The 55,719-nt window shown below is 68.8% G+C and carries 52 protein-coding genes and 2 pseudogenes (1 of these 54 only partly in view); 19 read left to right on the plus strand and 35 right to left on the minus strand.

Features of this window, described 5'->3' with window-relative positions:
• On the minus strand, nucleotides 1-347 hold a 347-nt coding region (locus ACIBCK_RS34495), incomplete at its 3' end, for an ATP-binding cassette domain-containing protein (protein ID WP_399396703.1).
• A gap of 399 nt (nucleotides 348-746) precedes the next feature.
• On the opposite strand from ACIBCK_RS34495, the gene ACIBCK_RS34500 reads away from it, so the two are divergent.
• The gene (locus ACIBCK_RS34500; RefSeq protein ID WP_399396705.1) at nucleotides 747-1,682 is read left to right on the plus strand and encodes a LysR family transcriptional regulator; all 936 of its coding nucleotides are present in this window, start codon (nucleotides 747-749) and stop codon (nucleotides 1,680-1,682) included.
• Nucleotides 1,683-1,706: 24 nt separating this feature from the next.
• On the opposite strand, the gene ACIBCK_RS34505 is transcribed toward ACIBCK_RS34500, so the two are convergent.
• The 3 genes from ACIBCK_RS34505 to ACIBCK_RS34515 all read right to left on the minus strand — a co-directional run bounded on the left by ACIBCK_RS34505 (nucleotide 1,707) and on the right by ACIBCK_RS34515 (nucleotide 4,314).
• Nucleotides 1,707-2,444 carry a D-Ala-D-Ala carboxypeptidase family metallohydrolase gene (locus tag ACIBCK_RS34505; RefSeq protein ID WP_399396706.1) on the minus strand — a complete coding sequence of 246 codons (738 nt, stop codon included), beginning with the start codon at nucleotides 2,442-2,444 and terminating at the stop codon, nucleotides 1,707-1,709.
• A gap of 202 nt (nucleotides 2,445-2,646) precedes the next feature.
• Nucleotides 2,647-3,510, minus strand: a complete 864-nt coding sequence (locus ACIBCK_RS34510) for a DUF72 domain-containing protein (RefSeq protein WP_399396708.1) — start codon at nucleotides 3,508-3,510, stop codon at nucleotides 2,647-2,649.
• Nucleotides 3,511-3,564: 54 nt separating this feature from the next.
• Complete coding sequence (locus ACIBCK_RS34515) at nucleotides 3,565-4,314, minus strand: ANTAR domain-containing protein (protein WP_399396709.1); 750 nt, start codon at nucleotides 4,312-4,314, stop codon at nucleotides 3,565-3,567.
• Nucleotides 4,315-4,640: 326 nt separating this feature from the next.
• On the opposite strand from ACIBCK_RS34515, the gene ACIBCK_RS34520 reads away from it, so the two are divergent.
• The gene (locus tag ACIBCK_RS34520) at nucleotides 4,641-5,129 is read left to right on the plus strand and encodes an SDR family NAD(P)-dependent oxidoreductase (RefSeq protein WP_399396989.1); all 489 of its coding nucleotides are present in this window, start codon (nucleotides 4,641-4,643) and stop codon (nucleotides 5,127-5,129) included.
• Nucleotides 5,130-5,273: 144 nt separating this feature from the next.
• On the opposite strand, the gene ACIBCK_RS34525 is transcribed toward ACIBCK_RS34520, so the two are convergent.
• Entirely contained in the window at nucleotides 5,274-5,942 is a 669-nt protein-coding gene (locus ACIBCK_RS34525; protein WP_399396711.1) for a methyltransferase domain-containing protein, read from the minus strand.
• Nucleotides 5,943-6,191: 249 nt separating this feature from the next.
• On the opposite strand from ACIBCK_RS34525, the gene ACIBCK_RS34530 reads away from it, so the two are divergent.
• Both ACIBCK_RS34530 and ACIBCK_RS34535 read left to right on the plus strand, forming a co-directional pair.
• Entirely contained in the window at nucleotides 6,192-7,628 is a 1,437-nt protein-coding gene (locus ACIBCK_RS34530; protein WP_399396712.1) for an FG-GAP repeat protein, read from the plus strand.
• A gap of 223 nt (nucleotides 7,629-7,851) precedes the next feature.
• Nucleotides 7,852-8,820: an NAD(P)-dependent alcohol dehydrogenase gene (locus tag ACIBCK_RS34535; RefSeq protein ID WP_399396713.1), complete on the plus strand. Its 969-nt coding sequence runs from the start codon at nucleotides 7,852-7,854 to the stop codon at nucleotides 8,818-8,820.
• Between the two features lie 97 nt (nucleotides 8,821-8,917).
• On the opposite strand, the gene ACIBCK_RS34540 is transcribed toward ACIBCK_RS34535, so the two are convergent.
• Nucleotides 8,918-10,483: an alkaline phosphatase D family protein gene (locus ACIBCK_RS34540; protein ID WP_399396714.1), complete on the minus strand. Its 1,566-nt coding sequence runs from the start codon at nucleotides 10,481-10,483 to the stop codon at nucleotides 8,918-8,920.
• A complete protein-coding gene (locus ACIBCK_RS34545; RefSeq protein WP_399396716.1) occupies nucleotides 10,480-11,058 on the minus strand; it encodes a phosphoesterase in 579 nt (192 codons plus the stop codon). The genes ACIBCK_RS34540 and ACIBCK_RS34545 overlap by 4 nt, the downstream gene beginning before the upstream one ends.
• Before the next feature lie 334 nt (nucleotides 11,059-11,392).
• On the opposite strand from ACIBCK_RS34545, the gene ACIBCK_RS34550 reads away from it, so the two are divergent.
• The gene (locus ACIBCK_RS34550; RefSeq protein WP_399396718.1) at nucleotides 11,393-11,989 is read left to right on the plus strand and encodes a GNAT family N-acetyltransferase; all 597 of its coding nucleotides are present in this window, start codon (nucleotides 11,393-11,395) and stop codon (nucleotides 11,987-11,989) included.
• Between the two features lie 475 nt (nucleotides 11,990-12,464).
• On the opposite strand, the gene ACIBCK_RS34555 is transcribed toward ACIBCK_RS34550, so the two are convergent.
• Nucleotides 12,465-13,115, minus strand: a complete 651-nt coding sequence (locus ACIBCK_RS34555) for a TetR/AcrR family transcriptional regulator (RefSeq protein ID WP_399396720.1) — start codon at nucleotides 13,113-13,115, stop codon at nucleotides 12,465-12,467.
• A 117-nt stretch (nucleotides 13,116-13,232) separates the two neighbouring features.
• Between ACIBCK_RS34555 and ACIBCK_RS34560 the strand changes: the two genes are divergently transcribed.
• On the plus strand, nucleotides 13,233-13,931 hold the full coding sequence (locus tag ACIBCK_RS34560) for a hypothetical protein (RefSeq protein ID WP_399396722.1): 699 nt from the start codon (nucleotides 13,233-13,235) through the stop codon (nucleotides 13,929-13,931).
• A gap of 160 nt (nucleotides 13,932-14,091) precedes the next feature.
• On the plus strand, nucleotides 14,092-14,400 hold the full coding sequence (locus ACIBCK_RS34565; RefSeq protein WP_399396724.1) for an NUDIX domain-containing protein: 309 nt from the start codon (nucleotides 14,092-14,094) through the stop codon (nucleotides 14,398-14,400).
• Nucleotides 14,401-14,689: 289 nt separating this feature from the next.
• Here the strand turns inward: ACIBCK_RS34565 and ACIBCK_RS34570 are convergent, their stop codons facing one another.
• Nucleotides 14,690-16,159 (minus strand): MFS transporter, encoded by a 1,470-nt coding sequence (locus ACIBCK_RS34570; RefSeq protein ID WP_399396725.1) that lies wholly within the window; start codon nucleotides 16,157-16,159, stop codon nucleotides 14,690-14,692.
• A gap of 212 nt (nucleotides 16,160-16,371) precedes the next feature.
• Here ACIBCK_RS34570 and ACIBCK_RS34575 point away from each other — a divergent pair, with 212 nt between their 5' ends.
• Nucleotides 16,372-16,707 carry an ArsR/SmtB family transcription factor gene (locus ACIBCK_RS34575; protein ID WP_399396726.1) on the plus strand — a complete coding sequence of 112 codons (336 nt, stop codon included), beginning with the start codon at nucleotides 16,372-16,374 and terminating at the stop codon, nucleotides 16,705-16,707.
• Nucleotides 16,708-17,480: 773 nt separating this feature from the next.
• Here ACIBCK_RS34575 and ACIBCK_RS34580 read toward each other — a convergent pair.
• Entirely contained in the window at nucleotides 17,481-18,053 is a 573-nt protein-coding gene (locus ACIBCK_RS34580) for a hypothetical protein (RefSeq protein WP_399396728.1), read from the minus strand.
• A 354-nt stretch (nucleotides 18,054-18,407) separates the two neighbouring features.
• Complete coding sequence (locus tag ACIBCK_RS34585) at nucleotides 18,408-18,683, minus strand: hypothetical protein (RefSeq protein WP_399396729.1); 276 nt, start codon at nucleotides 18,681-18,683, stop codon at nucleotides 18,408-18,410.
• A 328-nt stretch (nucleotides 18,684-19,011) separates the two neighbouring features.
• Here ACIBCK_RS34585 and ACIBCK_RS34590 point away from each other — a divergent pair, with 328 nt between their 5' ends.
• Nucleotides 19,012-19,692, plus strand: a complete 681-nt coding sequence (locus ACIBCK_RS34590; protein WP_399396730.1) for a hypothetical protein — start codon at nucleotides 19,012-19,014, stop codon at nucleotides 19,690-19,692.
• 317 nt (nucleotides 19,693-20,009) lie between these two features.
• Here the strand turns inward: ACIBCK_RS34590 and ACIBCK_RS34595 are convergent.
• Nucleotides 20,010-20,249, minus strand: a pseudogene (locus ACIBCK_RS34595) (LysR family transcriptional regulator); the annotation flags it as partial.
• Nucleotides 20,250-20,697: 448 nt separating this feature from the next.
• Between ACIBCK_RS34595 and ACIBCK_RS34600 the strand changes: the two are divergent.
• Complete coding sequence (locus ACIBCK_RS34600) at nucleotides 20,698-21,396, plus strand: Clp protease N-terminal domain-containing protein (protein ID WP_399396731.1); 699 nt, start codon at nucleotides 20,698-20,700, stop codon at nucleotides 21,394-21,396.
• 179 nt (nucleotides 21,397-21,575) lie between these two features.
• Here the strand turns inward: ACIBCK_RS34600 and ACIBCK_RS34605 are convergent.
• The 3 genes and pseudogenes from ACIBCK_RS34605 to ACIBCK_RS34615 all read right to left on the minus strand — a co-directional run.
• Nucleotides 21,576-22,169, minus strand: a pseudogene (locus ACIBCK_RS34605) (transcriptional regulator); the annotation flags it as partial.
• 113 nt (nucleotides 22,170-22,282) lie between these two features.
• On the minus strand, nucleotides 22,283-23,323 hold the full coding sequence (locus ACIBCK_RS34610) for an NAD(P)/FAD-dependent oxidoreductase (RefSeq protein ID WP_399396732.1): 1,041 nt from the start codon (nucleotides 23,321-23,323) through the stop codon (nucleotides 22,283-22,285).
• Between the two features lie 400 nt (nucleotides 23,324-23,723).
• Nucleotides 23,724-24,173 (minus strand): SgcJ/EcaC family oxidoreductase, encoded by a 450-nt coding sequence (locus tag ACIBCK_RS34615; RefSeq protein ID WP_399396733.1) that lies wholly within the window; start codon nucleotides 24,171-24,173, stop codon nucleotides 23,724-23,726.
• Between the two features lie 91 nt (nucleotides 24,174-24,264).
• On the opposite strand from ACIBCK_RS34615, the gene ACIBCK_RS34620 reads away from it, so the two are divergent.
• Entirely contained in the window at nucleotides 24,265-24,765 is a 501-nt protein-coding gene (locus ACIBCK_RS34620; protein WP_399396735.1) for a MarR family winged helix-turn-helix transcriptional regulator, read from the plus strand.
• 49 nt (nucleotides 24,766-24,814) lie between these two features.
• Here ACIBCK_RS34620 and ACIBCK_RS34625 read toward each other — a convergent pair whose 3' ends face one another.
• The 4 genes from ACIBCK_RS34625 to ACIBCK_RS34640 form a co-directional block, all read right to left on the minus strand.
• Entirely contained in the window at nucleotides 24,815-26,332 is a 1,518-nt protein-coding gene (locus ACIBCK_RS34625) for a hypothetical protein (RefSeq protein WP_399396736.1), read from the minus strand.
• Between the two features lie 211 nt (nucleotides 26,333-26,543).
• Nucleotides 26,544-27,071, minus strand: coding sequence for a VOC family protein (locus ACIBCK_RS34630; RefSeq protein WP_399396737.1), 528 nt, complete (start codon nucleotides 27,069-27,071; stop codon nucleotides 26,544-26,546).
• A gap of 463 nt (nucleotides 27,072-27,534) precedes the next feature.
• Nucleotides 27,535-27,840 (minus strand): putative quinol monooxygenase, encoded by a 306-nt coding sequence (locus tag ACIBCK_RS34635; RefSeq protein WP_399396738.1) that lies wholly within the window; start codon nucleotides 27,838-27,840, stop codon nucleotides 27,535-27,537.
• 93 nt (nucleotides 27,841-27,933) lie between these two features.
• Entirely contained in the window at nucleotides 27,934-28,329 is a 396-nt protein-coding gene (locus tag ACIBCK_RS34640) for a VOC family protein (protein ID WP_399396739.1), read from the minus strand.
• Between the two features lie 302 nt (nucleotides 28,330-28,631).
• Between ACIBCK_RS34640 and ACIBCK_RS34645 the strand changes: the two genes are divergently transcribed.
• The 3 genes from ACIBCK_RS34645 (at nucleotide 28,632) to ACIBCK_RS34655 (ending at nucleotide 31,061) form a co-directional block, all read left to right on the plus strand.
• Nucleotides 28,632-29,177 carry a hypothetical protein gene (locus ACIBCK_RS34645; protein ID WP_399396741.1) on the plus strand — a complete coding sequence of 182 codons (546 nt, stop codon included), beginning with the start codon at nucleotides 28,632-28,634 and terminating at the stop codon, nucleotides 29,175-29,177.
• Between the two features lie 197 nt (nucleotides 29,178-29,374).
• On the plus strand, nucleotides 29,375-30,358 hold the full coding sequence (locus ACIBCK_RS34650) for a threonine/serine dehydratase (protein WP_399396742.1): 984 nt from the start codon (nucleotides 29,375-29,377) through the stop codon (nucleotides 30,356-30,358).
• Between the two features lie 322 nt (nucleotides 30,359-30,680).
• Nucleotides 30,681-31,061 carry an FKBP-type peptidyl-prolyl cis-trans isomerase gene (locus ACIBCK_RS34655; RefSeq protein WP_399396743.1) on the plus strand — a complete coding sequence of 127 codons (381 nt, stop codon included), beginning with the start codon at nucleotides 30,681-30,683 and terminating at the stop codon, nucleotides 31,059-31,061.
• A gap of 72 nt (nucleotides 31,062-31,133) precedes the next feature.
• On the opposite strand, the gene ACIBCK_RS34660 is transcribed toward ACIBCK_RS34655, so the two are convergent.
• The 10 genes from ACIBCK_RS34660 to ACIBCK_RS34705 form a co-directional block, all read right to left on the minus strand.
• The gene (locus tag ACIBCK_RS34660; protein ID WP_399396744.1) at nucleotides 31,134-31,790 is read right to left on the minus strand and encodes a DUF1707 domain-containing protein; all 657 of its coding nucleotides are present in this window, start codon (nucleotides 31,788-31,790) and stop codon (nucleotides 31,134-31,136) included.
• 117 nt (nucleotides 31,791-31,907) lie between these two features.
• Complete coding sequence (locus tag ACIBCK_RS34665; RefSeq protein ID WP_399396745.1) at nucleotides 31,908-32,375, minus strand: hypothetical protein; 468 nt, start codon at nucleotides 32,373-32,375, stop codon at nucleotides 31,908-31,910.
• 155 nt (nucleotides 32,376-32,530) lie between these two features.
• Complete coding sequence (locus ACIBCK_RS34670) at nucleotides 32,531-33,805, minus strand: cytochrome P450 (protein WP_399396746.1); 1,275 nt, start codon at nucleotides 33,803-33,805, stop codon at nucleotides 32,531-32,533.
• A 75-nt stretch (nucleotides 33,806-33,880) separates the two neighbouring features.
• Entirely contained in the window at nucleotides 33,881-36,430 is a 2,550-nt protein-coding gene (locus tag ACIBCK_RS34675) for a lantibiotic dehydratase C-terminal domain-containing protein (RefSeq protein WP_399396748.1), read from the minus strand.
• Nucleotides 36,427-37,323 (minus strand): lantibiotic dehydratase C-terminal domain-containing protein, encoded by an 897-nt coding sequence (locus ACIBCK_RS34680; protein ID WP_399396749.1) that lies wholly within the window; start codon nucleotides 37,321-37,323, stop codon nucleotides 36,427-36,429. The genes ACIBCK_RS34675 and ACIBCK_RS34680 overlap by 4 nt, the downstream gene beginning before the upstream one ends.
• Entirely contained in the window at nucleotides 37,307-39,826 is a 2,520-nt protein-coding gene (locus tag ACIBCK_RS34685) for a lantibiotic dehydratase (protein WP_399396750.1), read from the minus strand. Before ACIBCK_RS34685 ends, ACIBCK_RS34680 begins: the two co-directional genes overlap by 17 nt.
• Before the next feature lie 62 nt (nucleotides 39,827-39,888).
• The gene (locus ACIBCK_RS34690) at nucleotides 39,889-41,373 is read right to left on the minus strand and encodes a nitroreductase family protein (RefSeq protein ID WP_399396751.1); all 1,485 of its coding nucleotides are present in this window, start codon (nucleotides 41,371-41,373) and stop codon (nucleotides 39,889-39,891) included.
• On the minus strand, nucleotides 41,370-43,226 hold the full coding sequence (locus ACIBCK_RS34695; protein WP_399396752.1) for a TOMM precursor leader peptide-binding protein: 1,857 nt from the start codon (nucleotides 43,224-43,226) through the stop codon (nucleotides 41,370-41,372). Before ACIBCK_RS34695 ends, ACIBCK_RS34690 begins: the two co-directional genes overlap by 4 nt.
• The gene (locus ACIBCK_RS34700) at nucleotides 43,223-45,295 is read right to left on the minus strand and encodes a hypothetical protein (RefSeq protein WP_399396754.1); all 2,073 of its coding nucleotides are present in this window, start codon (nucleotides 45,293-45,295) and stop codon (nucleotides 43,223-43,225) included. Before ACIBCK_RS34700 ends, ACIBCK_RS34695 begins: the two co-directional genes overlap by 4 nt.
• Nucleotides 45,296-45,386: 91 nt before the next feature.
• On the minus strand, nucleotides 45,387-45,572 hold the full coding sequence (locus tag ACIBCK_RS34705; protein WP_399396755.1) for a thiomuracin/GE37468 family thiazolyl RiPP peptide: 186 nt from the start codon (nucleotides 45,570-45,572) through the stop codon (nucleotides 45,387-45,389).
• 525 nt (nucleotides 45,573-46,097) lie between these two features.
• On the opposite strand from ACIBCK_RS34705, the gene ACIBCK_RS34710 reads away from it, so the two are divergent.
• On the plus strand, nucleotides 46,098-46,733 hold the full coding sequence (locus ACIBCK_RS34710; protein WP_399396757.1) for a LuxR C-terminal-related transcriptional regulator: 636 nt from the start codon (nucleotides 46,098-46,100) through the stop codon (nucleotides 46,731-46,733).
• Nucleotides 46,720-48,081: an iron-containing alcohol dehydrogenase gene (locus ACIBCK_RS34715; protein ID WP_399396758.1), complete on the plus strand. Its 1,362-nt coding sequence runs from the start codon at nucleotides 46,720-46,722 to the stop codon at nucleotides 48,079-48,081. The genes ACIBCK_RS34710 and ACIBCK_RS34715 overlap by 14 nt, the downstream gene beginning before the upstream one ends.
• 37 nt (nucleotides 48,082-48,118) lie before the next feature.
• Here the strand turns inward: ACIBCK_RS34715 and ACIBCK_RS34720 are convergent, their stop codons facing one another.
• From ACIBCK_RS34720 to ACIBCK_RS34730, 3 genes are all read right to left on the minus strand, one after another.
• Complete coding sequence (locus ACIBCK_RS34720) at nucleotides 48,119-48,877, minus strand: ABC transporter permease (protein WP_399396759.1); 759 nt, start codon at nucleotides 48,875-48,877, stop codon at nucleotides 48,119-48,121.
• Nucleotides 48,878-48,890: 13 nt separating this feature from the next.
• Nucleotides 48,891-49,862 (minus strand): ATP-binding cassette domain-containing protein, encoded by a 972-nt coding sequence (locus ACIBCK_RS34725; RefSeq protein ID WP_399396760.1) that lies wholly within the window; start codon nucleotides 49,860-49,862, stop codon nucleotides 48,891-48,893.
• Between the two features lie 64 nt (nucleotides 49,863-49,926).
• Nucleotides 49,927-50,487: an EXLDI protein gene (locus ACIBCK_RS34730; RefSeq protein WP_399396761.1), complete on the minus strand. Its 561-nt coding sequence runs from the start codon at nucleotides 50,485-50,487 to the stop codon at nucleotides 49,927-49,929.
• Nucleotides 50,488-50,674: 187 nt separating this feature from the next.
• On the opposite strand from ACIBCK_RS34730, the gene ACIBCK_RS34735 reads away from it, so the two are divergent.
• Both ACIBCK_RS34735 and ACIBCK_RS34740 read left to right on the plus strand, forming a co-directional pair.
• The gene (locus ACIBCK_RS34735; protein WP_399396762.1) at nucleotides 50,675-51,739 is read left to right on the plus strand and encodes a methyltransferase; all 1,065 of its coding nucleotides are present in this window, start codon (nucleotides 50,675-50,677) and stop codon (nucleotides 51,737-51,739) included.
• Between the two features lie 663 nt (nucleotides 51,740-52,402).
• A complete protein-coding gene (locus tag ACIBCK_RS34740; protein WP_399396763.1) occupies nucleotides 52,403-53,083 on the plus strand; it encodes a hypothetical protein in 681 nt (226 codons plus the stop codon).
• A gap of 208 nt (nucleotides 53,084-53,291) precedes the next feature.
• On the opposite strand, the gene ACIBCK_RS34745 is transcribed toward ACIBCK_RS34740, so the two are convergent.
• Nucleotides 53,292-53,741 (minus strand): SRPBCC family protein, encoded by a 450-nt coding sequence (locus ACIBCK_RS34745; protein ID WP_399396764.1) that lies wholly within the window; start codon nucleotides 53,739-53,741, stop codon nucleotides 53,292-53,294.
• A 147-nt stretch (nucleotides 53,742-53,888) separates the two neighbouring features.
• Here ACIBCK_RS34745 and ACIBCK_RS34750 point away from each other — a divergent pair, with 147 nt between their 5' ends.
• Complete coding sequence (locus tag ACIBCK_RS34750; protein WP_399396765.1) at nucleotides 53,889-54,791, plus strand: aminoglycoside phosphotransferase family protein; 903 nt, start codon at nucleotides 53,889-53,891, stop codon at nucleotides 54,789-54,791.
• A gap of 97 nt (nucleotides 54,792-54,888) precedes the next feature.
• Here ACIBCK_RS34750 and ACIBCK_RS34755 read toward each other — a convergent pair whose 3' ends face one another.
• Together ACIBCK_RS34755 and ACIBCK_RS34760 are read right to left on the minus strand one after the other, a co-directional pair.
• The gene (locus tag ACIBCK_RS34755; RefSeq protein ID WP_399396766.1) at nucleotides 54,889-55,509 is read right to left on the minus strand and encodes a dihydrofolate reductase family protein; all 621 of its coding nucleotides are present in this window, start codon (nucleotides 55,507-55,509) and stop codon (nucleotides 54,889-54,891) included.
• Nucleotides 55,509-55,719: the final stretch of an SRPBCC family protein gene (locus tag ACIBCK_RS34760; RefSeq protein WP_399396768.1), read on the minus strand. Its footprint extends 296 nt past the window's final position; only the last 211 of its 507 coding nucleotides appear in the window; the start codon falls outside the window, past its right edge; the stop codon is at nucleotides 55,509-55,511. The genes ACIBCK_RS34755 and ACIBCK_RS34760 overlap by 1 nt, the downstream gene beginning before the upstream one ends.

Raw genomic sequence — 55,719 nt, forward strand, 5'->3', positions numbered from 1 at the left:
TTGGGCAGGTGGTGCAGATCGGCCATGAGGAGCATGTTCTCCTCGCCGGTGATCAGGCCGTCCACGGCGGAGAACTGGCCGGTGACACCGATCGCCGCACGCACGGCCTGGGGGTCGGCTGCCAGGTCGTGGCCGCCGACGTGCAGGTCCCCGCCGTCGGCCGTGATGAGGGTGGAGAGGATCTTCACGGCGGTGGTCTTGCCCGCGCCGTTCGGCCCGAGCAGCGCGAAGACGGAACCTGCCGGGACGGTGAGATCGATGCCGTCGAGCACGGTCTTGTCGCCGTAGGACTTGTGCAGACCGGTGGCGGAGATGGCAGTCAGGTGCCCACCTCCCTGTCGGGACACGAAGGTTTGCGTGGAAATGACATACGACATGAGGCCCTCCCGTTTTGAAGGCTGTAGGTACGAAAAAGGTTCGAGTACGTCGTGGCTGAGGTGAGCCAGGAAGGTGCTCGCAGGTGCAGCTGCTGAGCACGTGCTCGCCGCACCGGCAGCGGGTGCTACGCGCGCGGAAGTTGAGGGGCGGTCAGACGCCGACCGGTGACACCCACCACTGCACGAAGTGGTTCACCACGGCGTCGCGGCTGGTGAGTCGCACGACCGACGCAACGATGTTCATGCGCTGAGCTCCTTCTTCGCCGCCGTCTGTCGTCACGGACAAGCATCGACAACGCGGGAAGGCGGATCAACGTCGTATCCTGCAACGTCACTTAACACAGCGGTTCATGATGCGGGGGCGGGAGCGTGGAGCTGCGGGAGATAGAGATCTTCCTGGCCCTGGCGGAGGAACTGCATTTCGGCCGCACGGCTGACCGACTGCATGTCACTCCGGCCCGCGTCAGCCAGGCAATCAAGAAGCAGGAACGCGTCATCGGCGCCGAACTGTTCAAACGCACCAGTCGCAATGTCCAACTGACACCCATCGGCGCGCAGCTCAGGGACGGTCTCGCCGTCGGCTATCAGCACATCCAGGAGGCGCTGGCCGCCGCGAGCGCTGCCGGACGGGGGATCAACGGGGAGCTCCACATCGGCTATGCGACCGCATGGTGCGGCAATCTCATCGTGGCGGCCGCGGACACCTTCCGCGCCCGCCACCCCGACTGCCGGATTCACATCTACGAGTCCCCCCTGCTCGAACCGCTCGGCCCGATGCGCGACGGCAGCCGCGATCTTCAGCTCATCGAGCTGCCGATCGACGAGCCCGACATCGTGAACGGTCCAGTCCTCTTCACTGAGCCTCGCGCGTTGATCGTCCCCGCTGACCACCCCTTCGCCGAGCGGGAGACGGTGTCTCTGGAGGATCTCGCGGAGGCCCCTCTGATCACGATCACCGGCCAGCCCCAGTACTTCCTCGACCTCCACTACCCCCACCGCACACCGCAGGGACGGCCCATCCCCCGTGGCCCGTCGACCACCGCTTGGCAGGAGGTGCTCACCATGGTCGGCGCGGGCAAAGGCGTTTCCCCCACCAGCGCACGCGCGGCGCACTACTACTCACGCCCGGACATCGTCTACGTGCCCTTCAGCGATGCGCCGCCGGTCGAGTACGGCCTCCTTTGGCCGGCCGCAGCGAACACCCCGAGGCTGCGCGCTTTCGTTCGGACCGTCGTCGAAACGGCCGCTTTGCAGGTCACGGCGCCGACGAAGTCGGCCGGAAGGCGCTCCCTGACCGGGGAGTAGGCCGGGAGCGCCCGCCGGCGTGTTTCAGATGCCGCAGCTCGACGCGGACCAGAAGCGGCTGGGGCGGTGATCGAGGTGGGTGTGGTCGCTGTGACCCGGGTAGCCGGGGCCGAGGATTCCGTTGAAGCCGTGGTTGCGGGCCTGCTGGGCGAGTCGGCACAGTGAGTGCGGGCCGGAGCCGAGGTCGGCCGCGTCGCCGTACAGATGGCGGCTGCCGGCCGCTCCGCCGACCGCGTCGTTGCAGGCGTGTGAGCGGAAGCCGCTGGTCACGCGGATGGGCTGGTCGCCCAGTGCGTGCCGCAACGCTTCAAGTTTCCACATGGTGCGCAACGCGTTGGACTTCGCGGTGCTCGCGCTCACCGCGCCGCCCGCCCAGGTGGAGTTGCAGGTGTTGAGCTCGGCGTAGGTGAAGTGGATCGGTGTGCAGTCGTTGTCCTGGAGGGCGTAGATCTTGCTGAAGGTCGCCGGACCGGCGACGCCGTCGGCAGCCAGTCCGTAGGCCGACTGGAACCGCTTGACGGCGGCAGTCGTCGCCGGTCCGTAGGCGCCGTCGATGGAGAGCACGCCGCCGTTGCCGGCGTGACCCGCCACCCGAATCTGCAACTGCGTCACATCGGCGCCCGAGGCCCCTTGGGACAAGGTGCGCGACCATGTGTAGCAGCTGTCGGCCTGAGCGGTTCCGGCGGTGGCGATGACACCGCCCAGGGTGGCGGCAATGAGCATGACAAGTGAGAGAACAAGTCGTGCGGTGCGTCTGGGCATCGGGGCACTCCATGAGGGGTGGGGGAGGGGCGGGGGGTGCGCACGTGCGTTCCGAGCCTGGCGGGTGGCACGGCGCACGTCAACGGGACGTGGGCGACCGTCATTTGTCGGCCCAATGGCGGTGCCGACCGTGCCGGTGAGGTGCGTCCTTCGAGCCGGCCTGCCACCGGTCACGTACGCGACAGGTCACGTACGCGACCGGTCACGTACGCGACCGGTCTGCGTGCAGCAGACGGTCCATCTGCTCGGCGGCTCCGACCGAGGCGCGGCCGCAGCAGTTGTTGAACAGCACGTGCACCCGCTCCACTCGCCCGGCCAGCTCGCGCAACCGGGGCAGCCACGCGGTGAGTTCGTCTTCGGAGTACGTGTACCGGAAGCGGTCCTCCTTGCTCCCCCGGCCCCACGACGTGCTGCGTCCGTGGAATCGCACGACGGACAGCCGGGAGGTGCTGACAGGTGTGACAGGCGGCAGCGAAGAAGGCAACCCCTGGGCCATGTCCACGGCCACGGTGGCCATGCCGTACTCCGCGAGCAGTGCGCGCGTGGACGCGGCGGCCCGATCGGAGCGCCACCAGTCGGGGTGCCGGAACTCCACGGACACAGGCCAGTTGGCCGTACGTCGCGCCGTCTGCGCCAGGATCCGCTCGGCCCGGTCCCCGGGTCGCAACCACGGCGGAAACTGGAACAGCACGCTCCCGAGCCGCCCGGCCTTCCGCAACGGTTCGACTCCCGCGGCGAACAGCGACCACACCTCGTCGAGCACGCCCGGGTCCTTGGTGTCGGCCGGCAGCCCGTTGGGCATCACCGACTCCCGGGTGGGATGCCCGGTCAGCAACGAGAACGCCTTGACGTCAAATGTGAAACCGTCCGGCGTCCGCTCCGCCCACAGACGGCTGACGCGCTCTTGTGGCAGGGCGTAGTACGACGCGTCGGCCTCGACGACCGGAAACCGGCCGGCGTAGTAACGCAGCCGTCCCTCGGCATCTCGCTGCCCCGACGGAAACCAGCCGCTGCGCACCAAGGCCGGGTCGGTCCACGAGCACGTGCCCACGAGAATGTCACCCATACAAGATCGGGTACCCATCGCGGGTGGGTCTGCCCGTGATACTCCGTGTGGGTGCTACTCGCTCCATTCCGCGTCGGCCTGGCCGGACAGGTCGATGCGCCCGTCGATGACGTCGCGGGCGACCTCGGCGGCCTTGCGTCGATGAGAGCGGGCGTACTGCCGCAAGAGCCGAAAAGCTTCCTCCGTAGTGAGACCGTGCCGCGCGGCAAGGGCGCCCTTGGCCTGCTCGATCAGGACCCGGCTGGTCAACGCGCCCTGCAGCTGGGCTGCCTCGGCGCGGCTCTCCAAGGTCTTCTGCTGCAGCGACAGCGCGTGCGCGGTGATGCTCGCCAGAGAATGGACGCAGGCCAGCAACTGTTCGTCCGCCGGAGCGCTGTCCGGCGCGCCGAGCAGCACGAGTGCGCCGACCGGGCTGCCGTGACCGGCCAGGGGCAGTGCCGTCACCCGGCCGTAGTGCAGCGCAGTGGCACGCGGCGCCCAGCGTGGCCAGAGCGCCTGTGCGCCCGGTCCGGTCACATCCACGTCGACCAGTGGGCGGCCCGCGGCCTGCGCGTCGTGACCGGGCCCCTCGTTCCAGGCCAGGGCATCGGCCGCGAGGTCCTGCAGGGCGGTGCTGGTCCCGTCCGTCTGCCCGGCCGACCCATCGCACGGTCGATAGCGTACGAGTGCTCCGTGGGAGCCGTAGATGCGCCGACCGCTGCGTGTGCACGTGCGCAGCACCCTTTGCGTGTCGAGTGGGTCCGTCGCTGCCAGCTCCATCAACTCGGCGAACAGGGCCGCGAGTTCCTCTGGCATCAGCGTCATCGCAGGAATCCCTCGGCAGGCAGAATCTTGACTGTTCCTCGACGATAACCAAGACATCCACCTGGCACGCCGATCCTGTGTACGTCTGCACCACTGATTCGGCAGAGGTGGTCACTGTCCTGCACGGTGTCCGAGGACGGAAGTAGGTCCGTCCCGCGTCCGCGAAGGACTGGCCACTATTCTCAGCCCCGTGCCCGACATCCAGGTGGGGTCTGCAGATGCCCCGCTTCTGAACCGCACAGTTGTCAGTCCGTCAGTTCTCGTACAGAGGGGGACCCGTGCTGCTCGCCAACAAGACAGCGATCGTCCATGGCGGTTCCGGAGCGGTGGGGGCGGCTGTTGCTCGCGCCTTCGCTCGTGAAGGCGCTGCCGTACACCTCGCTGGACGAACCGTGCCTCCCCTCGACGACGTAGCACGGCGTATCCGAGGCGATGGCGGGGTCGCTCACGTCGCACAGTTGGACGCGGTGGACCGAGAGGCCGCAGACCGCCATGCCGACGCGGCGGCTGCGGGCAACGGCATCGACATCTGTTTCAACGCCACGGCCAACGACGACGTGCAGGGCAGCCCGCTGGCAGACATGGCCGTCGCTGATGTGATCCGCCCGGTCACGAAGGCGGTGACGACCACGATCACCACGGCCACCGCAGCGGCCCGTCACATGATCGCACATCGCGTGGTCCGCCCTCACCGGCGTCTGCCGGCAACTCGCGGCGGAACTCGGTCCGCTAGGCATCCGCGTCGCCTGGCTGCTCTCACCGTGGTTCTCCCGCGCCCGGCGGGGAGAACCGTGCCGATGAGGGGGCGCTCCTGACCGAGCGCCCCAGCTACGACGACGTGGCCAACGCCGCGGTCTTCGCCGCCTCCGACTGGGCCCGCACGATGACCGCCACCGAACTCAACCTCACCGGCGGCCTCGTACCGGACTGACAGCGCGCCCGCTGTACCTCAGCGGTCCCTAGGCAGGGCGCTCGGCCATGACGACCACGCCCGGCCCGGCCTGCTCGTTCGCGGGGAGGCGGAGTTCGGCCACGGGGCGAAGGCCGGCCTGCTCGATCAGGTCGATGAGCTGTTCGGGCCGCCACTGATGTGTGGTCCAACGAACGGGCACTCCTCCGTACGCCTCGGTGCGCACCTTGTCCTGGTCGCCGACGTGGGTGGCGGTGATGAAGTGGCCGCCCGGCTTCAGGGCGCGCGCGAACAGGTTCAGGACCTGCGGCAGGACATCGCGGGGGAGATTGAACAGTGACCACCACCCGAGCACCCCGCCGAGGGACGCTTCATCGAGGTCGAGCTCGGTGGCGGAGGCGACACTGAAGCGGCACCGCGGGTGCAGACGGCGCGCGTTTTTGACCATGCGGGGTGAGAGGTCCACCCCGGACACGTCGAGTCCGCGCTCGGCGAGGTAGCCGGTCACCGTGCCGGGTCCGCAGCCGACGTCCAGGACGGGCCCGAGGTCGCCGACGGTGTCGGCGAAGGCGTCGATCGATGCCTTGAGCCAGGGATGACGGCGGATGTCGCCCATGCCCGTCGTGGCCAGCAAATGGGCGTAGTTGTCGGCCACTTGGTCATAGGACTCACGGACGACGTCGAGATCGGCAGGGCGGTCGATATGGCGTGCGGTCATCGGTCCACCATAGGACGGATGCCGCGGATGGTGAGGTGCCCGGTGAGTGAAGCTTGGCGTTGCACAGCCCGTGGTGTCTGTCCCGTGGTTTCTGCGCAGAGCTTCCTCCCGGCGGACCTAGCGGGGGAACTCGCGCTCCCGCTAGCCGTGTTCACCGTGCGGCAACCTTCGCACAACCCTTCGTACGCCTCGTGAGTCACATTCCCGAAAGCCCTTTCCTCGCGTTTCCCTGACCAACGGAGTTCCACCGTGCGTGTACGAACCCTGGCCGCCACCGCTGTCGTAGCGGCACTCACCGCCACCGGTCTGACCCTGCCGCTCGCCGGAAGCGCCGCGGCTGCGACAACTCCGCGGTTCGACTTCAACGGCGACGGATACACGGACATCGCCGTCGGCATGCCCAACGCCACGGTGGACGGCAAGGCCAAGGCCGGTTACGTCAGCGTGATTTACGGCGGCCCGCAGAGCCCGAGCCAGTCCACCGGCGTCATCAGTCAGGCCGAGGCCGGCATCCCCGGCACACCCGAGGCAGGCGACCGTTTCGGCTCCTCCGTGGCACCCGTCGACGTGAACGGCGACGGCGTCTTCGAGCTCGTCGTCGGGGCCAGCGGCGAGTCGCTCACCTCGGAGCAGCTCAGGGACGAGGGCACCATCACCGTCCTGGACGGCTCGGAGGGGAACGTCAAGGGCACCACCGTGGCCAGAGGCGCGGGCGAGTTCAGCAGCATCGGCGACACCATCGCGACGGGCGACTACGACGGTGACGGCGACACCGACCTCGCGTACGGCGAGAACGGCGAGGAGCACGGTTCGCTCCGGTACAGGCCGGGCCCGCTCACCGCCGACCCGGTGACCACGACCACCCTGCGCAGTTACAGCATGGGCGGCCGCACCCACGACCTGGCCACCGGCGACTTCGACGGTGACGGCCGGGACGACCTGGCCACCACCTGGAAGGCCATGGAGGGCTCCGGCACCTTCATCACACGCTGGGACGACCAGGCCGAGCCCGCCCAGTGGTGGGCCGACGGCGACCGCGGCAGTGCGCTCGCCGCCGCCGACTTCGACCGGGACGGCACGGACGACCTGGCGGTCGGCCTCGTACAGCCCAACCCCGAGACGGAGACCACCCACTGCGAGGACCGCATCGGCGGCGCGGTGCTCCTGCTCAAGGGTTCGAAGAGCGCAGACTTCGGCACCGAGAACGAGTGCGTCACGCAGTCCACCCCGGACGTCGGCGGCTCCGCGGAGGAGGGCGACGACTTCGGCGCCGCACTGTCGGCCGGCGACCTGAACGGCGACAGCCGTCCGGAGCTGGTGGTCGGCGTGCCCGGCGAGGACGTGGGCGCCGTGAAGGACGCGGGCGGATACGTCACCTTGAACGGCACGGAGCACGGCCCCCAGGGCGGTCTGGCCCGCAGCCAGAGCACCCCGAACATGCCCGGCACGGCCGAGGCGGGCGACCGCTTCGGCGCCCGGGTGGCCGTCGGCGACTACAACCGCGACGGACTGTGGGACACCGCGGTCAGCGCACCCGGGGAGAACGCCGGCGAGCCCAGGTCGGGCGGCGTCTGGTTCGCGCCGAGCAGCACCGAGGAGACGTACCCGGTGGGCAAGTCACTGACCCCGTTCGGCTTCGCGCTGCCCAACGGGGCCATCAAGTACGGCGAAGTAATGGGGTCTTGAGGGTGATGGGACTGCGGTGACGCGGGGCGGCGCGCCGCTGTTTCAGGCGGCGCGTCGCGGCGCGCGCCGTTCCGGCCGATGGAGGGGATGCCGGCGGCCGGTGCTCGTATGTGAGCCGTCAGTGGTGACTTATGGGGGACAAATGGGGGGCTCGGAGGCTGGTCAGTAGGTTGAACCGGCGCGATGCTCGGGGGCAGCAGTATCCCCACCAGGAGGGCCCCCCATGAAGGCCATTGCACAGGACTCCTACGGCACAGCCGACGGCCTGGAACTACGCGCCATCGACCGGCCCGTTCCCCGTGACGACGAAGTGCTGGTCCAGGTGCGTGCCGCTGGGGTGGACCCGAGCATCCTGCACCTGATGACAGGCAAGCCCTACATCGCCCGCCTGGCCTTGGGGCTGCGCAGGCCCAAGAATCCGGTTCGCGGCTGGGACCTCGCCGGAGCCGTCGAGTCGGTCGGTGCGAAGGTGACGCGTTTCGAGCCGGGGCAGGAGGTCTACGGAGTCGGCGACGGCTCCTTGGCCCAGTACGCCTGCGCCAAGGCCGACAAACTCGCACCCAAGCCCGCCAACTTCACCTTCGAACAAGCCGCGGCTCTCCCCGTCTCAGGCGTCACCGCCTACCAGGCCCTCAGTGGCAAGGCGCGCCCGAAGCCAGGGCAGAAGGTCCTTGTCATCGGCGCCTCCGGAGGCGTCGGGACCTATGCCATCCAGCTCGCCGTCTCCTGCGAGGCCGACGTCACCGCTGTCTGCGGCCCTGGCAGGGCGGACTTCGTGCGAGCCCTGGGCGCCAGTGACGTCATCGACTACACCAGCGGGGAAATCACCGACGCCAAGCAGCTGTTCGACATCATCCTCGACGCCGCCGGCAACCGCCCGCTGTCCCTGCTGCGCCGGGCACTGGCCCCCACAGGCGTTCTGGTGATGGCCGGGGGAGAGGGCGGCGGTGACTGGATGGGCGGCATGGGACGCCAGCTCGGCGGGTACGCGCTCTCACCGTTCCTCGGGCAGACCCTGCACAGCCTCGTCGCGAGGGTACGCCACAAGGACCTGATGACCCTCAAGAATCTCGCTGAGGCCGGCACCATCGCACCGGCCATCGACCGCACCTACCCCCTCGCCGAAACCGTCGCCGCGATCAAGCACCTGGAGACGGGCCATCCCCGGGGCAAGATCGTCGTGGCCGTATGAGTGGCAACCGATCTCGGCAAGGTGCCGCCCGCCGCGTGTGAGATGAGGGCCGCCGGTGCCCGGGACTGTTGGGTCCGGAGCACCGGCAGGTGGTGGGTCAGTCCCGTCGGTACTGAGCGGGCGAGTCCTTGGTGGCATCGTCCTCGTAGGACCCGCTCCTGCCCCGGTCCACGTGGAATGTCGTCAGCGTGCTGACGGGAGAACGCGGGTCGCGGCGGTCGTCGACGACGCGCATGTGTGCGCTGAACCGCTGCGGCGTCACCTCGTACACGTCGTAGCCGTACCGATTGCCCTCGAAGTACTTCAGATGCGGATTGGCCTGGCCCATCAACGGCCCGTTGGTGGCGTTCCAGTCGGCCGAGTACGCGCCTGAGGTCACCGAGTGGGCGGTGAACTCCGTGCCGATCAGCGGGGATTGTGGCTCGTCGAAGTCGGTGCGGATGTCGTCGACGAACGCGGAGTGCCAGTCACCGGTGATGACGACCAGGTCCTCAAGACCACTCTGATGCACGTGCCCCAGGACTTCCTTGCGCTCGGCGAGGAAACCGTCCCACTGGTCGGTGAACATGTACGAGCCGCCAGGGCGACCCCTCAGCTGGCTCAGCATGATCGAGTTGGCCCATACGTGCCAGGCGTCGGGGGCGCGGTCCACGGTCTTCTTCAGCCACGTCTTCTGCTCGGCGCCCAGGATGGTGCCGTCCGGCAGGTTCTGCGCCGAGCGGTACGAGCGCAGGTCGAGGACGGCCAGCTCCAGCAGATCGCCCCAGCGCCGCACCCGGTGGATCTCGGGGTCGGGCAGCGCCGAACCGCCGAAGGAGTCACGGTGCGGCATGTGCTCGAACCACGCCTGGTACGCGGCCGCGCGGCGCCGCATGAACGGGGCGCCGCCCCCGGTACCGCTGTAGTCGTTGACGACCTCGTGGTCATCCCAGGTCAAGAACCACGGATGGGCGGCGTGCGCCTCACGTAGTGATGCGTCGCCCTTGTAGAGAGCGTGACGTTTGCGGTAGTCGGCGAGGGTGAGGATCTCCGGGCCGTCGTGATCGCGTACGTGCTCCTCGGGTACGCCACCGACTTGGCCGTGCTCGTAGATGTAGTCACCGAGATGGACGACGAAGTCCAGGTTCTCGCGAGCTATCCCACGATGCGCGGCGTAGAAACCGTCGTGGAACGCCTGGCAGTTGGCGGCCGCGAAGGTGACCTTGGAGACGCGGCCGCGCGGCGCTGTCTTCGTACGCCCCACGCGGGATGTCGTACCGAGCGCCTTGAACGCGTACCAGTAGTGGCGGCCGGGGGTCAGGCCGCTCACCGGGACGTGCACGCTGTGGCCGAGCGTCGCCGAGGCGGGGGCCGTGCCCCGGGCGACGACGTGGCGCAGCCGGGCGTCCTTGGCGAGGACCCATTCGACCTCTACGACCTCGGGAAGTTTCTGCTCGGCGGCAAGCGGTTCGGGCGCGAGTCTGGTCCACAGCACCACGGAGTGCGGCTGCGGATCACCGGAGGCGACGCCGAGCGTGAAGGGCGCGCGGTCGTACTCGGCTCCCAGGTTCTCGGCGGCCTCGCGGGCCTGGGCAGGGGTGAGGCCAGGGGCGAGCGGCCAGGCCAGGTTGAGCGCGCCGACGGCCGCGGCGGACTTGAGCAGGTCACGGCGGTTGACGGTCATCGGCGGTCTCCGGTGGCGGTGAGGGTGAGGGAAAGGGCGTCCGCGTAACCGTCGTTGGAGGTGCCGCTGCCGCTGCGCGTGAAGACGAGCAGGACCCGCGCCGAGCGGGCTGTGGGCGGCACGGCGGCTTCGGCCGTGCGTTCAAGGAGCCCGGTTTTGCCCTGCCGGTCGACTGCGCCGACAGGTCCAAGGACACTGAGGGCGACAGGCGTGCCCTTGGCATCGCGGAACTCCACGGACAGGCGCGCGCCGTCCTCCTGTCCGGCGAAACCGCCGAGCCAGCCGGCCAGCGTGTAGCGGACCTTGCCCCCGTCGACGGCGCGGCGTCCGGTGGGGCCGCTCCTGGGCAGGTCGATGTCCTGCACCAAGACGGTGCGCGGGCTGTTGCCGCCCGAGTAGAAGCGGCTGCCGCGGCGGGCCGGGCCGGGGTCCGACGCGGTCGGGTAACCGCCGCCGAGACTGTAGGCGATGAGCGCCGGGGCTCCCTGAGTGACTTTCCAGCCGTGGACCTTCGATACGGGGTCGGCGGTGCCGCCGGCCCCGCTCTCCGCGTCGCCGTTGACGACGAGATTCACGCGCGCCTCCTGTGATCGGTGAGTTGAGCGCGGTCAGCCCACCAGCCCCGCATGAACCAGGAGAAGTATTCCGGCGAATTCTGTTACCGCGGCTGCTTCGGCCGCGTGCTGTCAGGGCCCGGGCACCGGGGAACTGCCGTGTGCAGACCCGTTCGCTCGACTGGATCGGACGGGCGGTCCGGAGGGACAAGGCGCCGGGCGGCGAACGCACTCCACCTCGTCACCCGAGCCCGCGCCGGATCCCGCTCCATGCGCGGACACCTAACGGAACGTCACGGAGTCGGCTCGCAACGCATGAGTGACTATCAGGGCGTCGGCCTGTCACCAATATCCGGTGGCGGGCGCCGCCTCCCGTGGTGAGGATCGCGGCATGGACATCTTTCTGGAGACCGATCGCCTCGTGCTGCGGGCGTTCACCGAGGCCGACGTCGACCATCTGCTCGCACTGGACAACGACCCGGAAGTCATGCGCTTCATCAACGGTGGCCGACCCACGAGCCGCGAGGTGATCCAAGCCCGGACGTTGCCCAGGCTCCTCCACGACTACCCGTGTTTCGGGACGCGCGGCTACTGGGCCGCGCAGGAGAAGGACACCGGAGCCTTCTTGGGCTGGTTCGAATTTCGCCCCCTGGATGATCACAGCCCCGCTGCGGTGGAGCTCGGTTACCGGCTGAACAAGGCTGCCTGGGGCAGCGGTTATGCCACGGAGGGGGCACAGGCCCTGATCCGCAAGGGATTCACGGACCTCGAGGTAGAGCGGGTGACCGCGAACACCATGACGGTCAACGCGGGATCCCGACGCGTGATGGAAAAGGCGGGCCTGTCCTACCTCCGCACCTTCTCGGGCGACTGGCCGGAGGCGATCGAAGGCTCCGAGCACGGAGAAGTCGAGTACGAACTCACCCGAACCAGCTGGGAGCAAGGCTCATAGAAGCCAGCCCGGACAGACCCCGGACACGCAGAGTCGCCCCGAAGTTGAGCGCGGCAGGCCAGATAGACGAAGAGCTGCGGCGTCAACTTCTCGTACTGGGGCATAGGTGCCGGCAGGGGTGAAGTGATGTGAGGGAGGGAAGGGCGAATGATCTCAATCAGCGCGGCCATCACTGATAATCCGCCGGTGACGATAGCCGTACTCGTGATCGGCGTCGCTATCGTTGTCTTCGCCATAGTGCGGGGGCGAAACAAGTGAGCCACCAGGTCCAGTGGTATCTCCGAAATACCTCTGAGAAGGGACGGCAGAAGATGTTCGCCCCTTGAAGGCCGCCAAGTTCCTCGCGCGGGACGGCGATGTGCGCTACGACAGCTTGGGTTTCCACGTCACCGCGTGAGGTGCGTCCTCAGGTGGCGCCGCTGGCTGTGATGAGCCGACGGCGAGTGTGCCAGACCCGCGGCGGTCGCGGGGCGGTTCAGGTGCGGGAGGTGCCCCGCTTGTCGGGCGTCAGAAGATAGGCGATCGCCATGTCGCTGAGTTCGTTCGCGTAACGGCGTTGCGCCGCCTCGCCAGTTGCCGGGTCGGGCCGTACGGAGTTGTGGAAACAGGCGCCGAGGACAGCGCGGGCAGCGGTGTCCAACGCTCCCTGCGGGTCGGAGCGGCGGATCTCGCCCGCGTAGGGAGCCGCTGCTTCGAGCAGGAGCCGGTGGATCGCGGTGATGGCGCGGGCCCCGCGGTCCGTGGGGTGGGCCCCTCGCGCGCGCAGCAGCGCGGGAAAGAGGCTGGTGCTGTCGGCGAAGGACTGCAGCAGGGCGTGTGCGTAGGCGTCCATGACGCCGGACAGTGAAGGCGCAGCCTGACTCAGCTGCTCGGCCACGTACTCTTCGCGGCGGTCCAGCATGCGCTCGGTCAGCGCGTTGATCAGCTGCTCTTTGTCCTCGAAGCGCCGGTAGATCGTGCCCACCGAAACGCCGGCACGTTCCGCGACGCCGGAGATCGTCATTTCATCGAGGCCGACCGCGGACGCGACCGCCTCGGCTGCCTGCAGCACGCGAGCCAGTGTTGCAGCGCTGCGCGCCTGCTGGGGCTGGCGGTAGGGCGCCCGAGGGGCGTGCTCACTGCTCATGTCCCGCATCGTATCTACGGCCGTCTCGGCCGAGGCTCTTGACAAGAGGCGGCCCTCTCTACATACGCTCGTGATGCGAATGTGAATTCACATTCGCATCATAGAGGAGGTTCGACCATGCCTGACATGCAGACGCCCGCAGCTGTCACTGTGACGCTCGAAGCGGGGCCCGCCGGCCCCGGTAGCATCGATGACTTCGAGCTGTTCTACGCCCGCCGTGCCCTGGACCGCTTCAGGACGCGACTGGGCAGCCAGGGCCTGCTCGATCTGCTGGCCGCGGACATCGAGGAAGGCAACGCTTTTCTGCGGGAGTGCGCACGCACCTCCGACGGAAAGTTCAACGCGGGTACGACGGTGCTCCAGGCCCACGGCCTGACCTCCGCCGAATTCCTGACCTGGATGAATGGCGCCTTCGCAAGCGACGACCCGCACCCGCTGCTCGCGGCGCACCCCGAGCACTACGTGATGGGCCACGACGACATCGGGGCGCGCGTAGTGGAGAACATCGGCCCCCACGTCTGTTCCTTCTACATGGGTGGCTGGGGCACTTCCGCGATGGCCTGGGCCGAGAACGCGGAAGAGCTCCTCCCGGAGTCGGAATTTCCGCGCAAGATGTCCTCCAATCTCTTCCTGGAGGACGGCACCGTCGTCGGGCGGGCACTGATCCAGTTCGGCGACACCGCCGAGGGCTTCACCGCAAATCTGACGGTCTACTTCCCCACGTCCTGCCCGAAGGACGTCCTGGATCACCACCTGCGGCACTACACCGTCGAGTTCAGGAACTGGATGGTCGCTGCGGCAGCGGCACGATCCTGACCTGATGGCCGGGCGGGCGGCGCCCTCTCCGTGTTGGACGGGCGGGTGAGGATGGGCAACATCTTCGAACTCTGGGCGTCCTCGCCGGTGTTGGGTTGGAATTCTGGGCCTTTCGGCAAGGTCTTGATCAACATTCCAGGTACCGCATAGCGTCAGGACGGTGGAAACAACGAGCCGGCCCGCAGCCCGGGTCATCTGCCTGGATGCTGCCTACCGCCTGCTACTTCTGCACTGGCGCGATCCGTTCAGCGGGGCATGGCTCTGGGAGCCGCCTGGTGGCGGCATAGAGCCTGGCGAGACACCACTGATGGCGGCACGGCGTGAACTGGTCGAAGAGACTGGCCTCGACCCGGCACCTGTCCTTGACCGGTCTGTGCTCGTCGACCGTGATGTGCAGTGGAACGGCAGCGGTATGTCGGGACGGAACACTTCTTCGTCGCTCGATTTGCGGACGACCAGCCGTCCCTGACGCGAACTGGCCTGCTCCCTGACGAGCAGGCCAACCTGGACACGCACGCTTGGGTCGCGTGGTCGGATCTGGCCTCACTGCCAGACCCGGTTGAGCCGCCGCAGTTGCTGACTGTGCTCGACGCCCTGATGCCGGCCGGCCCGTGGTGTGAGCGCGATTTCGCATGAGGTGCGGTCACCACGAGTTCTGGCCCAGGGGCGGCGGGTGAGGGTCAGCTGGTAGCTCGACGGGCAGCAATTCCGCCGTCCCCGGCCTGCGCATTCCCGAGTGAACCGCACCGGGTGCCTGCTTACCGCGCCGTGAGGACGGGGTCCTCTGCGGAGGTCCGGGTGGGGGTGCAGGTCTTGCGTGGCAGGCCCAGTGTGATGAGGAGGCCCAGGAGCATGCCTGCCGCGGTGAGCAGGACGACGATGAACTCTCCGTCTGCGGTGGCCTCCCTAAGGGCATCGCCTGCCTTGCCCCCGGTGCCGACGTCGGCGATGACAGTCAGGATGGCCAGCCCGATGGCGTTGCCAATGTTGAGGGTGGTGGATGCCATGCCGTTGGCGATGCCCTGCTCGTTGGGGGCGACGCCGGTAGAGGCAGCGATCCACATGCCGGTCCAGACGATGCCCTGGCCAACTCCGGAGAGGATCAGGCCCGGCAGTGCCGTGAGGTAGCTGGCCTCGGCGTCGAAGCCGAGAGCAAGGATGGCGGTGCCGACGGCGCCGATGATGAAGCCCGCGATCAGGGTGGTGCGGGTGCCGAGGCGGGTGGTCAGACGCTCACCGACTTGGGTACCCGTGGCGATCGCCACAGACGGGACGAGGAACGCCAGCCCGGTCTGCAGGGCGCTGTAGCCGTGCACGTTCTGCATCAAGACTGTCAGGAAGTAGGGCAGCGTGCCGAAGGTGGCCATGTAGAGGAAGGTCACGGTCATGCCGACGCTCAGGTTGCGATTCCGAAAGAGGCGGAAGGGCATGAGCGGGTCCTTGCTGCGCGCCTCGATGCCCGCAAAGGCGACGAGGAGAACCACGGCGGCAGCGAAAGCGACGATTACCGTCGCCGAGGACCATCCCATCTCCGGGCCTTCGACCAGAGCGAAGACCAGGAGGGTGGAACCGCCGGTGGCGGTCAGTGCGCCGGGCAGGTCAAACTTGCGCTTCTCGGTGCGCTGCGCATCGCGCGGGATGACGGCGAGTGCGGCCAGGGCTACGGCGCCGGCGAGCGGCACGTTCACGTAGAAGACGGCCGGCCAGCCGAAGCTCTCGGTGAGGATGCCGCCGAGTAGTGCGCCGATGGTCAAGCCGCTGGCTCCGGCACCACCCCAGACGGCGAGCGCCTTGTTGCGCTTGGGGCCTTCCTCGAACAGCGTGTTGATCAGAGAGAGCGTCGAGGGCAGCAGCAGCGCCCCGCCGATGCCCTGAACGGCGCGCGCGGCGATGATGACGGCCGGGCTCTCCGCCAATCCGCCGGCTAGGGATGAGACGGCGTAGATGGTCAGGGCGAGGATGAAGACCCGGCGACGGCCGAAGAGGTCTGCTGCGCGCCCGCCCAGCAGCAGGAAGCCGCCCGCCAGGACGACGTAGGCGCTGACCACCAATTGTTGGGTCTGGCCCGGGAACCCGAGGTCCGCGCCGATGTCGGGTAACGCGACAAAGACAATGTTGAGGTCGAGGGAGAAGATCAGCTGCGCCAGGGCCAGTAGCGCCAGGCTCCAGCCCGGACGTTGCGGCCCCGAGACATGTGCGACTGTCGCCAGCGTGGGTGAAGTGGACATGGGAAGTCAGCCCCTCTTGTGTCATGGGCGGGCAGCCCGTTCAGTACGACTGTTCGTATCTTTACGTACAGTCGGCTAGTTGTGCAACAGGGTCTCTCCCTGCCACCGCGTCTGTGGCAAAGTCGTGGGAACTCCCCTCGCGGACCTGCCACTTGGGGCGACCGCTTTTGACCAGAGGTCAGATAGGGCGACTGTCGCGGTACAGTTGGACAATGACTTCCCGTCACCCCGATCGCGATCAGATCCGGATTGAGGCCGTCCTCTCCGCACTTGGGCACCCCATGCGGTTGGCCGTCGTCCGCGTCTTGAACGACGGAGGGGAACACAACTGCGGCAGCATTCTGGACGGCGTATCGAAGTCGACTATGACCCACCACTGGCGAGTCCTGCGCGACAGTGGCGCCATCTGGCAGCGGCCCTCAGGCAGGGAGAACCTGCTTTCCCTGCGGCGCGAGGACCTCGACGCCCGCTATCCGGGCCTGCTCGACGCCATCCTCGAAGGGGCCCGGCTCGATGCCGAGTCCGACCGAGGTGCGAAGCTCCCGTAGTGCTTTCTTCTGTGCAACGGCGCTCGGCATCCGAAGCGTTCACTGAGAGCAACTTGCGGCATTTCCCGGACGCCTGCAGATGACCCGGTGCCGTGAGGGCGGTACTTGACGACTACCGCCTGCCGCTTGCTTGGGCACGCGGAATGACGACGCAGACGCCGTACAGGACTACAGGCTCACCACGCCCACTGTCATCCTGCGGTAAGAGCAGGATCTGATCGGCGGCCTACCGGTGGAGGGCATCTGATGCCTCCTCCACTCCTCGGCTCACATACCACCTGTCCCAGACCGCGGGTACCCGTCGAAGAGCCACCCGGTCAGCTCGGATACCGATCGCTGAGCTACTACGGCTGTGAGATGGCGGGGTGGTGGCCAAAGCTATGCCAGCAGTGGGCGAGACCTCCAGAGCGGCACATATGCTCAGGTTGGCGCCTACATGCCTGAGGTTCTGGCGCGCCGACAAGGGTGACTCAGGCCGAGCGGAAGACGGTTGCGCGGCCTCGGGATCTCCCGACGGCCGGCAGACGGAGCCGGTTCAACGAGACGGTGAGTAGTTCACGTGCTCGGCTGGAGTGTGAAGCTGAGCGCTTCGGGCGGTCAATGGCCGGCGGGATCGGCGGCGGTCGGTCACAGCCGAGGTCGACGTCGATCAGCGGCGCCGGTGCCCGCGCGCCGGCCCGTCCCGGCCGCGGACTAGGCGGCCGGAACGGCGCGAGGCGTTCAGCGTTGGCTGTGCGCCCGCGTCAGCAACACCCGCGACAGCAACACCCTCGTCAGACCGAGCGGGTGCCGCTGAAGTCGTAGTGGCGTACCCCCTTGCCGTCCTCGTCCCAGTTGAGCTTCAGTGCGCCATCGGCGTACGCACTCTTGCTGCCCACGTACTTCTTCGCCGTGGAAGTGCTCCACGAACCGTTGCCGCTGCCGTTCATGCCCGCCAGGTTGTCCTGGATGTAGAAGGTCTTCGTGCCCAGGATGGTGTCCGTGCCCGCGTCGGGGTGGGTGATGTACAACCGGAAGTGGGCGCTGTCGAAGGTTTCCGACAGGTCGGTTCCGGAGTACCACGGCGGAGCGTCCCAGCTCACCGTGGCCTTGGCGTAGACGTAACCGCCGGATCGGGCCACGCAGTTCTTGACCGTGAAGTCCCAGTTGTCGCCCCAGGGGCCGGAGTACCCCGCGTCGTCGATCGTCGTGGAACTCGTCTTGCACTTCCAGCTCAGCGCTGAGGCCGGAGCGGCGGTAAGCACCGTCGCGCCGACGATGGTTGCGCCGACCAGCGCGGCCGATACGGCCTTCTTGCTCGCGGATGAGAGCGGCACAGGCCGTGTGCGGCGCAGATTCAGCTTCATGCTTTCCCCTCGTTGGCATCGGTTCGTGCCGATGCAGTTCTTACGCCCGTGACTCCACCGGACCAGGTGTTCGGCTCGGTGGATCGGCGGTTGCTCGGCGCGGGCTCCACCCCAGGGGGGTGACACGCTCACCGACCACACAGCCATCGTCACCCGGCCCGCCAACGGTTCGCCAACAAGGCTCCGTACGATGCCAACGGGGCGAGCGCCGCCGGTGAGTTCAGAGGGGAAGGCTGTGGTCGTCGCACAGCATGTGGCTCCCGGCGCCCGCCTTCACTGCGCCGGGGCATGCTTCGTGCCGCGCAGAATGTGAACTCCGCCCCAAGCAGGTGTTGCTCCAGGCACGGCCCCAGGTCAGCAGTCACCCTCAACGAGTCCGAACCCCTCAGGGAAGCCCTCCAAGAGCTCGCGACGCGATGGGTCGGTCTCTTCCGCAGCCATCGACCCGAGCAAGTCCATGAACTCGCTTCGCTGGTCACTCGACAGCTGAGACACCACAGTGGCGACGCCCTCGAGAACCTTCACCGCGTCATCCGGGTCCATCTGCTCGTCCTCGCACCCCTCAATGAACCACAGGACATCTACCAGGGCCTCTGCCAGAGCACGAGTGAGCGACGGATAACCAGACATGGAATGACCTCCCAGGCGACCTGCATAGCTTGGCCATCTCACCACAGGCGACTGACACCATCGACTCCCCGACCAGAGGTGGGCGTGGACCGGGATGCGCGGCGGTCCGGCGTCACAGTCGTGTCTGGACTTTCGAACTTGTGATGGGAGACGAGAAGTTGATGTGCCGATGGGCACCGAGGAGCCTCTGGGCTCGACGCCCGCGTGACTAAACCCACTCCACTCCACCGGGCAGCCGGCCCTCCCGCAGGCAGGGGCTATCCGCTGGGTGGCGAGTGAGCCAGACTGAGCCCGCCCGGGCACGCGACTACCACTTGGAGCACGTCGGATGAGCAGCAACGTACTGACCATGTACGGGGGGCCGAGACACGTCGACCGCCACGGTCAGCCGAAGGTGGCGAACATGGTCAGCTTCTCCGACACGTCGGGGGCGGCGCCATCGGCCGTGTACGTGGAGCGCGAACTGCCGCCGGGAGGCACGTCCGCTTACCTTGCGGCCCGCGGTGGCGGGGCCCGTTCCTTCGCCCTGTGGTCCGATGACCAGCGCCGGGAGCGGGTGGCCACCTTGGTGACACTGTCGGCCCGCGGCGGAGTCGCGAGATTTCAGGTGCTCGGCGCACGCGGCGAGGTCATCGGCACGCTCAAGCGCGAGAAGGCGCTCCGCGGCTGGAGCCTGCGCACCCGGTGGACCGTGCACCAGCCCGGCGCCTTCGAAGCAGTCGGCTTCAAGGGGAGGATCGTGTGGTGGTGGATGTGGTGGCTCTTGCTCCCACTGATGACGGTGGTCTTGGTGATCAGCGTCTTCGACAGCGTCGCTGGCAACGAGGGTGGCTTCGCACGTGCACCCCGTCGCATCCGGTGGCGCGCGAACGGGCAGGTCCCGCTTGAGTTCAGGTCCAAGGGCGACAAGCTGCACGTGCACGCACCTGGTGTGGACTGGCGGCTCGGGGCAGCGCTGATCGCTCTCCTCCGCAGCTTCAACCCCGGCGCGTGGGACTCGGTGAAGTAGCGATCCCGGGGGACGCTCCGGCAACGGTGCGTGCTGTGCCGCGGAAGCTGTTGTTCCGCGGCTTCACTCCGTAAGGGGACTTCATGTCTGACCAGTGGCCGGGCCCACTGCCCGTCGCCAAGGCCCTAGCTGGGTCTGTATGGCCTGTATGGCCTGTATGGCCTGTATGGCCATGCGCCTCGCCCTGGATGACAAAGGGCAACAGGATCTGAGCCGTAACCTGAGCAGGGACAGCAGATGTGCGCCACGTCGGCAGGCGCTACCGCGGGCCGCGGCGTCCGCATCGTCCACGGTCGGGAAGCACCGGTCACCTGTGCTCAGTGGCGGTACGCGGCCGTCGCGATCTCGGCGAAGGAACGGATCAACGGGTTGGTGTCACCTCCGTTCCACACCGCCACCACTCGGCTCGGCACCATGCCGATCAGTGGGACCACGGCCAACTCCGTGGGCAGGTCGTGTCCGAGCGGGGCCAGGCCGACCGTGCCGTTCCACAGCACGGCCTGCAGGCATTCCTGCACGACGCGCACCACTGGGCCCTCGCGCGGCCTGCCGCCGTTAGGGCTCTGCACCGGTAGCCCAAGGAGGTCGACTGCCACGGGCAACGGTTCACGCAGAAGGAGCTTCGCGGCTGCGAGTCGAAGAAGGGTGACAAGACCATGTGGCTGTAGACAGGTTCTCTCCCTAACTAGGGCTGCAGCAAAGGGAGTCATGGCACACAGGCTGGGCGGGGGACACGATCCGCCCAGCCGTCTTCGGGTGCGCCCCGCCCTGCGCGCCCGCATGGATGCCGTACGCGGCCGCAGCGAGCCGGGGAGCAGCGGCCGAAACAGACACCCTGCCAAGTCTGGAGCTACTTACGGTCGTGCGGTCACCCCCGCGGCAGCGATCGCCCGCCTCCCGGTGCACCCTGCGCTTGGGGGTGGCGGTGGTCGCGCCGTCGGGCAATTCGAACAGAAGAGGCAAGTAGGTCTTGACAGTTGGGAAATGTCAAGGCGTACTTGCCTCATGACTCTTCCAGACCTGGACGATCTCATCGCGGAAGTCGACCGAAGGTGCGACACCGCACACCGCCCCGGCGGACAAGAGCAGCCCGACTGGATCGCCTTGCTCACCGTCGCATCCCAACTCGCAGGCCAGCTGCAGGCCTTGGCAGACGACCTGGTCGAGGACTACGTCGAACACTGCCGGATGCACGGCAACTCATGGACCGACATCGGCACCGCCCTGGGCGTGACCCGGCAAGCGGTCCAGCAACGCTTCCACGCCCCACACAAGCGCTACACCCCCGAGGTCATGACCGACGGCCTCCGCGAGGCGATGGTTCACGTCAAGCAGGCGGCAGTGCACCACCGCAACAACTACATCGGCACCGAGCACCTGCTCTGGGGGCTGACCGGACAGGACAACAGCGCCACTCGACTCCTGCAGGCGGCCGACGTCTCGCCGGACACGGTCCACCGGTCCGTCGAGACGCGGCTGAGCATGGGGGCATCCCAGGCAGCTGAACGGATCGCCTGGACTCCGTACTCCCGCAAGGCCATCGACATCGCGGAGGCGCGATCCGAGCAGAAGGGCTCCGACCGCATCGACTGCGACGACCTGCTGATCGGCCTCGCCCAAGTCGGTCGCGGAGTCGCCGCCGACGTCCTCGCCGAGGCCGGCTTCGACCCGGCTGGCTTCGCCACCGCCCCTGCCGACGCCTGAACCTTCCACAGATCCGACGCTCACCCCCACTCCATGGACTGCGGAATCACGGCTGCCCTGGCGGGACTTGAGCGGGAGAAGGTGAAGGTCCCTCCGTCGGGGCTGCCGCCTTGGCTGCCCTTGGCCGTCCCCTGGGGGTTGGCATTGTCCGCGCCCTTGTCGCTGCGCGCGTGCAGACCTCATTCCGTGGGTGCCTCAGCAGTCCGATACCGGTCGGCCGCCCAGGAAGCGAGGATGCGCAGTCCGTCGTGGGTAGGGGAGCCGACTTCGGCGGTCCAGACGACAAGCTGCTGGTCGGGGTCGGTGCTGGCGGTCAGCGTGTCCCAGTCCAGGGAAAGCTCACCGGCGACCGGGTGGTGGAGAACCTTCGTGCCCACGCTGAGCGTGGCGACATGGTGGGCGGCCCACAACTGGCGGAAGTCCTCGTCCTGCACGCACAATTCGCCGACCAAAGCCGTCAGTCGGGGATCGTCCGGGTACTTCGCCGCTTCCATGCGCAATTGCGCGACCGCAGTACGGGCGACGCTTTTCCAGTCGGCGTACAAGGTGCGCATCGCCGGGTCGGAGAAACGAAGCCGCACGATGGCTGGCGTGGCGGCCCTGTCGTCCTGGACCCTGCGCAGCTGGGGCTGCACCGTCTGCCGGGCCCGGCGGCGCGGCTTCGCAGTCTCCTTGCCTGCCGGGCCGAACAAGTAGCGGCGCTGGTCGGCGACGAGGTGCAGGGCTTGGGCCACGGCCTCCAGCACCGATGCGGAGGGAGGCAGACCTCCCCGCCTATCTGCGGTCGCGCTCAACAACGGCCGTCCGTAGGCGCGGTCCTGTCGGCTGATGAAGGGAGGAGTGGCTGAGCTCCGATTTCCTCGACGAACGTCGTCGAGAAGTGATGTCAGTGGCCGCGAGGACGGCACCGCTTCAGCTCGGGGACGGGCCTGCCGGTTACGAGTTCGTCTGCGATGAGCCGTCCGACGGTGGGCGCCAATGTGATGGCGGAGTGCATGACGGCGACGTAGACGGACCGATCGTGTGTCGCGTATCCGATGACGGGACCGTGAGCGGGCATGGGGCGTCTGGCGGTTCGGTAGCCGAGCAGACTGCACTGGTCGCTCCCCTGGAAAGCCTCCTTCAGTTGCTGGAGCGCGTCCTGAGCGGCCTGCGCAAGCGCTGCCGCCGAGCCTTCAACGTGCGGCACGACCAGCAAGAGCTCACCGTCCCGTACCTCACGGACCTCGAAATCCGGTCTGGCCACGATGGTCTTGACCAGGCCAGGCGGTGCTGTGACCCGCGCGAGGGTGGCCGGGGAAGCGGCAATGGCCAGGTCGGCCGCTAGCGGCACGCAGAGCGTGGGTACGTTGGTTCCGGCAGCAAGTACGACGGTTGCGGCGGCGTGGAGTCCGGTCGAGGTCAGCACTCCCTCCACGCGTCCGCCGGCCACCTGCAAAGAGGTGACTGCGGTGTTATGGAGCACGATTGCTCCGTGAGCCTTGGCGGCTGTGATGAGTGCGTGGGTCATGGCCGTTGGTTCGACGCCTGCGTCGCTCGGGGTGTGGATGGCCGGGGTGAGTGGGTCTCGGAGGTTGGGCTCCAGGGCTGCGATGTCACTTCGTCCGATACGGAATTGGCCTGGACCCGGCCGTTGGCCCTGCGCCGGTGAGTCGGCCCAAGACAGCGAGCCGGTCCAGCGCACGGAGACCTCGGGCAGTTCGCCCTCCAGGCGTCGGTAGTCCGCCCGGACGTACTCGCGGAGATCTTGCGCCCCGCCGGGCCAGTGGCCTCCCGAGCTGCGGATCCAGGCGAAGGAGTCTCCGGTAACCCCCGTGGCCGGTCCAGGCCCCTGCTCAAGCAGGGTAACCGTGACGCCCCGACGGGCCAGGTGGTAGGCCACCGAGGAGCCGACGATTCCCGCACCGACAACAACAACGGCTGACATGAGGTCCTTTCGACAGGCCAACGACCGTTCAGGCTGTGGCTGCAGCCGGCGTGGACTGGCCCGGGGTCACTCGCTTCGCGGGTGGGTGCGCCCGTCGTGCAGGGGCGGTAGACACCGGCGATGCCACAGGCGGGCAGCGGATCGCGAAGCGACCAGGCCACTGCTCCCGGCCGGCCCGCCCGATGTTATCCGGGGTGCGCCCCGAGTTTCAGGAGGCGTTCGAGTTCGGCGTCCTGAACGCGGCCGGTGGCCATGCATGCACCGCGGTGCGCAATGCCCCGTCGGAGTCCACGACTTCGAAGGCGACCTTGCCCATCGCATCGGTAGGCAGCTTACGGTCAGCGGCGGCGGTGTGAGTGTGCTTGCGCCTGCCCGTGCGGGACTTCTGTGGCTACCTCGGTCACTTCTGGGATGCCGGGACGAGAGCAGGGGCGGCCTTGAAGGAGAGGGCCTCCATGAGCGGCATGCGCTTGGTGTTGTGAAAGGCGGCGATGCGCCACTGGCCGTCCTGCTCCCGGACCAGGGTGTAAGTCTGAACCTTGGTCAGCTTCTTGGGCTTGCGGCCCTTGTAGCTGTCGCCGCGGCCGGTGATCACGGCGGTGTCGGGGCCGTAGAAGCGGATGTCCACGATCTCGTCGGCGAGCTGAGTGCCCTTGAGGAACTTGGCGAACAGCGTCCGGTGGCTGTCGATGATGTCGCGGCGCCCCTGGTAGTACGTGCCGACGAACGTGACGTAGGTGGCGTCCTGCGTGAACTGCGCACCGTACGCGTCGGCGTCGTGGCGTCGCCAGGCGTCGATGAGCGAGGTGATGACTGTGGTGACGGCATTCTGGTCGTCCGTGACGGACATGCAGTCCTCCAGGTAGTTACACTGATGCAGATATTGCAGATAGGCATTATCTGCATGTGTGCAGCTAACTACGCAAGGGGTACTCCGGGACATGGCAGACCTGACGCTGGCAGATGAGCACTTGATCTTCCGTCAGTACCTCGACGCTGTGGGGCTCCACGGCATGGCCGGGGCGGAAGCGGTGGGGCTCAGCGCCTCCGAGTGGTATGCGCTCAGCCAGATCGCGTTGGAAGGCACGCTCACCGCGGGAGACTTGGCTGCCCGCACCGGTCTCACCACCGGGGCGGCCACTCGCCTGATCGACCGCCTGGAGCGAGCCGGTTTCGTCCGCCGGGCTGCCGATCCGGATGATCGACGCAAGGTCATCGTCGAGCCGGTGGCCGACTCCCTCGACCAGATCGAGAAGGTGGTCGTGCCTGCCCGGCGCCAGATCGCCGAGGTTCTCGGCCGATACACGCCGGACCAACGCGCCGTTCTCTTCGACTACTTCGCTCACGCCGCCCCTGCCTTCCGGGCGGCCACTGAGGAGATCAGGGACGCAGCAGCACACCGCCGCCAGCGCAAGGGAGGTGCGGCGGCCCGCCGCCCGTAAAGATGGCCGGCCGCAGAGGGCTGGGCGTTTCGTCTGGCGAGCCGGATGACTACAGCTGGGGCACCAGAGCCGACATCACAGCGAACGGTAGCGACGGGTTGGCGGCTGCCGCTTCCGCCACCTGCCAGTCTGTGTAGGTGAGCAGCTCCGCTATGACGTGCGGCGGAAGGGCCGGATGGTTGGCGGCCAGGGGCCGTGCCTGCTTGTCTGCCAAGCAGTTTTGCAGCGCCGGCCCCGTTGCGTTGCGGTGCCGGGCGACCGCGCGAAACATCTTCTTCGGCGGCTGTTCGTGCCGGGTCAGATCCTCCAACAGAGCCGGAGTCGCATCCGGATTGGCCGCCACCATGGCAATGACATGCACTCCGTGCCGGGCGACCATGGCGCGCAACTGCGCCTCGGAGAGGCCTGGGTGCGAAGCGATGGAGTTGACCACTTTCGCGTCGGGGTCGGTGGCCAGCGCGTCGCGGATCGCGGTCGGCAGATCGCGTCGTTGAGCCACGAGCAGCCGCGCGGCCGGCTCCGGCGACTCGGCCAGCTCCGCAACCTCGCCGCAAGAAGCGGCGGCAATCCGCGGCAGCAAGATTGTGCCGATCTTGGTGGTCCTCGCCAGGCGGGTGAGCACGTCGAGCGGCACGCGCGGATTGTGGGCGAGCCTACGCTGCACGTCGTGGCCACGGTCGGCGGAAAGGGCTCGCATCAAAGCCTCATCGATCGCGGGGTTCTCGGCGAGATCGGCCCGGACACCAGGGTCGGGGTCCATGGCGAGCTGTCCGTATACCTCCGACGGTAGATCGGAGCGAGAGGCCAGCGCCCAACGAAGCAGCACGGAAGGGTGATTGACGAAGCGGATGACGGCCTCGGTGGGTGTGGCCGGGTTCTGCAGTGCCATCCGCCGTGTTGCGTGCAGGGTGGACTCATGACTGCCGTCGCAGGAGTCACCCGGCAGCAGATCGCAATCGTTGTGCGGGCAATGCGGGTCGTGCACGAACGGTGTCTCTTCACGGTCACAGACCCGGCAGCGCAGCGCCAAGGGTAGGCCCTCGCCGGTGAGCAGCGCCGCCAGCAGAGATGGGGGCGTCGCCTGGTTGGCCGCTGCCGCGCGACGGACCTCGGCGTGCGGATGCCCCGCGAGCCTTGCTGCGACTCCAGGCGTAGTCCACAAGGCGAGCTCCGCGACGACCCGCACGTCCGCGTCAGCGGCGAGCGTCCTCACCACATCGGAGGGGAGGCTGGAACAGGCAGCTAGCTTCTCCCGGCGCTCGAAGACTGGATCCGCTGCGAAGAGGCGCGCCCATCGCGGGCTGCCAACACCCTCGCAGAGCAAGGCGAGGGCGGCGTGCGGCTGTGCGGCCGGATCGATGTCGGCGATGGTCAGATGGCCCTCGTACGCAAGCCATGCAGCGCTTTCCTCAACGCGGGATGCCAGGGCAACCGCCTGCGCATGGCTGAGGTCCGTACGACGAGCGAGGTCCGCGGCAATCTCTGCGTCTGCCACCTCGACCAGCTGGTCGACGAGCTCGGGCGGCAGGGCGGCATTGGCAGCGAGACCGCACAGAACATGGTTCACAGAGCGCATCTTGCCTGGGCTGTGACCAAATGGCTCGCGGTTCTCGGGCGCGCCGGGGAATCGGCGGCAGCTCGGGCACGTCCAGGCCGCCCTGGCCGGTCCAGTACTTGGCGAAGCCCGCCCAACCAGTTGCACTGCATGGGCGGGTGCCCTCCCTGGGGCGGAGAGATCTTCAGGACCGTGACGGGCTCGGGTGAGGGGGGTGGCTGAGTCACTGCCCTCGACGTCGAACCTGGAACGTCAGTCCTTCTGGGCTGCTCAACCGCACGACGCGACGATCGGTCTCCTCGCACCAGGTGACCGAGCCGTGGCCGTGGTCGCGTGCGCGAGTGACGACGCTGTCCAGATCATCGACGTCGACCGCAAGTTCCCACTGCGGGGCAGAGGGCCCGGGTCCACGCGTGGCGATGAAATCGGCGCTGGTCGGGGGAGTGCCATTGGTCTGCCCGTAGAAGTGCCGGGCTTTGTCAGGCTGATCGCAGGCCAGGATCATGCGCTGCGGAGCACCCGCAATGCGAGGGACCTTCCATCCGGTGAAGCGGCGTGGTTGCCACAGGGAGAAGGCTGCACCGACCGGATCGATCAATGCCGCCACACGGCCTTGGTCGCCCGCGTCGAAGGGAGGCACGACAAGGCGAGCACCGTTCACCGTCGCCGCTTCGGCACGACGATCGACGTTGTCACGGGTTTTCAGGTCCATCCAGCAGAACTCGTTCAGTGACCCCAGACGGGACGTCATACTCTGCTCCTTATCGTCTCGATGCTGGGTATCGGGTGCGTAGGCGACTCCGCTAGGGATTTCACCTGCCGTGAATGCAAGGAGAGTTGGCGACGAACCGGATTCTGACGCACCGATCCTCGCCGGCCTTCCGGCTGGCGCACGGCCACACGGTGGCTTTACCGACGCGCTACGGGTTCTGGCGCATGCCTGGGGGAGCGGTGGTGGAGAGCTACTGAAGTCTTCGGGCATCCCTGAACCCGCCGACCTGCAGGCCACAACCGGAAGCGCCGCGCCCCGCGTGGCCGCCGGTCGGTTGGGCTGGACCGCGGCGCCTACCGCTTCCGCAACGCCGTCGAACGCTGCAGCAACCGGCTTGAGCAACGGCGTGGCATTGCCCTGCGCGCCGACAACGCCGCGCCACGAACTACCGGGCCGCACTCCCTGTCGCGGGGTATCTTCCGCGGGCTCAAGTCGTGATCCATCAGCCGTCGACGCCGAGGCCGCCGGCGACGACCAGCTCGCGACTGGTGAACTCGCCGGTGAGCATGGGCATTGCGGAAGCGATGGCTTCCTTTGCCTCGGGCAGCCGCAGGGACGCGTCGTGGTGCTCTTTAGATTCCCAGACCTCCGTCACCACGATCGTGTCCGGGTCGTCGGATGCCAGGCCCACCACGTAGCTTCGGCAGCCGAACTCGCGGAGACCGTCGGCTCCGGAGAGCAGGATCGCAACCACGTCGTCGCGCTTGCCGGGCTGGGTCTTCATCGAACCGATGTAGCCATAGGCCATGTCACGCCGCCTTCGTCGATGCTGTTACTTGGCACCATCATGGCCGCCCCTCAGGGAGCGTGACCGGTGCCCTGCCGCCCCCCGGTGCACTGCCTAGTTCTGCGGTGCCAGGGTGCGAAGGACGCAGAACTCGTTGCCCTCCGGGTCAGCCATGACCACCCAGTTTCGGTCTGAGCCTTGGCCCACATCCGTCCTGGTGGCACCGAGGTCGAGCAACCTGGCCACCTCGTCCTCGGTGCTGCCGTCGATCGGGCTGACGTCGAGGTGAAGCCGGTTCTTCACGGACCTGCCCTCGGGCACCTGGATGAACAGCAGAGTGGGCGGCATCTGGCGGGCCCGAACATCCTCGATGGTCGGCACCCAAGAGCCGATCTCGACCTTGCCCTCGCTCCCGTCGAGCACCTTGAAGTCGAGGACCTCGCACCAAAACGCCGCGAGTCTCTCCGCATCGTGGCAGTCAACGGCCAGCTCAGTGAACCTACTTGTCATGACTCTCCTAAATAGCGCGGACGGGACTCAGAGTATGGCCCGAGTCCTCCTTGGCCCACACTGCGAGCCTGCGCCGCGAAGGGAGGGTGGTCCCGGCACGAGGAGGGTGGGTCGTGGGCCCCGGTGCGAACCTCAGGCGCCCGTGTGAGCGGAACGTACCAACACAGCCTGCGCACAAGCTGTGTTCATGTTGCCGACGGCGCTACTTTCAGCGCTGACAGCAACGGCGTTCCCCTCCGGACCGGTGGGAGACGGCTCTCACGTCAGCAGCGGAATGCCTCCCCAGACCCTGGAGGTCACGGATGTCGCTCAAATCACGTGCCACGGCCGCACTTTCGGCCCTGCTCCTTGCGACGGCAGGGCTCTCCCTCTCCGCCGCCGCTCCTGCCCAGGCGGCGGTCGACCTGGTCACGTGCCCTCTGGGTACGGAGTCCACCACGTACTCGCCGGGGCTTAAGTACCCGGCGACTCCCGCGCCGAACGTCTCGTTCAACGCCACCGGGGCCGTAGGCCCCTGCGTGTCGCTCGACCTCAAGCACACCTCGGGCGCGGTGTCGTTCACCGGCAGCGGCCCTCTCAACTGCCTGGGGGGCAATTCGTCAGGCACCGGTGCGATCGACTGGGCCAACGCCGGCGCCGCGACCACCCACTTCGCTTTCACCGGCGGCCTGTCCCTGCGCCCCAACGGCGTGACGGTGCTGCTCCTCACGGGAACGGTGACCTCCGGTGACTACGCGGGGCACAAGCTCGTCGCCACCATCACCCTGCTGAGTACGGATATCACCGCCTGCCTGAGCCCTTCAGGCCTGACGAGCAGCTCAGGGCCGATCACGATCACGATCGTCTGACAGTCGAACACAGCAACGCGAGGGGCCCGCCCGCCGCGGCGGGCGGGCACCTTGCAGTGGGCGACCGTGTGTGCAGAACCACTGCATTCGAACGCGTTCAGCCCGTCGAGCGCCCCGAGGCCAGCGCCGCTTGAGCCACCTGAACAGATCCGCAGCATGGACAATTACCTACGCCGGTGGCGCTACGCTGCTGTGTCGTGCAGGAGAAGACGCGCCTCGACACTGCTCGGATCCGGGCGGCTCGCCGGGTAATTGACCCAGTTTTTCTCGACACTCCGCTGTACCGCTGCGAGGCGCTGGAGCACGACCTCGCGTGCACGGTGAGCATCAAGCTCGAAACAGCGAACCCCGTTCGCAGCTTCAAGGCACGCGGCACCGAGGTAGTCGCGAGCCGGCTCGCCGACAATGCCTCGCGGGCCGTGGTGTGCGCCAGCGCGGGCAACCTCGGCCAAGCTCTCGCTTGGTCCGGTCGCGGCCGGGGGCTCGACGTGACCGTCGTGGCATCCCGCTTTGCGACGGTGGCCAAGCTCGACCGTATCCGCGCGTTGGGCGCAAGGTTGGAGCTGGTGGACGGCGACCACGAGCTGGCTCGCGAGCGGGCCGCGGCCATCGCGCGGTACGACGGCATCCGGCTGGTCGAAGACAGCCTGGACATCGAGACCTGCGAGGGAGCGGCGACCATCGGCCTGGAACTGGTCGACACCGCGCCGTCGTTCGACACCGTCCTGATCGCTCTCGGCGGCGGGGCGCTGGCCACCGGCATCGGTCATGTGGTGAAGGCCTTCGCACCCGAAGTCGAGGTGATCTGTGTCCAGCCGCTGGGCGCACCGGCGATGACGCGCTCGTGGCACCAACGACGTGTCGTCACCACCGACTTGATCGACACCATTGCTGACGGCGTCGCGGGCCGGCGCCCCATCCCGGCAGTCCTGGACGACCTCCTGCTGGTCGCTGACGACGCCGTCGTGGTCGAGGAGGCGTCGATCATCGCCGGTATGCGGATGCTCCTCGACCGCGCCGGCCTCGTCGTCGAACCATCGGCCGCGCTCGGCATCGCGGCAATCCTCGAAGACCGTGACCGCTTCGCGGGCCGACACGTCGTCACCATCGTGTGCGGCAGCAACGTCGATGTAGACGCCTATCACCGCTGGGTCGGTGCGGCTCGCGTCGACGGGTTCTGACAGTTGTTTGTCGACGGTCATGATGTCTCCTGTATGCGGCACGCCCGGTGGACGGCTCAGGGCCGGCGGCGGGAGGCGGGGTCGCTTTCAGCGACGGGCCGGGGCGCCGGCGTCGGATCCAGGGCGGTCATACGGTGCCAGGGGACGGACCACCGCGCACGTTCGACGACTTCCTGACCGCCAACCTTCGATCCTTGCAGGCCGTCACCATGCCGCTGGTCCCCTGAACAACGTTCACGACGGCATGGTGATCTCCGCTTAGAGTGACCGTGTGCCCGGTTGGTCTGTTTGAGGCTTCCGGCGGCGAGAGGAAGAGGCTGCAATGAGTGAACTGACGAAGCCCGAGATCGACCTTCCGGCGGGTGATGCTCCCACCGAACTGACAGTCCGCGACCTCGTCGTGGGGGACGGGCTCGAGGCGAAGCCGGGCAGGGTTGTCCGGGTTCATTACGTCGGGGTCACCTTCGAGTCCGGCAAGGAATTCGACGCCTCTTGGGACCGGGGTCAGCCGTTCAAGTTCGCCGTGGGTGGTGGCAAGGTCATCAAGGGGTGGGACCGCGGGGTCAGGGGGATGAAGGTCGGCGGCCGGCGCCAGATCATCGTTCCCCCGCGCCTCGGCTACGGCAACCAGTCACCCTCGCCGTTGATCCCGGCGGGCTCGACACTCGTCTTCGTGGTGGACCTGCTCTTCGTCGCAGTTTGATCGCTGAGCCCCGCTCGTACCGCTCGTACCGTCCGTACCGTCGCCGACGGATCCCGATGATGGACTCTGGAGTCAATCGCCCGCAGGCAGTGAGGCGCGCTTGCGCAGCAGCCACTGTCCGAACGTCCGCCGCGGGGGCCGAACCACGACGCGGCCGTGCATCGTCGTGCCGACCAGCTCCACGCGCAGCGTGATCGGAGTCCCGTCGTCCGGAGCCTGACGAATCTTGATCTTGCTGTGTACGAGGGCCAAGGCGCCGGTATCGACCACCATGCCTGGCTTGGTGATCAACGTCAGCCTCTTGCCCGCCGTGTTCACGTCGATCCGCAAGGTGTCCTGTGTGATCACTGCCTGAGTGAAGTCGAGCGTCACTTCACACCACGCAGTGGCCAGCTCCAGCCTCCGCGGCACCACCCAGCGGCCCTCGCGTTTGACCGCACCACTGTGAACCGCGTTGATCTGGAGTACGTCCTTGACCTCCGCTACGGCCGTGCCGGCCGAAGGGGACACGGCCGGCAGGTCGGCGGTCAGCGCCGTGAGCTCCCTGACGGTACGTGCCGACAGGGCGGCTTCCAGGCGCTCGTCCAACTCGTCCGCGGCCAGCAGGCCGTCCCCCGCCGCGATGCGCAGCACGTCCACTGCCTTGTCCCGGTCCGCATGAGAGGCCCTAAGCTCGGGCGACGAGTCGTGGCCGGAGCCCTTGCCGGTGGGCGAGATCTCTCCCGACATACTTCCGTCCTGGTCCTGTCGAACGTCTTTGCGCGACGCAGGCAGCGGCGCGAGAGGAAAGACTAGCGCTATATCGCGACATGGGCCCTGGGGAGAGTAGGCCGCAGCGCGGCTTGATCACACTTGTTCCTGGTAGACCCTGATTTCCTGGGGGTGGAAATGACGGACCGTCGTCCAGAATTCCTGGCGGCCGAGATCGTCGGCCCAGCGGTTGAGTTCGCCGTCCGCATCGTGGAAGAACCAGGACTCGAAGTGCCCGAGAGCCCGAAGCTGCGGGACGGGCTCGTATCGAAGTTCGCAGTGGAGCTGGATGTAGTGATCGTGCTCGCCGGAAGCGTCGTTGACCTCGAACTGGCGGGCAAGGTCCAGCGTGAAGACGGGCGGCCCATCGAAGGTGTGCGTCCCGTACTGGAAGAGAAGGCCATCTGCGTCGGGCGTGTCCGCGGTGTCGAAGCGGTGGGAGCCGAAGCGCACGAAGCTGAGCCATGCCTCGTCCAAGTCGACCTCGGCGAGGGGCTGTTGCCCACGGCTCAGCTCACCCCGAAGACGTGCCTCGGCCCGGTCCGTGGGCAGTCTCCCCGACATCCCTTCTCCCTCGCGGTCTCGACGCAATCCGTGGTCTCGCTGCGGTCTTCTCAACGCACCGTAATGGCTGAAGAGTCGCCAGCCGCGCGGTGGGCAGCCCGGAGTCGCGCGTCGGTACCTCGTCCACCCCGCGCCTGCCTGAAGCTGTAGCGGCATTAGTAGTCGACGGGTGAGCCCAGCACCACGGGCAGGCGGCGCAGGCCGTTGAGGGTGACCACGGTCCGTCGCCGCAGCGTTTCGTCGGTGGCACTGCGCAGCCGGGGGTGCCGCCGGACCAGGGTGCCCACCGCCACCTCCGTCTCCAGCCGGGCCAGGGCGGCTCCGGTGCAGCGGTGGCGACCGCGACCGAAGGCCACGTGGCCGCCGATGTCGTCGCGCTCCAGGTCGAGCCGGTCGGCGTCTGCGAACCTGGCCGGGTCCCTGTTGGCAGCGGCGAGCGACACCATCACCAGGCTCCCGGCCGGGATGAGCTGCCCGCCCACCTCCACGTCCTGTGCGGCGAAGCGCCACACTCCCATCCGTGCCGAACCGTCGTACCGGAGGAACTCCTCGACGGCCGACGCCAGTCGGGCCGGGTCCTCGCGCACTGATGCCAGCAGCTGCGGCTGGTCGAGCAGGCCCTGCACCATGTTGCCGATGAACGCCCCTGTGGTGTCGAAGCCGGCGACCAGCAGATGGTAGAGCACGGTCACCACGTCCTCGTGGGAGCTGCCGTGCTGCCGCATCTGCGTGGTGACCTCTCCCAACAGGTCCTTGTGCGGCTCGCTCGCGCGTTGTGCCACGTAGCCGGTCAGCAACTCGAAGGTGCGCATGGCCGATGCCCGGATCCCGGCGACGTCCAGGGTGTCGTCGATCGACACGGTGCGGCGTACGAAGTCCAGGAAGTCCGGGCGGTCGTTCTCGGGCACGCCGACGAGTTCGCCCATCACCCCCACGGACAGCGGCACGGCGAACTGCCCCAGCAGGTCGACGGGTTCGTCCGTGGACAGCCCGTCCAGGAGCGTGTCCACGACCTCCTGGACGCGAGGCCGCAGCTCTTCCGTACGCCGTGCCGTGAATGTTCCCGCGATGGTCGAGTGGTAGAGGTCGTGCTCCGGTGTGTCCGCGCTCGACAGGTTCCGCCCGTACGCGGAGATCATGTCTCCTGCCGGTGAGTTCCAGTCGAGACCCTGCCACGTCTCGGGGAAGCGCCGGGTGTCGTGAATCATCCGCGGGTCGGCGAGCGTGGCACGCACGTCCTCGTCACGGGTGAGCATCCAGGCTCGCAGCCCGTTGGGCAGTGCCACCTCGGCCACCGGCCGGTGCTCGCGGAACCAGGCGAGGACCGCCTGCGGAGCTTCGTGGAAGGCGCCGCCGAACGGCGCGCCGGGGTCCACGGGGCACCGCGACTCGGCTGCTCGGGTTTCGGTCCTGTCGCTTATGGGGTCCATGACGGCTGCCTTTCGGTTGCGCGCGCGGCGGTCGGGTTGCCCTCGGGCGGTACGGGCTTCAGAGTGGTACGGGCTTCAGAACAGGGCGATCTCGTGGTGCAGTCCCGGTGGGCGGGACCGTCCGATCAGAACCTGGATCATCGGATCCAGGTGTTGGTCGTCAAGATCCAGCACGGCGAGCAGCCGGTCCGGGTCGTAGCCGCAGTGCGCCTGGCACGCCAACCCATCGGCCGCCGCTGACAGATGGCAGCGCTGCACCGCCACGCCCGCCTCCATGCCCTGCACCCGCAGCCAACGGTCGCCGTAGTGCGGCAGCGCGGCCTCGTAGTCGGTGAGCAGGGTCAGCACCAGCGGGGTGTTCAGGAGGTCGAACACTCCGTTGTTCAGGGTGTACTGGAGAGCTGGGCGGACATCACCCGCCCGCAGGAGCCCGAGCCGCCTCCCCGCGTCCAAGACGAGGTACACACCGGGGGTGATTCCCTCGACCTCGCCGATCGCGGCGACGAACGCCGTCTGGGAGAACGGCACTTCGCCGGGCAGGTCCGATGCGTACGGTGCGCAGGCGCGCTGCAACAGGCGCCCGAACTCGGCGATGTCGAGAGCCCCGGGAGCGGCGAAGCCCATCGACGTGCGTCGGGCCGTCCACGCGTCGGGACGTCGTGGCTGAGCGGGCACGTCGGTCCAGGACCGTACGCCGGCTGCCAGGCGGGGCAGGAGCGGTGGGATGGCGGTCGTGGGCGTCGAGTGGTGCGAGCGCGCGGCGTCCTCGACGCGATCGCCCGTGGGCCAGCTCCCGCCCCGGGACTCAACGTACGGGAATCCGGGCGTGGCGGGCGTGGCGAGCGTGGCGTCCGAGACCGAGGCTGTGGACCTGGCGGGAGCGCAGGGAGTCAGCCTCGCATAGCTGCGCGTCTGCGTGCCGTCCACCTGGATCCGCTCGTCGAGATCGTCGTCGGAGAACCAGTAGCGGACCCGCAGCGGCCTCCCGTCGGCCTCCGCCACGGCGAGCGCCTGGCCGACCAGGACCCCGGCGTCCATGGACTGGAGCCGGTAGGCGAACTCCCCGTACTTGAAGCGGGTCCGCCAGGGAGTCACCGCGACGACGAGCTGGGCTTGCGGGGCGCTCGTGGGCGGGTGCTCAGAGGCGGGCGGAACCGCCAGGGCGTGGTGAGCGGGCTCGTATCGGCCGGTAGGCACCTCAGGCAGCAACTGCCCCGGCAGCACGTGCAGTTCCGCGGGGTAGCGCTGGCCCGCGGATGCGATCACCCGGTGTACGGGGCCGGGCGAGTGCCCGCTGCCGGAGCGCGCACCTGCCTCGCACCGTAACCGCGACACCCCTGCGATGCGTCGCAGCACCGAGCCCAGCGGGGCGGTCGGTGGCGTGAGGGGGACCAGGTCGCGCCCGTCCCGGTCGGGGCCTTCGGCGGGTAGCCGCGACCAGTCGACGTCCTGTGGGATGTGACTGCCGGTGCGGTGCTCCCGTATGTAACGCAGCCCGAGCGTTCCTGGGCCGCCGGTGGTCAAGTCCCGTGCCGCCGCGGTGAGATAGGGCCGCATCTGTGAGTACTGTTCGGCCAGTTCCGCGACGAGGTGGCAGAGGGTGAGGCGCTGCGCGGGCAGGACGCCGAGCCGGGTCATGTGCAGGTAGCCCCAGTTGATCAGGACCCGGTGCAGTCGTAGGACCGGGTCCTGGGCCGCCGCCGTGAGCCAGCGGGGGTCACGCTGGAGAGAGTGGTGGAATGTGCTGCGGCGCAGCAGCGCCTCGTCCCAGGTCGTCTCGCCGTTGCGGCCGGCCAGGGGGAGGTGCAGTTCGTCGGCGGCAAGGAGCGCACGGACGTGCGGCACAAGTAGCTCCACGCCGTCGAGGAAGGTCCGTACTCCCGGCAGGTCGTCCTCCGTGGGCGCATCCCGGGAGTTGAGCAGCTGCTCGGCCAGCGGGCGCAGGGCAGGGGTCCAGCGTTCTGCGAACCGGGCCAGTTCGCGGCGGAGCTGCTCGGGGCGAGGGGACTCCATGATGGCGCCCTCGACATGCGAGCGGTACGACATCGCGCCGAGACGCAGGGAGCCGGGAAAGCGCATCGCGCCGTGGAGCATGAGCACGACGGCGGCTCGGGCACGGTCGCTGCCGTGCCCGGCGGCCGCCCGTGCCTGCCAGTGGCGGAGCGTGCGCAGGGCGGTGCCGGTCGACAGGTCGTGGAAACGGTCGAACAGGTCGACGGCGGCCGGGCCGCCGAGCTGCTCGGAGCGGTCCCGGTGCTCCACGGCCAGCAGTGAGTTGTCGGGCTGCGGCGGCAGATCGTCCACGACGCCCTCGCGCGCGCCCAGATCGCCGGGCGGGGCATGGTGGGGTGTGAAGTCCCGTCCCGGCTGTGGTGAGCGCGCGAGATGGTCGAGGCAGTGGGCCCGCAGGTGCTCGGCGACGCGGTCCGCGTGTTCCTTGTCGACCAGGAGGGCGACGCGGATGTTGGGGCCGCCCTGCCACTCGCGGAAGAAGTGCTGCGCACGGCAGTACGGTGCGGCGTCCCGCAGCAGGGGCGCGACGAGGTGGGTGAGCAGCCCGTCCGGGTCGGTCCGGTGGTAGAGCCGGTGGTCCTGCCATACGACGGGATCGATCGGCCGGGTCATCCGTTCTCCTTGTCCATCAGGGCCAGCGCCGTGAGGGCCGCGGCTGCCTCCTCGAGCAGGTTGAGTCCCAGGCGGTTGCAGTGGGTGTGCCAGGCGTGCAGCAGCGCTCGTGCGGTGCCGTCCGTGCGTGGCACGGCCAGGCAGTACCGAGCCATGGTGGTGGCGGCACGATCCGGTTCCGGCCATGCGGAGTTCCGCGCGAGGCGGGCGCGGCGGCGCACGTCCGGAGCCTCCTGGCCCGCCAGGAGTTCGGCCCACTCCGCGAAGGCGGCGGGGAGCGGCGGGCAGTCAGCGGGGGCCGGTGCGGCCAGCAGGGAGCGCAGCGTGTCGACGGCGTGCCGGGTCCGCGTCTGCCAGCCGTGGCGCAGATGCAGGTGGAGCGCGACCTTGCTGGACGCGGAGAGGAAGGACAGTGTCCGCGGCTGGCCGGTGCACGCGGGTGCCCGTGGCATCCAGCCGCCGGTGAACTCCTCGACCCGTACCGTACGGGAGGGCAGCAGCGGCGCCGCGGGACGGCCGGTCTGCTCGCGGCTCCGGATCCAGGCCGACGACGCGGCGTACTCGGCCTCGTCGAGCGGATGCTGCTCCGGGTTGCCCCCGGCCCACCGTCGCGCGGCCGTGCAGAGCAGCTTCCCGGCCCGGTCGCGCTGTCCGGGCGTACGGCACAGCGCCCGGAGCCGCAGGTGGGGCCCGCCTTCCCAGTAGCGCAGGAAGAACCACGCCGAGGCGTCGACTTCGACGGCGGTGTCCCGCAAAAATCCCGCAAGCTGCCCGATGTGCCGGTCGAGGTCACTGTGCGCGTAGACGTGCACGGACAGCCAACTGGCCGCTGTACGCGCCGAAGTGGCGTCGGCTGCGGGAGCGATGTCGGCCGCGTCAGCCATGTCCGTCATTTCTCGGGGTCACCTCCCACACCACCTCGGCGAGCCATCGGCTGCCGTCGTCCGCCATGGGCGCGTGCGCCGTGTCCGGAAGCGCTTCCTGGAAGAGGAGGCGCCGCGCTCGGCGGTGCGTCATGCGGTCGATCTGGACCATGCCGAGTGGCGAGTTCAGATCGACGGGCATGGGCTTGCGATGCTTGTCGTCGCCTGATCCGCTGACGGCGCGCAGATATGACCAGGCGGGAATGGAGCAGTGGTGACGCCAGGCGTCGATGCGCTCGGCGTAGCCGAACAGGCTCTCTCCCGTGGCGCGTCGGGGCACCTGCTCCGACTCGACGATGACGGTGCGCCGCAGCAGCACGACACCGCCCAGCTCCACCCTCGGCACCACCCTGCACCCCGCATCGGTGAGCTGTCCCTCGGGAGCGATGACGGGCTGCACGCGGTGTTCGGGTGACGGGCCGAACAGGCGCAGGAGCAGGCGCAGTACGGGTGGATAGTGGAAGTCGGCCATACGTCCGCGAGGTACGACGCGCAGCCGCCTGCCCTGGTGGGTGAGGGCCATCCGCCCCTCGCCCAGGACGACATGGCACTCCCGTGCGTCGATCCGCTCCCGGCCGGTGGAGAGGGGTTGTGCGGACGTCCCTTGAGCGACCGCCAGCTCCGGCAGCGCGCCGAGCACTCTCAGGTTGACGTTGCTGTCCGCGACCGCGCCGATTTCCACGTCCACGGTGTCGCGCAGGGGCGTCGGCAGACCGTCCGGCCAGGCGCGGCGCTGTTCGGTGTTCAGGCCGATGCGGTCCAGGATCCGCTGGACGTGCGCGTCGGCACGGCCGCAGCCGTCCTCCACGGAATTCACGACGAACCGGGGCCGCCCTTCCTGTCGTACGGGGTGTCCGTAGAACGCGAGCCGGGTGGTGAGGCTGTCGGGCCGGGCGGGCGCCTGGGGGAGGGTGTCGATCCGCAGCACTCCGTCGGTCACCGGCGAGGAGGACAGCAGCTTCCGCAGGCCTACCAGCCCCGGATCGTCGGCGGGGGGCAGCCGAAATTCGTCGCTCCACAGTTCTTCCATGCCGGGCACGCCGCTGCCCGCGGCGCGTACCAGCTCATGGAGCGCGACCGCCAGTGGAACCGGGCGGTCGGGGCCGAACACCCCGGCCAGATGGGCCTCGGCGCGCCTCCGCGGCGCCGACCAGGGGTCCGCGTGGCCTATCCAGCCCGCGACGGTGCGCAGCGAATCGCGCAGGGGTGCCCACGTCGCCGCGTCGAGGGTGAGCCGCCCGGCCGTCAGGACGGTGTCGGCGTAGGCGGGGGCGCCGTAGCGCAGGGCGTGGGAGGGCCAGGACAGGCGGTGGCTGAGGGAGCTGAGGGTACGGGCAAGCGCAGGGACGGCTGTGTCGGCCTCCGGGCCGGTCAGGGCGTCGGCGGCGTCCGCTACCTCGGTGAGGATCGCGGCGGCGTCCTCGGAGACACCCGCGTGCCGCGCCGTCGCGCGTAGCGGGGCCGGGTGGTGGAGCGGCGTCGAGTCGGCGCTGACGAGCAGGCCCGCGTCGACGAGCCGGGTGAGGGTCCGCTCGGCGTGGGCCGGGCCGGATCCCGTCACCTCCAACAGAGCTAGGGCTGCGTCGGAGGCGCCCCGCCCCTCGGGCGGCCAGGCGGCGATCAGCTCGCGCAGGGCGGGATCGGCGCGGATACGTCGTACGGCATCGCAGTTCGGGGTGATCGCGTAGAGGGCGCCGCCGGACTCGACCAGGCTCGGATTGAGCACCAGACGGGTGTCCGGGGAGAGCTGGCGCAGGAGAGTCAGGGTGATGAAGGCGTTGAGTTCGGCGTGCTGCACGCGCGGGCGGAGGCCGCCGTCCCAGCGATCGGCGGACTGCGGCGGACCGGTCGGGCCCGCGACGGGTTCGTCCAGGAACACTCCGTGCGCCCAGGCGCTGAGGCTCCCCCGGGGTGTGCTCTTGAGACACGCGCGCATCACGAAGGCGTACGCGCTCAGAGCTGTGTCCATGTCCGGTGCCGTTCCCCGCCGAAGGTCCGCCTCCGCCCGCTCGAGCGCCGCGGTCAACGGTGAGTCGGAGCGGCGCAGTTCGAGACCGATCGCGGGCAGGAGCGCGGTGCGCACAGCGGCGGCCCCGGTGCGGTTCATCTCGCTGTTCCACGTCTCCTCGGTCGCCCGGCGTACGAGCTCGGCCTCCGCCAGGAGCCGGTCCCATTCCCGCACGGCCCGCTCCGCCGCAGACGGCAGCACGGGGGCCAGCTTCTCCGCGAGACGCCGGGCACGCGCGGCGCGTCCGTTGTGCAGGGAGCGGCGCAGATCGAGGAGCGCGCTGCGATCGCGGCCCGGAGGCAGGTCGGCGACCGCGTCGTACAGGATGTCCGAGCAGCGCGCGGCCTGGAGCCGTACTGCGTCGTCCGCGTCCCGGCACCGCCGCAGTCCGGTGGCGGCGCGGGGGGAGCGCAGCGCGTCCACCGTCTCGGTGGGGAACGCGGGGACGCGCACGACGTACGTCATGCACCTGGGTGTGTCCGACGGGGACGTGCCCCGCGCGTTCGCGGGTCCTTTCACCGTGCTCGTCACATTCCTCCTTCCAGGACGAAGCGGTACCGCGCCGAGGGGCGCCGTTCGCTCAGGAGTACGGCGAACGGGGCGACCCAGCGGCCGGGGCCGCACACGTCGCGTACGGGCTCGGTGAGGAACCCGTTGTGCACGCGTGCCACCAGGCCCTCCGCGCTCGCGGCCATCAGCAGGCGCAGTGCGGCCTCCCCTGTGCGCAGATGCAGTTCGGTGTAGGCCCGCGCCGCGTCGTGCCGGAGCCAGTCATCGAGGTCGGCCACGACGAACACGGTCGCCGGAGCTTGGTGTGCGTTGGTCGACGCCACCATCTGGCAGCGCCGGAGAAAGGAGTTGAGGGAGGTGCGGGGCAGGAGCCGGTGGTCGGGTTGGTCGTGGCGGAACAGGCCGAGCTCCGCGCCGGTCACCTCGCGCCGTGCGACGAGCAGCGTGGGTTGTGGCAGTCCGTGCCACAGGCCGGGAAAGGCGGTGGTGAGGGCGACGATGCAGAGGCGATGCAGGGTCCCGGCGTCGATGGGGCGGGGGGCGGGGACGAACCCCGGGTCGCCGGAGTCCCGAGCGGCGCGCAAGCGTTGCCAGGGGACCCGTGGCGGGGAGGGGGAGGTGCAGTCGGGCTCCGAGGATTCGGTGGAGGTGCCGGCTGCCGGCGTCCGGCGGGGCGGTGCGCCGGCGAACGCGCGGTGCGCCGCTGAGGAGAGGGCACCCAGCTCGCCGAGCGCCGCGCAGGGGCGCCGTACGGCAGGTGCCGGAAGGTCCGGTGCCCGGAAGATCACCTCGGTCACCGCTCCGGTCAGCTCGATCAGCGTGAACGCGCACTCGTGCTGTCCGTCGAGTGACAGCAACTGCTCGATCGCGTACGGGTGATGAGCGAGGTCCGGCGCCGCCCGCACCCCCAAGGAGCGGGCGGCCAGGAGCAGCGCGCCGGTCAGTAGCCCGGCCTCTTGGCAGACCAGCCGATAGGCGTAGTCGCCGTAGTGCGCACCGGTGGTGCCGGGCGCGGCGGACACCGCGCACCGGATCCTGGTCCAGCGGCTGTGCTTGAACGGGGTCCGGCTGCGCAGGTGCTGGTGTTCGGGGTGGTAGCGGGCGATGTCCGGCTCGTCTGCATCGTCTCCCTGGCCGACGACCCACACCGAGCAGGGGAAGACGCAGCGCGCCGACGGGGCCATGCGGTGGTGGCGCCACGACGACTGGGGCCCGAACTCCACGCAGGAGACGCCCGCGCCGAGCGACAGCAGCGCGGTGAGTGCCGGCAGGTCGAGCGTCGCACCTGCCCCCGGATCACGTGCCTCGGCGGGCGACGGCGTCCAGTCGACCAACGGGGAGCGCGCCACCGGCGGCAGTCGCCGCACCCACTCGGTGGCGCGGGGCACCCTGACCCACGGCGGCGGTTCGGCCGGCAGTCCGCGGGGCACCGCGGACTGCATGCGGTCGAAGGTCAGCTCCGCGTACCGCTCGGCGGCGCTTGTGCTCGGCTCGGTGCTCACGGGAACGGATGCGGATGCGGATTGAGGTCGGCCCGGCTCAACGGCGCCGCGGATCGGCCCAGGGCCACCGGGGCATGCAGCAGCCGGTCGAGCCCGTTCAGCCGCCGTGCCCAGTGGCCGAAGGTCATCGGGATGGCCCCCGGGACGAGCACCTTGGCGCAACGGAACCCGCCGAGTCGCTGGTCGGCATTGGTCTGGTCGACCACCAGCACGTCGAGCCCGGCCTTTGTGACGCGCCCTGTGACATCGGCGAGGTCATCGCGCAGATCGGTGTGCCGGTCGGCCGGGAGGTGCAAGTCCTGCGCCTGGGCGAGGGACATCCGCGCCCGTGGACTGAGCAGGAACTCAAGGCGTTCGAAGGCTTCCGGCGCGCAGTACAGCATGCGGTGGTCCTCCATGTGCCGCACCTTGCCCGGGTCCTGCAGCATCCCGGCGATGAGGTGCCGGTGGGAGCGGTACGCGGGCGGGAACTCCGCGGTGAAGGGCGCCAGTTCCAGCAGTGCGGAGCGGAACGCCTTGCCCAGGTCCAGATGTGCGCCGCCCGCACACAGGGCCCGCGGCTGGCCCGCCCGCTCCCGCTCGTCCACGGCGAGGACCCACACGGCCGGAATGCCGAGGTCGTTGGTGATGTCGTAGAGCCTGATGCGGTAGCCGCTCAGCCACTCGATACGCTCCACCATCAGCGCCAGCTCGGTGTCCCTGCGCGGGTCGAGGGTGACCTCGACGGGGGCGATGCGGCTGTACCACGTCAGCAGGAAGGCGTCGCGCTCGGCGATCTCGAAGACCCCGTACAGCGCGGCCTCCGGCAGACTCGCCCCCAGCGCACAGCCATTGGAGATCTCGTACGCGAGAGCGGGCCGTGGTGTCGGGCGGTAGAGCGGCTCGTAGTAGGCGAGACACTCCGGTACGAGCACGGCGCGGTCCTGGCCGAGAGAACGGGCCCAGACCCAGGACAATTCGAGGTCTTCGCCGAACTCCTGGAACGGGAAGCCCTCGATCAGATATTGCTCGGGATCGTGCAGCCCGAAGCGCCGGGGATCGACGGCATCCGCGCGCAACTGGACCCAGCTGCCGTGCACATCGGTGCGGCGGCCGCTCGGCTGCACGCCCGCCGACCGTTCGAGCCCTTCGGTCAGCGCGGTCATCTCGGCAGCCAGGTAGGTGGTCTGCCGGCCGAAGCCGATCTCCTGCGAGGTGGTCACCCGCAGTCCGGTCGGCGCGGTGGCGGAGGGGAACAGTCCGTGGGCGCTGCGCCGCAGCCTGCGTACGAGACCGGCGTTCTCGTCCACGTACAGGGCGCGCAGCCGGTCCGATGACGCAAGCAGGTCGCTGCCGCGGTAGTTCTCGGGAGCCTTCTTGGGCAGCGGCATGTCGAATGCGTCCGCCACGAGCGGCGCGTCCTCGGGCAGGTCCGAGCAGACGGGGCACAGCGGGTCCGGCAGGAAACGCCCGGGGGTCACGGTGAGATCGCGCAGTTCGAGCGTGAGGAACGCCCGGTGCGGGGGGAGTTCGCGGGTGTCGAGGGCCAGGCACTGCTCGACGAGGGCGTGGCTCAGGGCGGGCAGGAGTGCGTGCCGGTCGGCGAAGCGCACGGAGCCGTCGCGCGCACGGTCCGCGATCCGGGGGTACGCCTCGGGCCGGCAGCCCGTGCGCCGGGTGACGAAGCAGCGCAGACAGCCCGTCCGGCCCGGCGCCAGGACGGGGCCCACCACGATGCGGCCCGGCTCCCACCACAGCGGGACGACGGTGGTGCCCGCCGCCGTCCGCGCCTCGATGAGCTGGACCTCCTGGTCACTGGGCGGACCGGCCAGCTCATGGATCACCGGGGTCATCGGCTGCCGCGTCGCCGTCACCGCGTCTCCTCGCCCGGGGCGGGTGCCAGGACGACCGCGGCGCAGTGGGTGCGCCCGACCGCACGCAGGGCCGGGTGCGGCTGCGGGGTCAGGGCGAGCAGCCGTGTCGTGGGCGGCAGCCAGGCCCGCAGCCACTGTGCGGCGCGGGACACGACGGTCGCCGCCTGCCCTGTCGGCCCGGTCGGCGCTGTGGGTGCCGTGAAGTGCGGGGCGCCAGTCGCCAGGTCGATGGGCGCGGGCCGTAACGGCTCCCGGAAGACGTCCTCCTGGAGTGCTCGTACCGCGTCGTACAGTGCGTCCGTACCGGCGGCAGCCACGTCGGAGGCGCTGCCGACGCCCACCGGCCCGTCGCCGCAGTCGGCTCGCACGACCGCCCATCCTCCGAGGTCGCACATGATGCTCAGCTCGGGATGGTGTCCGGCCGCCTCAAGGATGCTGTGCAGGCGCGGCGCCTCGGGCCCCTGCGCGGAACACGGAGTGACCGGGTCGGGTGTTGGCGCGCGCAGCAGCCGTACGGCGAGGCGGCCGAGCGCGCACGCCACGGCCTCGTCGCGGCTCGTCGCCGAAGCCAGGGCGATCGGCGTGGAGTCGTCCTGCCAAGAGGCGAGGCGGCCGGCCGGAAGGGGCACGGCCTCGCCGGTGCCGAGGTCGGTGGCCGGCACCTTTTCCTGCGCTGCCAGGGCCGCCCACCCCGCGCTCTCCGCTGCCGCGAGGACCGCGGCGACCCGTGCGGACAGCAGGTCGGGCCCGTCCCCTTCCACCGCGACGAGGCGTACGGCGTCCGATGTGCCGCCTCGCTCAGCGTGCGGCAGCGCGACCGTGGCTCGGCAGCGGTGCAGCGGGATCTGAGTGAGCATCCCCTCGTCCACATCTCTGATCAGCCCGTCCCGCGCATCCACCAGACGGCTCAACTCCCGGGAGGCCAAGGCGCTCTCGGTCGCCGGCGGCGGCAGCGCGGCGGTCCAGCCGGAAGCCGTCGTGGGCGCCTCGGCAGCCGGATCGGTCGGGAGCAAGGCCAGGGCGCGCAGGTTCACCTCGTCGCTGACCAGGGTCGCCAGGTCGACGCGTACCGCGTGCTCCCTGAAGTCGTCGGCCGGTATCCCGGTGATCTCCTTGAACGCGGCGAAAGCCAGCTGCGCCGCGACGATCCGGGCGGTGGGTTCCGCGAGGAACACGCTGCGCCGCCCTGCCCCGGTCACGCCCGTTCTGGCCCACAGGTCGGGAGCGCGCACACCCCCGTCCGGCTCGCACAGCGGCCCGAGCCAGACGTGGTCCTCGTGAACGGCCCCGTACAGGACCCTCTTCCCGGCTCGGCGGCTCGCGGCGTCGATCCGGTGGGCGAGGTGCGGGTCGAAGTCGTCGCCGAAGTGCAGCACGATCTCGCTCGCGCCCAGCAAGCTCGCCAACTCGGCGTCCGTGCCGCCGTCTTGCGTGGCGACGCCGCCGACGGCCGGCAGCCGCGCCGTGCGGACGGTGATGCCCGGGTCCCGCTCTCGTGCCGTCGCCAGGGCGGGCTCAAGGGCCGCGTCGAGTTCAACCGTCGACGTCGAGGGGCCCGAAAGGAGCGTCGTCAGACGGCGGTTGCCGAGCTGGAGCAAGGCGCACACCAGTCCCTCCAGGACCAGCCCCGACCCCACGCACAGCACAGGGGTCTCTCGGAACGTCTCGTAGCGTGCCGCGGGGGAGTCGCGGAAGTACTCGATGAACGCCAACTCGCCCGCATAGTCGCGCAGTTCCTGATCCGTGAGCCCGTGTGGACGGTCATGGCCCGCATCGCGTACGAATCCGGCATCGGCCAGGCGCTTCAGCAGACCCCGGACCTGCTCGGCGACGGCCGGCGCCAGCCCTGCGACGAGGCGGCCCACCCCCACGGTCCCATCGAGATGCGGGGCGATCCTGTTCACCAGCTCGTACGACGACTTGCCCCGGATGGTCAGGGACGAGGCGTTGCACAGCAGGAACGCGCCGTCCTCGTGCGGGACCCACAGGGCGTCGGTGCGCAGCCGGGGGCGTGAGCTGTCTCCCCACACCGGAAGAGGCGCGGTTCGCGGGGCCGTAGGACTCTGCATGCTTCCCTTTCAGCCGCTGCCGGGCGAACGCCGGCCGGATCGTGTCGGAAACGGCCGACCCACACAGGGGCGGGTCGGCCGCGTGGTTCCGTCAGGTCGAGCAGCTGCACGACGACGTCGAGCAGCAACACGACGCGCCGACTTCGGTCAGGCCGTGGCCCATTCGCAGCGACTCGAGACCGCCCTCGGAGTCCGCGGAGAATTCGAAGCTCTCCACGTCGAGGTCACTCAGGTCCAGAGACGAATGCTCCGGCGTACCCGGGATGCTCTTCTCCATTTTTTGCGCCTCCCTTCCGCATAATTGGGGTTGGAACAGCCCGACTCTGCGGCACATACGGGGACGATGACATCACGCGTGAAGGGTCAACCACCTGCCTGCCGGACTAGTCCCAAGTAGTTCTCGATGGACTAGGCGGAAGGGCGGTCCGAGATCCAGAAGTGCCCATGGCAGGTGTCATAAATTGGCAAGAAGGGCTGTCGAAGCCACACCGCTGCGTGGGTAGTGTGGCTGTAGTGGGGTTCTACCTTCCCGGAGGTTTGTCCGTGGCCGTTGCGAGCAGCAGCCCTGCCGCTGCCGACGACACGGATGCCGTGGCCGCAGGAAGAGTGGGAACCGGTGCGCCGTCGAACGCGTCGCCGACCGACCGCGGCGATGAGGCAGAGATCCGGCCGGGTTGTGGGACAGGCGGCAACACGACCGTCACCCGTCCCGGCCGTTTCACTCCTCGTTCGTCTGGCGCCACCACAACGCGGTTGTGCCATCCGATGGTTCGAGCAGTGGAGCACGTCAACGGGGGAGTGAATGAGTATCGTCATCCATGGTCTGTCTCCGGTCAGTAGCCTCGGTGTCATCACGGCGCTGCTGAAATTTTCCGACCTCTTCGAATTCGATCACTTCACCGACGCGCACGATCCGGAGGAAGTACAGGCGCTGGTCCGCAAGGGAGATGTCGACCTCGTCATCACCGATCCCACCCAGCCGTCGCTGAACGCCGGGCTCGCGCTGTGCCGGGAGATCAAATGCCGTGACGTGGCTCCTCCGGTGCTCGCCTTCTGCGACATTTCCTCACCGCGCCATGTCCTGCTCTCCCATCTCGCCGAAATCGACAGCCTGGTGCATGCCAATGAATTACCGGGCCGATTAGCCGCGGCGGTGCAATCGACGCTGTGCGGTTCCAGGGAATGGCTGATCGGCCCGCAGGAGGAAGCGTCGATGCCCTGGGCCGATTCGCACACGCTGACCGCGCGCGAGCAGGAAGTGCTGTGGCTGTTGTCGGAGCGATGTACCAACGGCCAAATAGCGCGCACTCTTTCGATCAGTACCAATACGGTGAAGAACCACGTGGCCTCGGTGCTTCGCAAGCTCTCCGTCAAACAGCGCTCGGCGCTCTTCGCCCAGAACGGATCTTCCGAGCAGCGGCGCAATGCCCGCGCCTGACTTCGCTGCCGCCCCCTCCCTGCTCCGCACACCGGCCCTGCTCTGGCAGTCGGCCGGTCCCCGCCGCCTGTGCGTCGGAGCCGAGCGGGCCCAGGCGGAACTGGCCCGCCTTGCCGCAGACGGAGCGCTCGTCCTCTACGACCCCGCAGCCTGCTCCGCCGTCCCGCATCTGGGGCGTACGGCCCTGCCGCTCCCCGCGGACGAGGGTGCGGGGGCGCCTTGGCGCGTGGCACGAGAGATCGCCCGCCTGGGTGCCCGCACGGTCGCTGTGATCGGTGGCGGTACGGCCATGGACACCGCGAAGCTCGCCGTCGCCCTGGCAGCGGGCAGCGAGCCGCGCTACGCGGAGGGGCCGTCCTCCGGGCTCGCGCTCCTGACGCGTGCGTGCCGCCCGGCTCCCGCGCTGATCGCGCTCCCCACGACCCTGGGCACCGGCTCGGAGACGAGCGGAGTCGCGCGCCTGGCCATCGGTGGCCGGCGCTCACGGCTCGTCTGCTCGGCGATGTTGCGGCCGGAGGGTGCGGTCCTCGATCCGTGCCTGACGGAAACACTGCCCGCACCACTGCTGGCGGCCGGCGCGATGGAGATCCTGCTGCGCCTCATCGGCCCGCTGCTGGGCCCGCATCCGATGGGCGCCTCGTCGTCCGCATGGCTCCTGGAGACCGCGACGCTGGTACGGCACACGGCGGAAGCGCTGCTCGCTTCGCCGCTGTCGCAGGGCGATGCCGGGCAGTACGTGGCTGCCGGGTGGTCGGAAGCCGCTGGGTGGTCCGAAGATGCTGGGCGGTTCGAAGATGCTGGGTGGTCCGAAGCCGCTGGGCGGTCGGCGTCCGACGTCGCCGCGTACGACCCGGCCGAGACCTACGAAGGCAGGGCGGCGCTACGTCTCCGTCTCCGTCTTGCGACGATCAGTGCCGCCTCGCACCAAGTGTGGCCGCGCGTCGGCGTTTCCCCCTTCGCCTTCCTGCTCTGGTACTTCGCCGACACCGCCGCCACAGTCACCGGAACGGCCAAGAACACGGCGCTCGCCCGGCTCTTCCCCGCCTACCTGGAACGCTCCCTCACCACGCCGGGCCGGAGCGCCTGGGCGGACGGCGATCGCGCGCGACAGGTGGCACGGCGTCTGTTCCCCGAAGCGGCCGCTGCAGGGGACAGGCCTGCGGACTACCGCGAGGCCGCTGCACGCCTGCTGCGACGCTGGGGCGTCCCCTTGGCTCCACCGTTGGACGCCGACCCTGCCGACCTGGGGCGCGCGGTGGTCTCCTCGTGGCCCCGCGCTCTGACCGGGCTCACGGCCCGGGACGCGGCGGCGCTGTACGAGTCGGCGTCGTACGAGGCGGCGCGGTAGCTGTGGCGTCCGATACGGCGCGCTGAGCGACCGCCTGTCAGAGCCGGCGCAGCGAGCCCGCCGTCCAGCGAAGCGCCAGTACGGTCAGCGTGGTGCAGGTGAGGAGTGCGATCGGGAGCGAGGCGTCGCTGTAGTCCCCCGCCATCGCCGACCGGGAGGCCATGACCACGTGGTAGAAGGGGTTGGCCTGGGCGATGTGGCGCAGCCAGTCAGGTGCCAGGGCGAGCGGCAGCACCACACCAGAGAGCAGCAGCAGGGGCAGGCTGAGAAACCCCATGGTCTGGGACATCAGGTTCTCGTCGCGCAGGACGAGCGCGACCGCGTAGGAGAACGTGGACGTCATCACGACCACCACGGCCAGCAGCCCGAACACCGCGAGCAGACCGGGCAGTTCGGCGTCGAGCCCCATCGCGAAGGCGACCAGGATCAGCACGACACCCTGCACGCCGATCGCCAGGACGTCGCGCAGTGCCTTGCCCAGGATGAGCGCGGTGGGCCGCATGGGTGACACCACCATGCGTTCGACCACCCCGGCCTTCCACTCGGATATCAACTCGAAGCCGGTGTAGAGCGATCCGTAGAGGGCCAGCATCACCAGCAGGCCGGGGGCGAACAGGTCGAAGGCTTCCGAAGGGCCGCCCGGCCCGCCGAGGCCGGGGGAGGACAGCCCCTTCACGAGCGGGCCGAAGAGAAGTAGCCATAGCAGCGGCTGCATGATGCCCACCACCATGACGACGGGCGAGCGCAGCAGCCGCCGGGTCTGATAGCCGAAGACGAGTCCGGTGTCACGGAGCACGAGGGGTCCCTCCCTAGAGTTCACGTCGCAGAGAGGAGCCGGTGTGCTTGAGGAATACGTCATCGAGGCTCGCCGACTCCAGACCGATGGAGACCGCGCGGACCCCATGTGTGTCCAAGGCGCGCACCACGGCGGGAATCGCATCGGCGCCGTTGTCGACGTACACACGCACGGCACTTGCGGTCTCCCGGATCTCCCGAATGAAGGAAAGCCCCTCCAGCGCATTCTTGACGCGGTCGCCGTCACCGTCGCCGCCATGCTCACCGACGGCGGCGGTGACGGTGACCGTGTCCCCGCTGATGCTTCGCTTGAGTTCCGCCGGGGCCCCCGAGGCGACGATGCGGCCCCGGTCGATGATCCCCACCCGGTCGCAGAGGGCGTCGGCTTCCTCCAGATAGTGGGTGGTCAGGAATATCGTGGTGCCCGCCACCTGCAGTGCGCGGATCTCCTCCCAGAGGGCCGCGCGGGCCGCCGGATCCAGGCCGAGGGTCGGCTCGTCCAGGAAGAGGACCGCGGGCTGGTGCACCAGGCCTAGTGCCAGGGCGACGCGGCGGCGCTGCCCGCCGGACAGGGTGCGCGGCAGCCGGTCGGTCAGGTCGGCCAACCCCAGTGCGTGCAGAGTCCGTTCGGCGGCGCCGTGCGCCTCGGCCTGGTCCAGGCGGTGCAGCCGGGCCTGGAGAATCAGGTTGTCGAGCACGGGCATTGACTCGTCGGCGCCTCCGGCCTGCCCGACGTAGCCGATCAGCCGGCGCGCCTGCCCCATCCGTCTTGGCAGTTCACATCCCGCGACGCTGACCCGTCCGGAGTCGGGTGCGAGGAGTGTCGCGAGCATCCGTACCGTCGTGGTTTTGCCCGCTCCGTTGGGGCCGAGAAATCCGAAGATCTCGCCCTCGTCCACGTGCAGGTCGATGCCCCGCACCGCCTCAACTACCTTGCCCCGGCGCCGGAAGCTCCGGGTGAGCCGCTCTGCCTCGATGGCTGCCACGCCTGTCCTTCCCTGGAGGTCCCGGGTGCGGGACCCCTTGGGGGTCCCGGGTGCGGGGGAAGCGTCAGATGTCGAGCTCTTCCACGGGCTGCTGCTGGGAGTTGACCTCCACGGCGTGCGCGAGGTCGTCGGGCAGGGCGGCCTTGAGTTCGTCGGGGTGCTCGTACACGTCGAGGCTCATCTCGGCGCTGCCGGAGAGGTCCCAGCCCGGCTCGTTGTCGAACTCCGTCAGGTTGTTCCAGTACTCGATCGTGTAGCGGGGATCCTCAGGGTCGCCCCAGGGTGAGTGTTCGGCCTTCGGAGCCTCGTCGAACTGCTTGCGGTGCACGGCGAACCTGCCTTTTCTCGTGTGATAGACGGTGATCCACTCGCCCCGGCGGCCCTCGGAGGCGGGCCGTTTGCCCTGCGCGATCCGCCGGGCCACGAACCGCTTGCGGTGGTAGACGCCCTCGCTGCCCACGCGTACTTCGACCTCGTCGAAGCCCTCCCGGTGGGCCTCCTCGGTCTCGACGAAGCGCTGCAGCGCCCGGGTGATCGCGGCCGAGAGGTTTCCGCCGCTCAGCTCCTGGGCGCGCTGGAAGAGCGCGATGTCGCTCTGACCCACGTAGATGGTCCTGTTGGGCACGGCCACTCTCCTATGCTTACATGTATGCGTATACGCTAGCCACAAGGCGTCCGAGGTTCAACTCCCCTTCTCAGATCACTTTCTGGGTCCCTTCGCCCCTCTTGTCACCCCTGTCGCGGGGCCCGTAGCGTGCGTCGAAATGCCCGATTCCCCAGGGTGGGTCGGGCAGCGACCGATCGGGGATCCCATGACGCAGAGCACCTCGGCCACGCCTCCGGCCGCCGAGACGGCCATGCTGAACCTGCTGTACAGCGCTCCCTTCGCGGCACAGATGATGCGCGCCTTCGCGAAGCTGCGCATCGCCGACCATCTCGCCGAAGGGCCCCGGAACGCGGCGGACCTCACGCGGACACTCGGCGCGCACCCAGGCGCCCTGACGTCCTTCCTCGACGCCTGTACGGCGCAGTCGTTAGTGACTCGGAGCGAGGAGGGGCAGTACGCGCTGACCGAGCGCGGCCGCCTCCTGCGCTCCGGATCGGGGGTGGCGGCACACGTCCTGTACGCGGCGGGCCCCGGAGTGAACCGTGCCTACGAGCAGATGGACGAGGTGGTCCTGACCGGCCGCTCGGGCGGAGACATCACAGGGCGGCACGTCTACGACTACTACGGCGAACACCTCGAAGAGGGCGCGGCGTTCGAGAGGGTGATGTCGGAGACCACCACGAACTGCGTCAACGCACTAGTAGAGGCACACGACTTCACCGTGTACCCGCGCATCATGGACGTCGGCGGCGGCCGGGGCACCCTCCTGAGCCGTGTCCTGGAAGCGGCGCCCAAGGCGCAGGGCGTCTTGTTCGACATGCCCCATGTGATCGACATGGCCAGGTCCTCGCTGCATGACGAAGCAGACCCCGACGTGGTGAACCGGATCGAGTTCACCGGAGGCAGCTTCCTGGAGTCCGTCCCGGCCGGCGCCGACCTCTACATGATCAAGAGCATCATGGTCGACTGGCCGGACGAGAAGGTCGCCCGCCTCCTGGGCAACCTGCACAGCGCGATGGCGCCGGAGGCCCGGCTGCTGGTCGTGGACTGGTTCGGCCGGGACGCGGCGGACGCGGGTCGAGCCGTCGAGGGCTACGAAGCCATCGTCAGCTTCTCCGCCTGGACGCTCTGGGGCGGACGTCTCCGCGTCCGCACCGAATTCGAAACGCTCCTCGACGCAGCGGGGTTCACCGTGGAACAGATCGAGACAGCCTCCGCCCCCGGCTTGTTCCCCTGGAACCTGATAGTGGCCCGCCCGAAGACCCACTGACCCCTGCGCTCCGCCCCACTCCGACTCCCACTCCGCCCGCTCCGACTCGGTCCGTGGATGCATCCGCGGACCGAGCGGCGGGTTCATGGGACGGCGAGTGGCCTGTTCGCCGACCCCGTGGGCGTCATGAGCGTCGTCTGGTTCGGCATCGTCCTGGTCGCTCTCGCCGTGATCCTCCGCACCTCGACGGGCCGCCCGGCCGCGCCGAGGAGCAGACCCCAGCGAACGGCAAGGGGAGTGTCAGTGGGTGGTGACAGGATGACCGGTATGAGTTTCGTACGTACCACTCCGCCGCGGCCTGTCGAGGTGAGTGCGGTCTTTCCCGAGCTGGTTCCGCTGGCGCGACCTGCCGTCCGGCTGCATCCGCGTCCGGGATCGCCTTCGGTCAGGGACAGCTCGGTCGGCGGGCCGTTGCTGTGGCCGGCGGGGGAGTCGTGGCCGCACTGCGCGGACGCGCACCTGCATGTCGACACGGGATTCCGCGAGTCGCCGACTGAAGTGCGACTTGGGAGACGCCTGCAGTCCAGGTGGCGTCCTGATGGCCAACGTCCCGCGCTCACACCTGAGGAGGCTGCCCTGAGAGAGCGAGACTCCGAGCGGCTTGCCGAGCGTTACGAGGCGAGTCCTCCATGGCCCGCCGAATGTCCGGTCCCGCTGTTGCCCGTGGCTCAGCTGTTCCTGCGTGACATACCCCTGTTGAGGCCGCCCGGGCAGGCCGATCTGCTTCAGGTTCTCTGGTGCCCGTACGAGCACGAACCGTATTACAAGCCGGCGACCGCCCTGTTCTGGCGGACAGCCGCGGAGGTCGTCGACATCCTCACCACACCACCAGAGCCGTACGAGGCGGACTATCCGGGTTACGTGCCAGGACCGTGCGTGCCGGCGCCGGAAGCGATCACGGAGTATCCCAACAGCCTGGATCTGAGCCCGGAGTTGCAGCGGATGCTGGAGGACTGGAACAGGTGGCAGGCAGCCGGCGCCGACGTGGATGGCTCCTACGCGGAGTATCCGCGCGAGCTCTATTCCATTCATCTGGGCAACGCCCCCGGCTGGAAGGTCGGCGGCTGGCCCCCGTGGGGCCGCACTGACCCGTACCGCCGGTACTGCTCTGTGTGCGAAATGCAGATGGCCCCGCTCCTGACGATCGCCTCAAGGGAGTGGGATGGCGGCGAAGGCCGCAGCTGGGCGCCACAGGAAGACCAGGCCGCCGCCCTCGCCGGCTCCAACTACCCGGGCCAGAAGCCCTCGCAGCCGACGGGGGTAGAAGTAGGCAGCACGGACAACATGCAGATCTACGTCTGCCCGGCCTCCCCGGAGCACCCACACACCGATCTGATCCAGTGAACCTGGCGGGCGGCTTCCTGAGTGCCCGGCCCCGTTTACTCTCCCCGAGGAGGCCAGCGCAGCCGACCTGGCGAACCTGTTGGTTAATTCGGGCCCTGGTGCTCTGTCCCGTCGGGTTGCTCTGCTGGGCAGAGACGCATCGCGTCCGCCCCGGTCCACCGGCGGCGCGGGGCGATTGCGGTGGAGCACGGGTTCCTGGCCCGGCCATTCAGTCGAAGGTGCTGGCCAGGTAGGCGTTGCGGGTTCTGATGAGGTGGGGCATATACCGGCGCAGGAGGAGTCTGTCGACGATGCGTCCGACAGGCTCCAGCGGTGAGGCGAAGTCGATGACGTCTCGCATGATGGTGCCGCCGGTGCCGTCCGGCTCGAAGTGGTGGGCGTGACACCATCGTTTGAAGGGTCCGGACTCCTGCTCGTCCACGAAAAATCGGGGCGAGTCGTAAGAGGTGATGCGGGTCTTGAGCCGCCAGGTCAGGCCGAAATGGCGAGCCTGGAAGGTCACCGTGTCACCGAGCGCCAGCTCGCCCCGGGTCTTGCCGCCAACCGCTCGCTCCGAAGAATCGGCCATCGAGCGGGTGTGCGACTCCACGTCCAGGGATACTGCGAACACCTGGTCCGGGGGTGCGGCGACGGCTGTCACGATCTCGAAATGCTGCACAAGCTCACCCTAGACACTGGCCATTTCGGGCCCTTGCCCGGGTCGAACGCTGATCAGGACCCTGGCGTATGAATACTGGCTGTCGTCTCAGTTGATCTGGTCTGTTTCCGGTGTTTCGGGTTGAACTAGGGGAAGAGCGTGCGACAGATGACCATGCACGATGACCAAGTGGACGTGACCCCTGAAACCGTTGCGACGTTGGTCCAGGAACAGTTCCCTCAGTGGAGCGGCAAAGTGATCCGACTTGTGCCGACGACCGGTACGGTCAACGCCATCTTCCGCATCGGGAACGACCTTTCGGCGCGTTTCCCGATGCGTCTGGCCGATGCCGCCGAGGCGCTTGCGGTTCTGGAACAGGAAGCTCGGGCGAGCGCGGAGCTGGCGCAGGTGTCTCGGTTCCCCGTCCCGGAACCCGTCGCATTGGGAAAGCCTGGAGCGGGTTACCCCATGCCGTGGTCAGTCCAGACATGGCTGCCCGGCACGGTCGCTTTTGACGCTGACGCCGACCCGAGTGGGTCGGACGCCTTTGCCGAGGACCTTGCGACGTTCATCGCGGCCCTCCGGGAGGCCGAGACGCGGGGGCGGCTCTTCAGCGGTGAAGGTCGCGGCGGCGTTCTCGTTCACCACGACGCTTGGATGGCGAAGTGCTTCGAGGAGAGTCAGGGGCTGCTCGACGTGCCCCGGCTGCGCCAGATGTGGAGCTACTTTCGGGAGTTGCCACGCACGGGTGCTGACGTTATGAGCCATGGTGACTTGATCCCGGGCAATGTACTGGTCGCGGGAGACCGGCTCAGCGGCGTACTCGACACCGGTGGCTTCGGCCCGGCCGACCCCGCGCTGGATCTGGTCAGCGCCTGGCACCTGTTGCAGCACGGCCCACGGGAAGTGCTCCGACGGACCCTGGGCAGTGACGATCTGGAGTGGGAGCGCGGCAAGGCATGGGCGTTCCAACAGGCGATGGGTCTTGTCTGGTACTACGTCGGGAGTAACCCGACGATGAGCAGCATGGGGCGCCGGACACTCGATCGCATTCAGGAGTCGATGGAGTGAACTAGCCCCGGTCATTGGCCGCAAGAGGGACGCCACCTCGATTCCTTCGAGCGCTGCTGAGTCGGACTCGGAGGGGGAGCGCTGAGGGTCGGGACCGTTAGCGTTTCCGGACGGTGTAGGTCAGGTGCGTCGCCCTCGGGGACGGCTCAGCGCGGACCTGCTTCAGGGCCACGCGGCCCGCGTCCACGCCCTCGAACAGGCGGATTCCGGAGCCGAACAGTACGGGTGACAGTGCGATCGAGAACTCGTCGACCAGACCCGCGTTCACGTACTGCAGGATCGTCGCGCCGCCTCCCGCGATACGGACGTCGCGGTCGCCGGCGGCCTCGCGGGCCTGATCGAGGGCGGCTTCGACGCCGTCGTTGACGAAGTGGAACGTAGTCCCGCCGGGCCGCTCCCAGGGGTCACGCTTCTCGTGCGTCACGACGAACACCGGGGTGTGGAACGGCGCTTCCTGCGGCCACATCTGCTCGCCGGCGTCGAACATGCGCTTACCCATCACGCTCGCGCCGGTGCGCTCGAACGTCTCCCGCACGATGTCGTTGTCGCGCCCCTCCTCGCCACCCGCGCCGAGCCCCAGATTCTCCCGGAAGAACCGCTGCGGGAAGACCCACCGCTGCAGTTCCATCCACTGCTGCCCCATCAACTCCTCGGGGGAATCGGGCGCGATGAAACCGTCCAGCGACATCGACACACTGAAGAAGACCTTCCCGGTCATCAGCCCTCAGCTCCCTTCCGAACCGTCTCGGTGACGTACGTCGCCAGGTTGTTCAGGGTCTGCCGGCCGGCTTCGATCGCGTGGTACTTCTCGACCGCCTCGTCGCGCTGCTCCTTGGTGGGGAACACCGTGTGCATCTCGATCCGGGTCGCCGCGCCATCGGGCTCGAACGTCAGGACCGACTCGAAGGCGTTGGGGTCGTCACGGGCC

Origin of the sequence: Streptomyces sp. NPDC051218 (assembly GCF_044455475.1) — a bacterium.
Taxonomy (GTDB): domain Bacteria; phylum Actinomycetota; class Actinomycetes; order Streptomycetales; family Streptomycetaceae; genus Streptomyces.

Bases quoted from the DNA above. Each gene is read 5' to 3' on its own strand.
- ACIBCK_RS34670 (WP_399396746.1), bottom strand. From the start codon at position 33,805: ATGGACCCCATAAGCGACAGGACCGAAACCCGAGCAGCCGAGTCGCGG.
- ACIBCK_RS34555 (WP_399396720.1), bottom strand. From the start codon at position 13,115: ATGAGCAGTGAGCACGCCCCTCGGGCGCCCTACCGCCAGCCCCAGCAG.
- ACIBCK_RS34750 (WP_399396765.1), top strand. From the start codon at position 53,889: ATGACCATGCACGATGACCAAGTGGACGTGACCCCTGAAACCGTTGCG.
- ACIBCK_RS34640 (WP_399396739.1), bottom strand. From the start codon at position 28,329: ATGACAAGTAGGTTCACTGAGCTGGCCGTTGACTGCCACGATGCGGAG.
- ACIBCK_RS34510 (WP_399396708.1), bottom strand. From the start codon at position 3,510: ATGGGTGACATTCTCGTGGGCACGTGCTCGTGGACCGACCCGGCCTTG.
- ACIBCK_RS34705 (WP_399396755.1), bottom strand. From the start codon at position 45,572: ATGGAGAAGAGCATCCCGGGTACGCCGGAGCATTCGTCTCTGGACCTG.
- ACIBCK_RS34675 (WP_399396748.1), bottom strand. From the start codon at position 36,430: ATGACCCGGCCGATCGATCCCGTCGTATGGCAGGACCACCGGCTCTAC.
- ACIBCK_RS34580 (WP_399396728.1), bottom strand. From the start codon at position 18,053: ATGAAGCTGAATCTGCGCCGCACACGGCCTGTGCCGCTCTCATCCGCG.
- ACIBCK_RS34560 (WP_399396722.1), top strand. From the start codon at position 13,233: ATGCCTGACATGCAGACGCCCGCAGCTGTCACTGTGACGCTCGAAGCG.
- ACIBCK_RS34735 (WP_399396762.1), top strand. From the start codon at position 50,675: ATGACGCAGAGCACCTCGGCCACGCCTCCGGCCGCCGAGACGGCCATG.
- ACIBCK_RS34515 (WP_399396709.1), bottom strand. From the start codon at position 4,314: ATGACGCTGATGCCAGAGGAACTCGCGGCCCTGTTCGCCGAGTTGATG.
- ACIBCK_RS34665 (WP_399396745.1), bottom strand. From the start codon at position 32,375: ATGTCGGGGAGACTGCCCACGGACCGGGCCGAGGCACGTCTTCGGGGT.
- ACIBCK_RS34540 (WP_399396714.1), bottom strand. From the start codon at position 10,483: ATGACCGTCAACCGCCGTGACCTGCTCAAGTCCGCCGCGGCCGTCGGC.
- ACIBCK_RS34505 (WP_399396706.1), bottom strand. From the start codon at position 2,444: ATGCCCAGACGCACCGCACGACTTGTTCTCTCACTTGTCATGCTCATT.
- ACIBCK_RS34700 (WP_399396754.1), bottom strand. From the start codon at position 45,295: ATGCAGAGTCCTACGGCCCCGCGAACCGCGCCTCTTCCGGTGTGGGGA.
- ACIBCK_RS34535 (WP_399396713.1), top strand. From the start codon at position 7,852: ATGAAGGCCATTGCACAGGACTCCTACGGCACAGCCGACGGCCTGGAA.
- ACIBCK_RS34680 (WP_399396749.1), bottom strand. From the start codon at position 37,323: ATGACGGACATGGCTGACGCGGCCGACATCGCTCCCGCAGCCGACGCC.
- ACIBCK_RS34590 (WP_399396730.1), top strand. From the start codon at position 19,012: ATGAGCAGCAACGTACTGACCATGTACGGGGGGCCGAGACACGTCGAC.
- ACIBCK_RS34610 (WP_399396732.1), bottom strand. From the start codon at position 23,323: ATGTCAGCCGTTGTTGTTGTCGGTGCGGGAATCGTCGGCTCCTCGGTG.
- ACIBCK_RS34715 (WP_399396758.1), top strand. From the start codon at position 46,720: ATGCCCGCGCCTGACTTCGCTGCCGCCCCCTCCCTGCTCCGCACACCG.
- ACIBCK_RS34635 (WP_399396738.1), bottom strand. From the start codon at position 27,840: ATGGCCTATGGCTACATCGGTTCGATGAAGACCCAGCCCGGCAAGCGC.
- ACIBCK_RS34660 (WP_399396744.1), bottom strand. From the start codon at position 31,790: ATGTCGGGAGAGATCTCGCCCACCGGCAAGGGCTCCGGCCACGACTCG.
- ACIBCK_RS34585 (WP_399396729.1), bottom strand. From the start codon at position 18,683: ATGTCTGGTTATCCGTCGCTCACTCGTGCTCTGGCAGAGGCCCTGGTA.
- ACIBCK_RS34620 (WP_399396735.1), top strand. From the start codon at position 24,265: ATGGCAGACCTGACGCTGGCAGATGAGCACTTGATCTTCCGTCAGTAC.
- ACIBCK_RS34645 (WP_399396741.1), top strand. From the start codon at position 28,632: ATGTCGCTCAAATCACGTGCCACGGCCGCACTTTCGGCCCTGCTCCTT.
- ACIBCK_RS34575 (WP_399396726.1), top strand. From the start codon at position 16,372: ATGACTTCCCGTCACCCCGATCGCGATCAGATCCGGATTGAGGCCGTC.
- ACIBCK_RS34615 (WP_399396733.1), bottom strand. From the start codon at position 24,173: ATGTCCGTCACGGACGACCAGAATGCCGTCACCACAGTCATCACCTCG.
- ACIBCK_RS34570 (WP_399396725.1), bottom strand. From the start codon at position 16,159: ATGTCCACTTCACCCACGCTGGCGACAGTCGCACATGTCTCGGGGCCG.
- ACIBCK_RS34630 (WP_399396737.1), bottom strand. From the start codon at position 27,071: ATGACGTCCCGTCTGGGGTCACTGAACGAGTTCTGCTGGATGGACCTG.
- ACIBCK_RS34600 (WP_399396731.1), top strand. From the start codon at position 20,698: ATGACTCTTCCAGACCTGGACGATCTCATCGCGGAAGTCGACCGAAGG.
- ACIBCK_RS34755 (WP_399396766.1), bottom strand. From the start codon at position 55,509: ATGACCGGGAAGGTCTTCTTCAGTGTGTCGATGTCGCTGGACGGTTTC.
- ACIBCK_RS34710 (WP_399396757.1), top strand. From the start codon at position 46,098: ATGAGTATCGTCATCCATGGTCTGTCTCCGGTCAGTAGCCTCGGTGTC.
- ACIBCK_RS34655 (WP_399396743.1), top strand. From the start codon at position 30,681: ATGAGTGAACTGACGAAGCCCGAGATCGACCTTCCGGCGGGTGATGCT.
- ACIBCK_RS34525 (WP_399396711.1), bottom strand. From the start codon at position 5,942: ATGACCGCACGCCATATCGACCGCCCTGCCGATCTCGACGTCGTCCGT.
- ACIBCK_RS34685 (WP_399396750.1), bottom strand. From the start codon at position 39,826: ATGACGTACGTCGTGCGCGTCCCCGCGTTCCCCACCGAGACGGTGGAC.